This window comes from Ruegeria sp. K3 (genome assembly GCF_056531845.1).
On sequence record NZ_JBQFMM010000007.1, the window covers coordinates 1 to 53394 of the forward strand.

The 53394-nt window shown below is 57.1% G+C and carries 63 protein-coding genes and 1 pseudogene (1 of these 64 only partly in view); 29 read left to right on the forward strand and 35 right to left on the reverse strand.

The genetic code is table 11. From position 1 onward, the window contains the following. A pseudogene (locus tag ACR0MP_RS13220) lies at positions 1 to 139 on the forward strand (iron-containing alcohol dehydrogenase); the annotation flags it as partial. 58 nt (positions 140 to 197) lie between these two features. Next, the gene (locus tag ACR0MP_RS13225; protein WP_480753763.1) at positions 198 to 968 is read left to right on the forward strand and encodes an alpha/beta hydrolase; all 771 of its coding nucleotides are present in this window, start codon (positions 198 to 200) and stop codon (positions 966 to 968) included. Positions 969 to 1027: 59 nt separating this feature from the next. Here ACR0MP_RS13225 and ACR0MP_RS13230 read toward each other — a convergent pair whose 3' ends face one another. The 4 genes from ACR0MP_RS13230 to ACR0MP_RS13245 all read right to left on the reverse strand — a co-directional run bounded on the left by ACR0MP_RS13230 (position 1028) and on the right by ACR0MP_RS13245 (position 5081). Then, on the reverse strand, positions 1028 to 1309 hold the full coding sequence (locus ACR0MP_RS13230) for a hypothetical protein (RefSeq protein ID WP_480886151.1): 282 nt from the start codon (positions 1307 to 1309) through the stop codon (positions 1028 to 1030). Between the two features lie 254 nt (positions 1310 to 1563). Further along, positions 1564 to 2484 carry an MrcB family domain-containing protein gene (locus tag ACR0MP_RS13235; RefSeq protein WP_480886149.1) on the reverse strand — a complete coding sequence of 307 codons (921 nt, stop codon included), beginning with the start codon at positions 2482 to 2484 and terminating at the stop codon, positions 1564 to 1566. 51 nt (positions 2485 to 2535) lie between these two features. Further along, on the reverse strand, positions 2536 to 4494 hold the full coding sequence (gene parE, locus ACR0MP_RS13240; RefSeq protein ID WP_170420984.1) for a DNA topoisomerase IV subunit B: 1959 nt from the start codon (positions 4492 to 4494) through the stop codon (positions 2536 to 2538). Between the two features lie 137 nt (positions 4495 to 4631). Continuing rightward, the gene (locus tag ACR0MP_RS13245; RefSeq protein ID WP_480893785.1) at positions 4632 to 5081 is read right to left on the reverse strand and encodes an NYN domain-containing protein; all 450 of its coding nucleotides are present in this window, start codon (positions 5079 to 5081) and stop codon (positions 4632 to 4634) included. Between the two features lie 291 nt (positions 5082 to 5372). On the opposite strand from ACR0MP_RS13245, the gene ACR0MP_RS13250 reads away from it, so the two are divergent. The 3 genes from ACR0MP_RS13250 to ACR0MP_RS13260 all read left to right on the forward strand — a co-directional run bounded on the left by ACR0MP_RS13250 (position 5373) and on the right by ACR0MP_RS13260 (position 8574). Next, positions 5373 to 5981 carry a carboxymuconolactone decarboxylase family protein gene (locus tag ACR0MP_RS13250; protein ID WP_480886147.1) on the forward strand — a complete coding sequence of 203 codons (609 nt, stop codon included), beginning with the start codon at positions 5373 to 5375 and terminating at the stop codon, positions 5979 to 5981. Between the two features lie 169 nt (positions 5982 to 6150). Then, on the forward strand, positions 6151 to 7080 hold the full coding sequence (gene ppk2, locus ACR0MP_RS13255; RefSeq protein ID WP_480886145.1) for a polyphosphate kinase 2: 930 nt from the start codon (positions 6151 to 6153) through the stop codon (positions 7078 to 7080). A gap of 129 nt (positions 7081 to 7209) precedes the next feature. Next, positions 7210 to 8574 (forward strand): MATE family efflux transporter, encoded by a 1365-nt coding sequence (locus tag ACR0MP_RS13260; RefSeq protein ID WP_170404822.1) that lies wholly within the window; start codon positions 7210 to 7212, stop codon positions 8572 to 8574. A 4-nt stretch (positions 8575 to 8578) separates the two neighbouring features. On the opposite strand, the gene ACR0MP_RS13265 is transcribed toward ACR0MP_RS13260, so the two are convergent. Next, entirely contained in the window at positions 8579 to 8980 is a 402-nt protein-coding gene (locus ACR0MP_RS13265; protein WP_170404825.1) for a hypothetical protein, read from the reverse strand. A 14-nt stretch (positions 8981 to 8994) separates the two neighbouring features. Next, the gene (locus ACR0MP_RS13270; protein ID WP_480886142.1) at positions 8995 to 10197 is read right to left on the reverse strand and encodes a pyridoxal phosphate-dependent aminotransferase; all 1203 of its coding nucleotides are present in this window, start codon (positions 10195 to 10197) and stop codon (positions 8995 to 8997) included. 92 nt (positions 10198 to 10289) lie between these two features. Between ACR0MP_RS13270 and ACR0MP_RS13275 the strand changes: the two genes are divergently transcribed. From ACR0MP_RS13275 to ACR0MP_RS13285, 3 genes are all read left to right on the forward strand, one after another. Beyond that, positions 10290 to 10682, forward strand: a complete 393-nt coding sequence (locus tag ACR0MP_RS13275) for a helix-turn-helix domain-containing protein (RefSeq protein WP_170393655.1) — start codon at positions 10290 to 10292, stop codon at positions 10680 to 10682. Next, positions 10679 to 10936, forward strand: coding sequence for a succinate dehydrogenase assembly factor 2 (locus tag ACR0MP_RS13280; protein WP_170404831.1), 258 nt, complete (start codon positions 10679 to 10681; stop codon positions 10934 to 10936). Before ACR0MP_RS13275 ends, ACR0MP_RS13280 begins: the two co-directional genes overlap by 4 nt. Positions 10937 to 11013: 77 nt before the next feature. After that, complete coding sequence (locus ACR0MP_RS13285; RefSeq protein WP_170404834.1) at positions 11014 to 11511, forward strand: winged helix DNA-binding protein; 498 nt, start codon at positions 11014 to 11016, stop codon at positions 11509 to 11511. Here ACR0MP_RS13285 and ACR0MP_RS13290 read toward each other — a convergent pair. From ACR0MP_RS13290 to ACR0MP_RS13300, 3 genes are read right to left on the reverse strand one after another with little or no spacing between them, the layout of a single operon-like run. Further along, positions 11458 to 12228 carry a DUF1194 domain-containing protein gene (locus tag ACR0MP_RS13290; RefSeq protein WP_170404838.1) on the reverse strand — a complete coding sequence of 257 codons (771 nt, stop codon included), beginning with the start codon at positions 12226 to 12228 and terminating at the stop codon, positions 11458 to 11460. The genes ACR0MP_RS13285 and ACR0MP_RS13290 overlap by 54 nt on opposite strands. Further along, entirely contained in the window at positions 12225 to 12929 is a 705-nt protein-coding gene (locus tag ACR0MP_RS13295; protein ID WP_170404841.1) for a DUF1194 domain-containing protein, read from the reverse strand. Before ACR0MP_RS13295 ends, ACR0MP_RS13290 begins: the two co-directional genes overlap by 4 nt. Next, a complete protein-coding gene (locus ACR0MP_RS13300) occupies positions 12926 to 13354 on the reverse strand; it encodes a VOC family protein (RefSeq protein ID WP_170404844.1) in 429 nt (142 codons plus the stop codon). The genes ACR0MP_RS13295 and ACR0MP_RS13300 overlap by 4 nt, the downstream gene beginning before the upstream one ends. Positions 13355 to 13531: 177 nt before the next feature. On the opposite strand from ACR0MP_RS13300, the gene thyX reads away from it, so the two are divergent. Continuing rightward, positions 13532 to 14443, forward strand: coding sequence for an FAD-dependent thymidylate synthase (gene thyX / locus ACR0MP_RS13305; protein WP_170393643.1), 912 nt, complete (start codon positions 13532 to 13534; stop codon positions 14441 to 14443). A 115-nt stretch (positions 14444 to 14558) separates the two neighbouring features. Here thyX and ACR0MP_RS13310 read toward each other — a convergent pair whose 3' ends face one another. Beyond that, entirely contained in the window at positions 14559 to 14765 is a 207-nt protein-coding gene (locus ACR0MP_RS13310; protein ID WP_008758035.1) for a cold-shock protein, read from the reverse strand. A gap of 214 nt (positions 14766 to 14979) precedes the next feature. Here ACR0MP_RS13310 and ACR0MP_RS13315 point away from each other — a divergent pair, with 214 nt between their 5' ends. Together ACR0MP_RS13315 and ACR0MP_RS13320 are read left to right on the forward strand one after the other, a co-directional pair. After that, complete coding sequence (locus ACR0MP_RS13315) at positions 14980 to 15297, forward strand: arsenate reductase family protein (protein ID WP_170422413.1); 318 nt, start codon at positions 14980 to 14982, stop codon at positions 15295 to 15297. A gap of 42 nt (positions 15298 to 15339) precedes the next feature. After that, on the forward strand, positions 15340 to 15708 hold the full coding sequence (locus ACR0MP_RS13320) for a hypothetical protein (protein WP_170420996.1): 369 nt from the start codon (positions 15340 to 15342) through the stop codon (positions 15706 to 15708). Position 15709: 1 nt separating this feature from the next. Here ACR0MP_RS13320 and ACR0MP_RS13325 read toward each other — a convergent pair whose 3' ends face one another. The 5 genes from ACR0MP_RS13325 to thrS form a co-directional block, all read right to left on the reverse strand. Continuing rightward, a complete protein-coding gene (locus ACR0MP_RS13325) occupies positions 15710 to 16228 on the reverse strand; it encodes a DoxX family membrane protein (RefSeq protein ID WP_170404850.1) in 519 nt (172 codons plus the stop codon). Then, positions 16225 to 16986 carry an HvfC/BufC family peptide modification chaperone gene (locus ACR0MP_RS13330; protein WP_480886139.1) on the reverse strand — a complete coding sequence of 254 codons (762 nt, stop codon included), beginning with the start codon at positions 16984 to 16986 and terminating at the stop codon, positions 16225 to 16227. Before ACR0MP_RS13330 ends, ACR0MP_RS13325 begins: the two co-directional genes overlap by 4 nt. Beyond that, positions 16983 to 17840 carry an MNIO family bufferin maturase gene (bufB, locus tag ACR0MP_RS13335; RefSeq protein WP_170404857.1) on the reverse strand — a complete coding sequence of 286 codons (858 nt, stop codon included), beginning with the start codon at positions 17838 to 17840 and terminating at the stop codon, positions 16983 to 16985. The genes ACR0MP_RS13330 and bufB overlap by 4 nt, the downstream gene beginning before the upstream one ends. 71 nt (positions 17841 to 17911) lie before the next feature. Further along, positions 17912 to 18214 (reverse strand): BufA1 family periplasmic bufferin-type metallophore, encoded by a 303-nt coding sequence (locus tag ACR0MP_RS13340; RefSeq protein ID WP_010439128.1) that lies wholly within the window; start codon positions 18212 to 18214, stop codon positions 17912 to 17914. 221 nt (positions 18215 to 18435) lie between these two features. Further along, positions 18436 to 20394 (reverse strand): threonine--tRNA ligase, encoded by a 1959-nt coding sequence (thrS, locus tag ACR0MP_RS13345; RefSeq protein ID WP_170404860.1) that lies wholly within the window; start codon positions 20392 to 20394, stop codon positions 18436 to 18438. A gap of 216 nt (positions 20395 to 20610) precedes the next feature. On the opposite strand from thrS, the gene ACR0MP_RS13350 reads away from it, so the two are divergent. The 4 genes from ACR0MP_RS13350 to ACR0MP_RS13365 all read left to right on the forward strand — a co-directional run bounded on the left by ACR0MP_RS13350 (position 20611) and on the right by ACR0MP_RS13365 (position 23786). After that, positions 20611 to 21360 (forward strand): alpha/beta fold hydrolase, encoded by a 750-nt coding sequence (locus tag ACR0MP_RS13350; RefSeq protein WP_170404863.1) that lies wholly within the window; start codon positions 20611 to 20613, stop codon positions 21358 to 21360. Then, positions 21360 to 22367 carry an alpha/beta hydrolase gene (locus ACR0MP_RS13355; protein WP_480886136.1) on the forward strand — a complete coding sequence of 336 codons (1008 nt, stop codon included), beginning with the start codon at positions 21360 to 21362 and terminating at the stop codon, positions 22365 to 22367. Before ACR0MP_RS13350 ends, ACR0MP_RS13355 begins: the two co-directional genes overlap by 1 nt. A 20-nt stretch (positions 22368 to 22387) precedes the next feature. Then, positions 22388 to 23002, forward strand: coding sequence for a hypothetical protein (locus tag ACR0MP_RS13360; RefSeq protein WP_170406395.1), 615 nt, complete (start codon positions 22388 to 22390; stop codon positions 23000 to 23002). 73 nt (positions 23003 to 23075) lie between these two features. Then, positions 23076 to 23786, forward strand: coding sequence for an alpha/beta fold hydrolase (locus ACR0MP_RS13365; RefSeq protein ID WP_170393627.1), 711 nt, complete (start codon positions 23076 to 23078; stop codon positions 23784 to 23786). On the opposite strand, the gene ACR0MP_RS13370 is transcribed toward ACR0MP_RS13365, so the two are convergent. Continuing rightward, complete coding sequence (locus ACR0MP_RS13370) at positions 23783 to 24367, reverse strand: DUF6151 family protein (RefSeq protein WP_480886134.1); 585 nt, start codon at positions 24365 to 24367, stop codon at positions 23783 to 23785. The two genes, ACR0MP_RS13365 and ACR0MP_RS13370, sit on opposite strands and share 4 nt — an antisense overlap. Continuing rightward, complete coding sequence (gene phaZ / locus ACR0MP_RS13375) at positions 24364 to 25635, reverse strand: polyhydroxyalkanoate depolymerase (RefSeq protein ID WP_170404873.1); 1272 nt, start codon at positions 25633 to 25635, stop codon at positions 24364 to 24366. The genes ACR0MP_RS13370 and phaZ overlap by 4 nt, the downstream gene beginning before the upstream one ends. Positions 25636 to 25746: 111 nt before the next feature. On the opposite strand from phaZ, the gene ACR0MP_RS13380 reads away from it, so the two are divergent. The 4 genes from ACR0MP_RS13380 (at position 25747) to ACR0MP_RS13395 (ending at position 29584) form a co-directional block, all read left to right on the forward strand. Then, positions 25747 to 27549, forward strand: coding sequence for a class I poly(R)-hydroxyalkanoic acid synthase (locus tag ACR0MP_RS13380; RefSeq protein WP_170404877.1), 1803 nt, complete (start codon positions 25747 to 25749; stop codon positions 27547 to 27549). A 132-nt stretch (positions 27550 to 27681) separates the two neighbouring features. Then, a complete protein-coding gene (locus ACR0MP_RS13385) occupies positions 27682 to 28128 on the forward strand; it encodes a phasin family protein (protein ID WP_029621740.1) in 447 nt (148 codons plus the stop codon). A 137-nt stretch (positions 28129 to 28265) separates the two neighbouring features. Next, entirely contained in the window at positions 28266 to 28820 is a 555-nt protein-coding gene (phaR, locus tag ACR0MP_RS13390; protein WP_170404880.1) for a polyhydroxyalkanoate synthesis repressor PhaR, read from the forward strand. Positions 28821 to 28828: 8 nt separating this feature from the next. Next, positions 28829 to 29584 (forward strand): trypsin-like serine protease, encoded by a 756-nt coding sequence (locus ACR0MP_RS13395; protein WP_170404883.1) that lies wholly within the window; start codon positions 28829 to 28831, stop codon positions 29582 to 29584. Positions 29585 to 29593: 9 nt separating this feature from the next. Here ACR0MP_RS13395 and ACR0MP_RS13400 read toward each other — a convergent pair whose 3' ends face one another. The 5 genes from ACR0MP_RS13400 to ACR0MP_RS13420 form a co-directional block, all read right to left on the reverse strand. Next, a complete protein-coding gene (locus ACR0MP_RS13400; RefSeq protein ID WP_170404886.1) occupies positions 29594 to 30793 on the reverse strand; it encodes an aminotransferase class I/II-fold pyridoxal phosphate-dependent enzyme in 1200 nt (399 codons plus the stop codon). A 112-nt stretch (positions 30794 to 30905) separates the two neighbouring features. Then, entirely contained in the window at positions 30906 to 32210 is a 1305-nt protein-coding gene (locus tag ACR0MP_RS13405; protein WP_170735345.1) for an NAD(P)/FAD-dependent oxidoreductase, read from the reverse strand. A gap of 12 nt (positions 32211 to 32222) precedes the next feature. Beyond that, complete coding sequence (locus ACR0MP_RS13410; protein WP_170393610.1) at positions 32223 to 33581, reverse strand: glutamine synthetase family protein; 1359 nt, start codon at positions 33579 to 33581, stop codon at positions 32223 to 32225. Then, entirely contained in the window at positions 33581 to 34261 is a 681-nt protein-coding gene (locus ACR0MP_RS13415; RefSeq protein WP_170404894.1) for a type 1 glutamine amidotransferase, read from the reverse strand. The genes ACR0MP_RS13410 and ACR0MP_RS13415 overlap by 1 nt, the downstream gene beginning before the upstream one ends. A gap of 58 nt (positions 34262 to 34319) precedes the next feature. After that, positions 34320 to 35639: a glutamine synthetase family protein gene (locus ACR0MP_RS13420; RefSeq protein WP_480886131.1), complete on the reverse strand. Its 1320-nt coding sequence runs from the start codon at positions 35637 to 35639 to the stop codon at positions 34320 to 34322. 211 nt (positions 35640 to 35850) lie between these two features. Here ACR0MP_RS13420 and ACR0MP_RS13425 point away from each other — a divergent pair, with 211 nt between their 5' ends. Continuing rightward, a complete protein-coding gene (locus ACR0MP_RS13425; RefSeq protein ID WP_170735333.1) occupies positions 35851 to 36660 on the forward strand; it encodes a M90 family metallopeptidase in 810 nt (269 codons plus the stop codon). Here the strand turns inward: ACR0MP_RS13425 and ACR0MP_RS13430 are convergent. The 4 genes from ACR0MP_RS13430 to ACR0MP_RS13445 all read right to left on the reverse strand — a co-directional run bounded on the left by ACR0MP_RS13430 (position 36657) and on the right by ACR0MP_RS13445 (position 39986). Further along, the gene (locus ACR0MP_RS13430; RefSeq protein WP_170735331.1) at positions 36657 to 37463 is read right to left on the reverse strand and encodes an ABC transporter permease subunit; all 807 of its coding nucleotides are present in this window, start codon (positions 37461 to 37463) and stop codon (positions 36657 to 36659) included. The genes ACR0MP_RS13425 and ACR0MP_RS13430 overlap by 4 nt on opposite strands. Beyond that, positions 37460 to 38347, reverse strand: coding sequence for an ABC transporter permease subunit (locus tag ACR0MP_RS13435; protein ID WP_170735827.1), 888 nt, complete (start codon positions 38345 to 38347; stop codon positions 37460 to 37462). Before ACR0MP_RS13435 ends, ACR0MP_RS13430 begins: the two co-directional genes overlap by 4 nt. 81 nt (positions 38348 to 38428) lie before the next feature. Continuing rightward, entirely contained in the window at positions 38429 to 39178 is a 750-nt protein-coding gene (locus ACR0MP_RS13440) for a transporter substrate-binding domain-containing protein (protein ID WP_170735326.1), read from the reverse strand. Between the two features lie 31 nt (positions 39179 to 39209). Beyond that, a complete protein-coding gene (locus tag ACR0MP_RS13445; RefSeq protein ID WP_170735323.1) occupies positions 39210 to 39986 on the reverse strand; it encodes an ATP-binding cassette domain-containing protein in 777 nt (258 codons plus the stop codon). 366 nt (positions 39987 to 40352) lie between these two features. On the opposite strand from ACR0MP_RS13445, the gene ACR0MP_RS13450 reads away from it, so the two are divergent. Further along, positions 40353 to 40508 carry a DUF5993 family protein gene (locus ACR0MP_RS13450; protein ID WP_223118239.1) on the forward strand — a complete coding sequence of 52 codons (156 nt, stop codon included), beginning with the start codon at positions 40353 to 40355 and terminating at the stop codon, positions 40506 to 40508. A 9-nt stretch (positions 40509 to 40517) separates the two neighbouring features. Further along, positions 40518 to 41096, forward strand: coding sequence for a disulfide bond formation protein B (locus ACR0MP_RS13455; RefSeq protein WP_170393594.1), 579 nt, complete (start codon positions 40518 to 40520; stop codon positions 41094 to 41096). Positions 41097 to 41127: 31 nt separating this feature from the next. Here the strand turns inward: ACR0MP_RS13455 and ACR0MP_RS13460 are convergent, their stop codons facing one another. The 6 genes from ACR0MP_RS13460 to secG form a co-directional block, all read right to left on the reverse strand. After that, on the reverse strand, positions 41128 to 41565 hold the full coding sequence (locus ACR0MP_RS13460; RefSeq protein WP_170393592.1) for a tellurite resistance TerB family protein: 438 nt from the start codon (positions 41563 to 41565) through the stop codon (positions 41128 to 41130). Between the two features lie 21 nt (positions 41566 to 41586). Then, positions 41587 to 42036 carry a tellurite resistance TerB family protein gene (locus ACR0MP_RS13465; protein WP_170393590.1) on the reverse strand — a complete coding sequence of 150 codons (450 nt, stop codon included), beginning with the start codon at positions 42034 to 42036 and terminating at the stop codon, positions 41587 to 41589. Positions 42037 to 42077: 41 nt separating this feature from the next. Continuing rightward, positions 42078 to 42371, reverse strand: a complete 294-nt coding sequence (locus tag ACR0MP_RS13470) for a DUF1330 domain-containing protein (protein WP_170393588.1) — start codon at positions 42369 to 42371, stop codon at positions 42078 to 42080. A gap of 71 nt (positions 42372 to 42442) precedes the next feature. Beyond that, positions 42443 to 43219 carry an isocitrate lyase/PEP mutase family protein gene (locus tag ACR0MP_RS13475; RefSeq protein ID WP_170404903.1) on the reverse strand — a complete coding sequence of 259 codons (777 nt, stop codon included), beginning with the start codon at positions 43217 to 43219 and terminating at the stop codon, positions 42443 to 42445. Between the two features lie 102 nt (positions 43220 to 43321). Beyond that, positions 43322 to 44965, reverse strand: coding sequence for a CTP synthase (locus ACR0MP_RS13480; RefSeq protein ID WP_170393584.1), 1644 nt, complete (start codon positions 44963 to 44965; stop codon positions 43322 to 43324). Positions 44966 to 45124: 159 nt separating this feature from the next. Further along, positions 45125 to 45493 carry a preprotein translocase subunit SecG gene (secG, locus tag ACR0MP_RS13485; RefSeq protein ID WP_010439184.1) on the reverse strand — a complete coding sequence of 123 codons (369 nt, stop codon included), beginning with the start codon at positions 45491 to 45493 and terminating at the stop codon, positions 45125 to 45127. A 151-nt stretch (positions 45494 to 45644) separates the two neighbouring features. On the opposite strand from secG, the gene nthA reads away from it, so the two are divergent. The 6 genes from nthA to ACR0MP_RS13515 all read left to right on the forward strand — a co-directional run bounded on the left by nthA (position 45645) and on the right by ACR0MP_RS13515 (position 49801). Continuing rightward, positions 45645 to 46259 (forward strand): nitrile hydratase subunit alpha, encoded by a 615-nt coding sequence (gene nthA, locus ACR0MP_RS13490; RefSeq protein WP_170404906.1) that lies wholly within the window; start codon positions 45645 to 45647, stop codon positions 46257 to 46259. Further along, positions 46256 to 46933, forward strand: coding sequence for a nitrile hydratase subunit beta (gene nthB / locus ACR0MP_RS13495; protein WP_170596043.1), 678 nt, complete (start codon positions 46256 to 46258; stop codon positions 46931 to 46933). Before nthA ends, nthB begins: the two co-directional genes overlap by 4 nt. Continuing rightward, on the forward strand, positions 46930 to 47259 hold the full coding sequence (locus ACR0MP_RS13500; protein WP_170404914.1) for a nitrile hydratase accessory protein: 330 nt from the start codon (positions 46930 to 46932) through the stop codon (positions 47257 to 47259). Before nthB ends, ACR0MP_RS13500 begins: the two co-directional genes overlap by 4 nt. Before the next feature lie 220 nt (positions 47260 to 47479). After that, positions 47480 to 48772 (forward strand): adenylosuccinate synthase, encoded by a 1293-nt coding sequence (locus ACR0MP_RS13505; protein ID WP_170393577.1) that lies wholly within the window; start codon positions 47480 to 47482, stop codon positions 48770 to 48772. Beyond that, positions 48772 to 49014, forward strand: a complete 243-nt coding sequence (locus tag ACR0MP_RS13510; RefSeq protein WP_170393574.1) for a DUF2842 domain-containing protein — start codon at positions 48772 to 48774, stop codon at positions 49012 to 49014. The genes ACR0MP_RS13505 and ACR0MP_RS13510 overlap by 1 nt, the downstream gene beginning before the upstream one ends. A 79-nt stretch (positions 49015 to 49093) precedes the next feature. Then, the gene (locus ACR0MP_RS13515; RefSeq protein ID WP_170404917.1) at positions 49094 to 49801 is read left to right on the forward strand and encodes a YfaZ family protein; all 708 of its coding nucleotides are present in this window, start codon (positions 49094 to 49096) and stop codon (positions 49799 to 49801) included. Between the two features lie 98 nt (positions 49802 to 49899). Here ACR0MP_RS13515 and ACR0MP_RS13520 read toward each other — a convergent pair whose 3' ends face one another. Beyond that, the gene (locus ACR0MP_RS13520; RefSeq protein WP_170404920.1) at positions 49900 to 51588 is read right to left on the reverse strand and encodes a hypothetical protein; all 1689 of its coding nucleotides are present in this window, start codon (positions 51586 to 51588) and stop codon (positions 49900 to 49902) included. Between the two features lie 120 nt (positions 51589 to 51708). Between ACR0MP_RS13520 and ACR0MP_RS13525 the strand changes: the two genes are divergently transcribed. Continuing rightward, positions 51709 to 52416, forward strand: coding sequence for a thiamine diphosphokinase (locus tag ACR0MP_RS13525; RefSeq protein ID WP_170404923.1), 708 nt, complete (start codon positions 51709 to 51711; stop codon positions 52414 to 52416). On the opposite strand, the gene ACR0MP_RS13530 is transcribed toward ACR0MP_RS13525, so the two are convergent. Beyond that, complete coding sequence (locus ACR0MP_RS13530) at positions 52361 to 53275, reverse strand: DMT family transporter (RefSeq protein ID WP_170404926.1); 915 nt, start codon at positions 53273 to 53275, stop codon at positions 52361 to 52363. The genes ACR0MP_RS13525 and ACR0MP_RS13530 overlap by 56 nt on opposite strands. Before the next feature lie 45 nt (positions 53276 to 53320). Beyond that, positions 53321 to 53394 carry the 3' end of a GFA family protein gene (locus ACR0MP_RS13535; protein ID WP_170404929.1) on the reverse strand. The gene runs 343 nt beyond the window's last position, so 74 of the gene's 417 nt are visible here — the last part of the coding sequence; its start codon lies off the right edge, out of view; its stop codon occupies positions 53321 to 53323.

Consider the following 53394-nt stretch of genomic DNA (forward strand, 5'->3'; position numbering starts at 1 on the left):
CAATCTCTCCGACCTCGGCGTCACCAAAGCCGCCATCCCCGAACTGGTCCAGGGCGCAATCATCGACCCCTCATGCGGAGGGAATCCGATCGAATTGACCGAAGAAAACCTGACAACGCTCTTCAACGCAGCACACTGACAGGCTTGCCGAACCCATCCCTCACCTCTCATACTGGTCGGAGGTGAGGGAGATTTTCATGACGAAAGAGATTGTTCTGATCCACGGTGCTTTTGCCGGGCCGTGGTGTATGGAGGATTATGCGGGCTTCTTTCGTGCACGTGGCTGGACGGTGCATACGCCCGCGCTACGCTATCATGGTGGCGACCCCAAGGCAGATCCCGATCCCGGCCTCACCGACACAAGCGTCCTAGATTACGCCAATGACATTGCAGACTTCGTGCAAGGGTTGGAGAGCAAACCTGTTCTACTGGGCCATGCCATTGCGGGGGTAGTGGCGCAGAAGGTGGCGTCTCGGGGGTTGGCCAGCGCAATTGTCCTGATCAACCCAAACGCGGCTTGGGGCACATTGCCGGAAACCGACGACGAACGCGCTGTGCCGCGCGCGTTGATGGAGGGTGGGGCGTTCTGGAAACAGCCCATGCGCGTTGATTTCGACCTGATGGCCCCTTTTGCGCTCAACAAGATGCCCGAGGCGCAGCAGCATGAGGTGTATGACCAACTCGGCCCCGAAAGCGGGCGGGTGATGTTCGAGATGTTCTTTTGGATGTTCGACGATCACCATGCGATGAAGGTGGAGATCGACAAGGTCGATTGCCCGGTGCTGATTGTTTCAGGCACCGAGGACCGGGCCGTGAACCCCAACACCTGCCGTGCTCTGGCGAAGCTTTACGGAGACCGTGCGACTTTCCTGCCCGTCGACAACCACGCGCATTTTCTGTTCATGGAGCCGGGCTGGGAAGGCCCAGCCGAACAGATTGCCGACTGGTTGGATCGGAATGTTGGGTAAGATGGGGTTTCACCCCATCGTCCCCGCTCCGCTTTGATGGGTTGGAAACCCATCCTACGTCAGTTGTTGGTTTGAAACGTGCTCTGTGGTTTCCAGACCAGAGAACCATCGTCATTGCGATGACACCGCAGCAGCCGTTCCTCGCGCGTGCTGATGGTTGAGGTGACGGTGTTGTCACCGGTCAGCAGGATGAAGGCGTCCGGGGAATAGGCCATGCCATCATAGTAACAAAACCGCGTCTCGGCGCCGTCTGGAATGGGCGATGCAGTGCTGAGCATCTGCTGCGCGGGGGCCGCCGAGGCCAGCAGGGTCAGGGCCAGCCCGAAGGTAAGTGTTTTCATGTCGTCCTCCCGTTCGGAAATTTGTTCGTGGTCTAATTGGGTCTTGGACGCTCGGAACCTCAAATGTCGTTCTTGGATGACGGATTGAGGGTAAGTGTGAACGGGATCAAAGAGTTAGGCAAGCGGTGTGTTTGGAGGGTGGCTGTTGCCACGCGTCAACTATGAATTTTGGCCAGCATAAACCACTCCATTTATATGGGTCAATTCAGTTACATGAAACCTGGTGTCGTTAGCCAGTTGTAAGGCGGACGTATCTACTTCTTGATCGTATATTCAAATCGAATTGAGTTTATCAGCAGATTTACATCCGAAGAGTCCGTTTGCTTGTGGATCATTCGATGGCACGTTGGACAAAGAACCAAGAAATCATCTGGTATTCTATATCTACGGCTTTCACCTTCAGCCAAGCCGCTAATTGGCTTCGCGTGATGTACGTCTATCGGAGTGTTCTGTAGTGGACCGTCAAAGCCAAAGTGTATTTTAGGATCCAAACCGCATGCTTCGCAAACAGTACCCCTGGCTTGAAGGACGGTCTTCCTAATATTCGGCGTCCGTTCTATGCGACGTGAAAGAAAGTACTTGCGGGTTTCTGTTATGTCTGTTGTTCCCGCTTCTTCCATCATGGTGTCTGTGGGAGTAGTGCCACCGCGATCTACAAGTGCATTATAGGCAGACAGCATTCTATCTAAGTCTTTGTAGAACAGATCGGAATCGATTTGATCTGCTGAATAGGTGCGCCCAAACGAATGGCCAGATTCATACCCAAGCGGTAGGGATTCTGAGGAGCCTAAATCAATTGGTTCCACAGAGAACAGCTTGGCAAATTCTGGCACCCTTTCTGCCAAGCCAATTGCTCTTCGGCGCAGAACTTGACGACCTTTGCGCTCGCCAAACTCGTTGTATACTTCCGTCGTCCCTTGGTTCATCGACAGCACAATTTCTTCTGATTGTGCGTTAATCAGGTAAACTACGTAAAAACCTCTTGTGGCGCTCTCAGTAACTAATGGGTCAAAAAAAGCCAACCAAGGTACAGCTGCCCAGTTGCCTGCACCAACGCTAGATTTGACCTTTAACGCGTAAGGTAGAAATATTAAGTGTTTCTTGGCTTCTATTGATACGTCGTGTCGAACAAAATTTCCCAAAATCGCTGCCGGCAAAAGATTTGGCTCGTTCAAAAACGAACTCCCTCGCCATTCTGGCGAGCATTTGGTGAAGCATTATTTCTCCTAGACATCCAACTCCTCCACAAACCGCGCGTTCTCTTGAATGTATTGGAACCGCAGTTCGGGTTTTTTGCCCATCAGGCGCTCGACCAGGTCGCCGGTCTCGCCGGGTTCGTCCTCGTCTATGGTGACGCGGATCAGTTTGCGCGAGGCCGGGTCCATCGTGGTCTCTTTCAGGTCCTTGGCGTCCATTTCGCCGAGACCTTTGAAGCGCGAGACGTCGATTTTGCCTTTGCCGCCCAGACCTTTTTCGAGCCATTCGTCGCGCTCGGCCTCGTCCAGACAATAGACGCGCTTGGCGCCTTGGGTCAGGCGATAGAGGGGCGGGCAGGCGAGGTACAGGTGGCCCGCGTCGATCATCGGGCGCATCTGCGTGAAGAAGAACGTCATCAGCAGCGAGGCGATATGCGCCCCGTCCACATCCGCATCGGTCATGATGATGATTTTATCATAGCGCAGGTCGTCGACGTTGAACTTGGTGCCAAGGCCCACACCCAGCGCCTGCGTCAGATCGTTGATCTCGGCATTGGTGCCCAGCTTGGAACTGGCCGCGCCCAGCACGTTCAGGATCTTACCGCGCAAAGGCAGCAGGGCCTGCGTCTTGCGATCCCGACCCATTTTGGCAGAACCGCCCGCCGAGTCGCCCTCGACGATGAATAATTCCGTACCGTCGCGTGTTGAACTACTACAGTCCACCAACTTGCCGGGGAGACGAAGTTTCTTAGTGGCGGACTTGCGTTGTGTTTCCTTCTCGGCCCGTCGGCGCAGGCGTTCTTCGGCCCTCAGGATGAGGAAGTCGAGGATCGCCCCGGCGGATTTCGTGTCAGCCGCCAGCCAGTTGTCGAAATGGTCGCGGACCGAGTTTTCGACCAGCCGCTGCGCCTCGACCGTGGCGAGGCGGTCTTTTGTCTGGCCGACGAATTCCGGTTCCGAGATAAAGCAGGACACCAGCGCGCAGCCGCCGGTGATCAGGTCGTCACGGGTGATCTGACCTGCTTTCTTGTTATTGATCAGCTCGCCATAGGCCTTGATCCCCTTGAGGACCGCAGCCCAGAAACCGGCGACATGTGTGCCGCCTTCGGGGGTGGGGACAGTGTTACAGTAGGACTGGATGAACCCGTCGCGTGAAGGCGTCCAGTTGATCGCCCATTCGACTTTGCCGGGGGTGCCGAACTTCTCGTTAAAGTCCACGGTGCCGGCAAAGGGCTGCTCGGCATAGGTCGACGAGCCGTTCATCGTCTCCTTCAGATAGTCCGACAGGCCGCCGGGGAAGTGAAAGGTGGCCTCGGTCGGGGTTTCGCCGTCGTCGATGGCAGATTTCCAGCGGATTTCGACGCCCGAGAACAGATAGGCCTTGGAGCGGATGGATTTGAATAGGCGCGCGGGTTTGAATTTGTGGTGGCCGAAGATGTCCGCGTCGGCGTGGAACGTGACGGTTGTACCGCGCCGGTTGGGCGCTGCGCCTACTTTTTCCACCGGACCTAGAGGGATACCGCGCGAGAAGCGTTGTTCGAATAGCTGTTTGTCGCGTGCCACCTGCACGACCATCGAATCCGACAGGGCATTCACCACCGATGCACCCACACCGTGCAGACCGCCCGAAGTCTGATACGCCTTGCCCGAGAATTTACCGCCTGCGTGCAGGGTACAGAGGATCACTTCAAGTGCCGACTTGTCGGGGAACTTGGGATGCGGGTCGATCGGAATGCCGCGCCCGTTGTCACGAACGGTCAGGGCGTAATCTGCGTGCAGCTCGACCTCTATCCGGTTGGCATGGCCCGCAACAGCTTCGTCCATTGAGTTGTCGAGTATCTCGGCCACCATATGGTGCAGCGCCCGCTCATCCGTGCCGCCGATATACATGCCGGGGCGTTTGCGCACCGGTTCCAGCCCTTCGAGCACCTCGATGGACGAGGCGTCATAGGTGGAGGTCGCTTCTGGCGTCAACAGATCGTCGGGCATGGCTGCTGCTCTTGTTTTTGAGTTTCCCCCATTATGGCAGGTGATGTGGTCCGGGGGAAGAGGGACGCGAGGTGTTGTATCCGGTTTGTCGGGGCCAACGGAACCGGAGCGATATTCAGCGCTGTATTGCAGCGCGTTTACAATGACAGCCAGAGAGTTTTGTCTTTAAAGCCACCTCGAACAAGAGAACTTTTCTCAAGCACATCCGAATATTCGTCATCCCAATCACGGAACCGGTCATTTGTGACGATAGCAGCGCCGAGATCCCGCGCTACCTGAAGGACTAGCGGGTCGGCAGGAGTACCCTTCGGCGCAACCATCACGTGGCTGCATGGCAACCCAAGCAAAGCCGCAAGGGAACTGTCGTTAATATAGCGATCTGAGATTTTGTATCCTACATTGGCATCAAAGACGACGCCCGGTGTCCGCCCCTTTGTCTTCAACTCGTCGACAACCTCGCGCACTGTGGCGATATTAGGAACACCGCCTTTCCAGTGCAAAACATTTGATCCATCGACGACAGCCCAGTTTTTCGAAGTTTTGAGCCGGCGTAGCCTTTTTCCGAACAGCAGCAGCAAACTTGCCAATGCGCACGGTCCTGTCAGCAATAACCAATCTGAGAACGCTGGATTGAACATAGCTATAGCAGAGCCAAAACAAGACAGGGCAAAAATACAGATGAGAGGGCGCACAGTTGAAAAGTCTTTGGTCAGAAAGTTGTTTCAATAGGGACGTAGCAGACAGTAGGGGTGGCTGCCCAGCATATATCAGTGATGCAAAACAGATTGATATTAAACCGCGAGCTTTCCAAGGTCTCGTCATGTTTCGAAATCCCGTTTAGGCTTTGTTCCGGAAGCAGAAATTAGGGAGCAGAAGAATTGAGCTGGATCAGAACCATTCCATTCGAAGAGGCGACGGGAAAGCTGAGGAGGCTTTATGACCGGGTCACCGGGCCGGACAACAATGTGGACAATATCATGATGGCGCACAGCCTGCGGCCGCATTCGATGGAAGGCCATATGGCGATGTATAAGGCCGTGCTGCATCACTCGGGCAACAAGATACCGAAGTGGTTTCTTGAGGTGCTGGGCGTGTGGGTCAGCTCTCTGAACAAGTGTGGATACTGCGTAGAACATCACTTTTCCGGATTGCAGCGGTTGCTGCATGATGAGATGCGCGGCAATGCGATCCGTGCGGCGATTGAGGCGCGTGATCCGGCCTCGGCCCCGCTGGACGCGGCACAGGTCGAAGCGATGAGATATGCGCGCAAGCTGACCGAGGCACCCGGTGATCTGACCGAGGCGGACGTGATCGCTCTGCGAGAGGCGGGGTGGGAAGATGGCGAGATTCTGGAGATCAATCAGGTGTGTTCTTATTTCTCCTATGCGAACAGAACCGTTTTGGGTTTGGGGTGTTCGACTGACGGAGACGTTTTGGGCTTGTCGCCGAACAACTCGGACAATCCTGATGATTGGGGACATCGGTAAGTGCGGGGCTGGCCGCTCCCCCATATGTATTTTGGGGTCATGTAAAGAACGGGCATAGGCTTGTTCTTTGACGCCCCGATAAAACCTATGTCAATTTGACACCAATCAAAGCGCGCCGTGTGACAATCGGCTAAGCATCTCCTCGACAGTGAAACCGAGGAGAACATGTATGGATGTGGCACCCCAGATCAAACAAAAATCATCTCAGATCAAAGCTGTAACTGACCTGAAGGCGGATGCCTCGGCACCAACATCCGAGAAAATCCGGCAAGCTTTTGAGAGCGGCAAGTACCCCTATGGCCGCAAGATGGCACGCAAGGATTACGAGGCGCAAAAGGCCGAGCTGCAGGCAGAGTTGCTGAAGGTTCAATTGTGGGCGCAGGAGACTGGGCAGCGGTTTGTGCTGTTGTTCGAGGGCCGCGACGCCGCCGGCAAGGGTGGGACCATCAAGCGGTTCATGGAGCATCTGAACCCGCGTCAGGCGCGTGTGGTCGCATTGAACAAGCCGACGGATGAGGAGAAGGGGCAGTGGTATTACCAGCGTTATGTGCAGCAGCTGCCCACCGTGGGCGAGATGGTGTTTTATGATCGGTCCTGGTACAACCGTGCGGGCGTCGAGCGGGTGATGGGCTTCTGCTCACCCAATGAGTATCTGGAATTCATGCGGCAGACGCCCGAGTTGGAGCGGATGCTGGTGCGCTCGGGCATTCAACTTTATAAGTACTGGTTCTCGGTCACGCAGGAAGAGCAGCAGCGGCGCTTTGGGAGTCGTGAAACTGATCCGTTGAAGCAATGGAAACTGTCACCGATTGACAAGGCTAGCCTGAGCAAATGGGATGACTATACAGAGGCGAAAGAGGCGATGTTCTTCTACACCGACACCGCTGATGCGCCCTGGACGATTGTCAAATCCAACGACAAGAAACGCGCGCGTCTGAACTGCATGCGGCATTTCCTGTCGACGCTGGACTACCCGGACAAAGACCTCAGGATCGTTGGTGAGCCTGATCCGTTGATAGTTGGGCAGGCGCATCACGTAATTCATAACTCGGACCATATTCTGGGGACAGCGCTGCATCCTGACGCGAAGATCGGCTGAAAATCGATAAACTGTAAAGCAGTTGCACCAAAGGTGATGGCTTGCGTCGCTTTGTTCTCGTTAGTCTCATTATGAAATAAGTTTGTTCCGCTCTTGTCTCGGGCAGCGCGCAAGCCTAAGGCTGGCGGAATGAACAAGGTGATGACATATCCCGGCCATTTGCGCGCAATCGCGGTGCTGGGCCTGCCGTTGATTGGCGGGCATCTGGCACAGTATGCGATTGGTTTGACCGATACAGTCATGCTGGGCTGGTACGGTGTCGAGGCGTTGGCTGCCGTGACGCTGGCCAACAGCTATTATTTCGTCCTGTTCCTGTTTGGTGCCGGGTTTGGGTGGGCTGTAATGCCGATGGTAGCGACCGCTGCCGCCGAGGAAAATGAGACCAGCATTCGCCGCTCCACTCGCATGGGTCTGTGGCTATCACTGATCTATGCGACGGTGATGATGCCCCTTTTGTGGTGGTCCCATCCGATCCTGATTGCTTTGAAGCAAGAGCCGCAAGTCGCTGAAACTGCGTCAGTATACCTGCGGGTCGCGGGGTGGGGCTTGTTCCCGGCGCTGTTGGTGATGGTCCTGAAGTCCTATTTGGCCGCGCTTGAGCGGACGCAGATTGTGCTGTGGATCACGATTGTTGCAGCTGTGGTCAATGGCGTGACCAACTATGCGCTGATCTTCGGAAACTGGGGCGCGCCCGAACTTGGGGTGATTGGTGCGGCTATCGCGTCAGTGGTGACGCAGATCGTATCATTGGTGGCGGTCGTGATCTATGCGGTGCGTGCGTTGCCGGAACACAGCTTGTTTCAGCGGTTTTGGCGCCCGGATTGGGAGATGTTCATGAGCGTGCTGCGTTTGGGCGTTCCCATCGGTCTGACGACACTGGCGGAGGTGTCGTTGTTCGCGATCTCTGCTGTCATGATGGGCTGGTTGGGTCCAGTGCCGCTGGCAGCTCACGGGATTGCGTTAAACCTCGCCTCGGCGACGTTCATGGTTCATTTGGGCCTGTCTAATGTGGCGACTATTCGGGCGGGCAACGCGTTGGGTCGACGGGATCGGGCGCATCTTGAGAAAGGCGCGATTACGGTGACCGGGATGTCGTTGATCGTGTCGGTCTTGACGATTGTTCTATTCCTGACATGCGCTGAGCCCCTGATCTCGCTGTTTATGGAGGCCGATGATCCGCAGCGGCCACAGATTCTGCTAATCGGCACTGGCCTGCTGGCGATGGCTGCTTTGTTCCAGCTGGTCGATGGGGCGCAGGTCATCGCACTAGGCCTGTTGCGAGGTTTGCAGGATGCAAAAATACCGATGGTGATGGCCGCACTCAGCTATTGGGTGATCGGTATCCCCGCTTCGTACTATTTCGGCTTTGTTCAAGGTATGGAGGGGATCGGAGTCTGGCTTGGCCTCGTGATTGGCCTTGCTTGTGCTGCCGTATTGTTGATGGCGCGCTTCTGGCTAAGGTCGGTGCGCGATGTAGGAGAAGTTCCCGCCTAGGGGATCATTCTTTGCTCATCCGGTCGGATTTCTTTCGAACAAGTACCGACCGCAAGTCGTGCATTGCCATCAGCAATGGGTCGGTCACGTCCTCTAATTGCGCATCCGTTGCTTTAGACTGGGCCCATTGCGTGGTCAGATTCAGGTAGTCAACCGCACGGTGTATATCATCCATATCGCGGCGGGATAGCAGGGCTTTGCGCTCTTCCATCCAGCGCGCGATTTCATCGTTGTCGGCGTCGCTTAGTACACGCTGGCCCTGCGGTTTGACCTCGCCATTGCGGATGTTGATGACCGCGATCTGTTCCATCTCGATCCGGCGATGGCGATTTTCCGTGTCGATCCTGAACACCGCTGCCCCATTTTCGCGCACGCGGAAATAGTATTCAGGCAGGGCTGTGGACATAACAAACTCCGGTATCAGGTGAGCGCGGCGCAAAAACGTTGGATGCGTGTGCAGGCTTCAGTCAGGGCTTCATCAGAGGTCGCATAGCTGACGCGGAAATTGGGCGACAGACCAAAAGCTGCGCCAAACACCACCGCCACGTCGGCCTCTTCCAGCAGGGCGATTGCGAAGGTTTCGTCCGAATCTATCACGGTGCCCGCGGGTGTGGTTTTCCCGATCAAGCCTGCAATTGATGGATAGACGTAGAACGCGCCTTCGGGTGTCGGGCACGAGATACCGTCGATTTGGCTGAGCATGTCGACGACCAGATCGCGACGGCGTTTGAAGATCTCATTATTCGGCGCAAGAAATGCTTGAGTTCCATTCAGAGCCTCGACTGCTGCCCATTGGCTGACCGAACTGGGATTCGAAGTTGATTGAGATTGCACCTTGCGCATCGCGGCGATCAACTCGACCGGGCCTGCCGCATAGCCAATACGCCAACCGGTCATGGCATAGGCTTTGGAGACGCCATTGCAGGTCAGCGTCCGATCATAAAGTCTCGGTTCCACCTGTGCGGGCGTGCAGAACTCGAACCCGTCATAGGCCAGGTGCTCATACATATCATCGGTCATCACCCAGACATGCGGATGTCGCATCAGGACATCAGTCAGTTCTTTTAGTTCAGAACGGCTATAGCCCGCCCCGGTGGGATTCGAGGGTGAGTTGAAGATGAACCATTTCGTTTTAGGTGTGATTGCGGCTTCCAGTTGATCCGCTGTCAGTTTGAAATTGGTCTGCAGCGAAGTTTCGACGATCACTGGTGTGCCACCGGCCAGTAACACCATGTCCGGGTAGCTGACCCAATAGGGCGCGGGGATGAGGACCTCATCGCCCTCGTTCAGCGTAGCCATCAGCGCGTTGTAAAGCGTCTGCTTACCCCCGGTCCCGACCGAGACCTGAGCGGGCGTATAGTCCAATCCGTGGTCACACTTCATCTTGGCGCAGACCGCCTGTTTCAGCTCGGGGATGCCGTCCGGAGCAGTGTATTTGGTCTTGCCCGCAGCGATGGCGGCCACGGCGGCGTCCTTGATGTTCTGCGGCGTGTCGAAATCGGGCTCGCCTGCGCTCAGCCCGATCACATCGCGCCCGGCGGCCTTCAGCTCGGCTGCTTTGGACGTCATCGCGATGGTGGGCGAGGGTTTTACGCGTGACAGTGTCGCAGACAGGAAACTCATGGTCGGCCTCGGTTTGTATGTTCAGCCCGACTGTCATAGGGTGCGCCGAAATAACGATCAAGCCAATTGAGTTTTACCCTTTGGAGACCCCGATGAACGACGAAACAGACTGGTTCGGACCGGACACCGCAACCTTCGGGGATCGCGTTGCTGGCGCACGCGAAGCCGCAGGTATGACGCAGACCCAATTGGCTCGCAGGCTTGGTGTCAAAAAAGCCACGATCACCTCGTGGGAAGATGATTTGTCGGAACCCCGCGCGAACAAGCTGTCGATGATGGCGGGGCTACTGAATGTCTCGATCATGTGGCTTCTGACGGGCGAGGGCGACGGCATGGACGAAACAAGCCTGCATGGCGATACGGACTCGGAATTGCGCGATCTTGTTGCAGAGCTCCGCACGATCCGAGGTGAGATGCGAGCCAACTCCGAGCGTCTGGCTCGCGTCGAAAAAGCGCTGCGTCTGAAATTGGAACGCAATCAATGACCGAGCCGCGCGAGACCCGGATCAAGCGCATGAAAATGCGTTCGATGCGGCGGGGCATCAAAGAGATGGATTTGATCCTGGCGGCATATGCCGATCGCAATCTGTCTTCGATGGACGAGGCGGGATTGGACACATATGATGCCTTGCTGCATGAAAATGATCAGGACCTTTATCAATGGGTCACTGGTCAGGCCAGCCCGCCGGAACCACTGGCCGAATTGATCGCGGATATCGCGCAAACCTTTCAAAAATAAGCAATCATCAGGCTTAACCGATTTTTCGGGAATTCGCGTCATGTTTTCAGAAACAGCGCGATGAATCGGAGGATTGAATGAGTATGGAGTTAAAGGTCACCGCGCCCGGGACCAAGGGGTTCATGACGAGCTATCTTGAGGCGTTGGCGCTGGTCGAGCGTCTGCATCGCTTGCTTCTGGACGTCATCAAGGATGAATTCGAGCGTGTCGGCGTACTTGAGATCAACGCGGTGCAGGCCCTGCTGTTGTTCAACATAGGCGACCATGAAGTAACCGCCGGAGAGTTGAAGAGCCGTGGTTACTATCAAGGCAGCAATGTCAGCTACAATCTTAAGAAACTGGTCGAGATGGGCTATATGCACCATCAACGATGCGAGATTGACCGCCGCTCGGTACGGGTACGCCTGACCCTGCGCGGGCGTGAGATTCGTGACATCGTGTCAGACCTGTTCGCCCGCCATGCAGAAGGGCTGCAAAACCGCGGCGTGATCGGGACCAATGGGATTGAAGAGATCACCGGTTCACTGCGTCGGGTCGAACGATATTGGACCGATCAGATTCGGTATATCTACTGATAGCTTTGATGGCTGAGTTTGGGACAGCGACAGACCCTCAAGCTCACGGATCAGTTTACGTGTCATCGCATCTTCATAGGCTTCGAAGCCAAGGGCGACTTCGACGAAAGCATCGGGGCCTCGGATGACCCACGCGTGGTAATAGGCGGATAGCTCCCCAATCTCTACCTGGCGGGTGTCTCCTGGATTGGGGTCGTCGATACCGATTACAAGGGCATTGATTGTAATATCAGTGTTTTGCAAAGCGGCTTTTATGTCCCGCGGGTGATGTCCGAGATTGTGTTTACCATCACCGGACAGATCCAGTGTTCGCCGCCAGCAATCGCTTTGGCTCTCCAACATCTCAGCACCGTACAACATGGCCGACCCGACCGCCGTTCCCTGCGGCGCTGATGAGCGTGTTGTGCTTTCTAAATGTTGCTGAATTCGACGCAGATCAGCAGTCGAGCGAACATCTGTCCAACCAAGCAAGAGGCGTTGGTGGCCAGGTTCGCTCCATTCGTAGATAGCGATCCGAATAAAGGTAGACGGGTTTGAAAGGATCAGTTGAACCACCTCGGGATGGCGCAACGCCGCCGCAAGGCCACTAAGTTGCAACCTGTACTCACGACTGTCGACCGAACCAGAGACATCCATTCCCAACGCCAAAGCCTGTCGACATTGCGCTGAAAGCGGGTTGGCCAGCAGGCAAAGAAGTGTCGCACACAGGCGGATCATTTCGCATTATCCGGTTGCAACGCACTAAGTTCCAACCCTTTCAATTCCCGTTCCAGTTTGCGACGCATGGCACGCTCAAAATCTTCGAACCCGGCGGCGATCTCAAGAAAAGCACCGGGTCCGTGTAGTACATTTTTCTGAAAGAACGGGATCAAGTCGATTTCTCCTTCGAAATCAGCTGCATTGATCACCAGACCATTCACGGTCGTGTTTTCGAATGGAAAGTGCTTGTAGGCGATCTGTGGCCCGTAGCCATCGTTATTCTTGCCATCGCCCGAGATATCAATGGTTTGGAACAGACAATTCGGGGCGCTCTCCATCAGGGTCGCCCCAAAAGCCAGTGCGTGACCCATCGCAGTCGGGAACTCGTCTTCCGATCGCTTCGATGTGCCGATCCGATGCGCGGCGGAGATCAAATTGGCCCGAGTATCGATTATCGTCCAATCCAAAAGCAATGTCTGGTTGAAACTGCCGGACCATTCATAGACGGCTAATGCAACCGGTTGAGGTGAAAGGAAGAAAGCCTCCTGCACCTCGGGCGCAATCAATGCGTTGGCCAGCCCCTGTCGTTGCAGCGCATCCTCGGTCGCGTCCACCGAGGTCGAGATGTCCATTGCCAGCGCCAGCGCCAGGCGGCAGGTCTCGGCCCAAAGGGGGCTGCCCGTGACAGCCAGCCCCAGTGCTCCCAGCCAGCGGATCACCAGTGGCCGGTGCTTTCCATGCTAGACCAAGGCTCCGCCGGGGCCAGCGCTTCACCATTTTGCAGCAACTCAACTGAGATATTGTCAGGCGAGCGGACGAATGCCATGCGCCCGTCGCGCGGCGGGCGGTTGATCACAACGCCATTGTCCTGAAGGTGCTGGCAGGTCTCGTAAATGTTGTCGACACCATAGGCGAGATGCCCGAAATGGCGGCTGTCGCTTGGCAGTGCGTCGTCGCCATCCCAGTTGTATGTAAGTTCAATGGGCGCGTCCTCTTGTCCCGGTGGGGCGAGGAATACCAGTGTGAACCGCGCAGCCTCGCTTTCATAACGACGCGTTTCCTTCAGGCCCAATAGTTCATAAAACGCTATGGATTTCTCAAGATCCTTCACGCGGACCATGGTGTGGAGATATGTCAGCCCCATCGCGACTTTCCTTGCATTGGTTGTGATGCCAAGCACCTTAGCGCGCCTTCATCCCATGTCGAGGGGCTGGCCGGACACAATTCCGATTTAGCGCAATGCGCCGCACATATCGCGGTTCCGATGGCAAGCTTGCCGATATATAGTGGTCGGCGACTCATTGCTGGAAAGGATAATTTCATGCCTCTGTCTGCCGACCAACTGGCCGAGATCGAAGCTCAGCGCGCACAGTCGAGCCCGACCCGCCGCGTCGTTGCCGAAGGTATGGAAGATCATCTGTACACGGCACATCAGGTTCTGGATCACGGATTTGTCCGCGTTATCGACTATATGGGCGACGATGCTGCGATCTGTCAGGCCGCGCGTGTTTCCTACGGCAAAGGCACCAAATCGGTGCAAAATGATGAAGGCCTGATCCGCTATCTGATGCGCCACTGGCATTCGACCCCGTTTGAAATGTGCGAGATCAAGTTGCACGTCAAACTGCCCGTATTCGTAGCCCGCCAGTGGATCCGCCACCGCACGGCGAATGTGAACGAATATTCGGCGCGGTATTCGATACTGGATCGAGAGTTCTATATCCCGGCACCCGAACATGTCGCCGCGCAATCCGAGGTTAACAATCAGGGCCGTGGAGACACATTGCAAGGCGAAGAGGCCGCGCGTGTGTTGGAGATACTGAAAGCGGACAGTGCGCGCTGCTATGACAACTACGAGGCGATGATCGGTCAGGACGGCCAGCAAGGGCTTGCGCGTGAACTGGCGAGGATGAACCTTCCAGCCAACATTTATACGCAATGGTATTGGAAGGTGGACTTGCACAACTTGTTCCACTTCTTGCGTCTGCGTGCCGACCCGCACGCGCAGTACGAAATCCGCGTTTACGCAGATACCATGTGCAAGATTGTCGCCGACTGGGTACCGTTTGCCTACCGCGCGTTTGAGGACTACCGCCTTGGCGCAGTCAACCTCTCTGCGCAGATGGTGACCTGCTTGCGTCGGATGCTCAGCGGTGAAGATGTCACTCAGGAAAACTCAGGCATGACCGCACGGGAATGGCGTGAGTTTGAGGCTGTTATCCGAGAGGGTTGATTCAACAGAAAACCGAGCACGTCCCAAGGTGGGCGCGTTCACTAGGGTTTGCGGTTAACGGCCTGAAATTGGCCGTCAACCTTCTTTTATCTTTCCCGCCGGGGCGGGCTGTGCCTTACAGCGGCTTCAAATCAGCAGCCATTTGGCGGCCGTCACGTCCGTCCTGCAACTCGTACGAGACTTTCTGATTGTCAGCGAGTCCGGTCAGACCGGATCGTTCTACGGCCGAGATATGAACAAACACATCTTTGCCCCCTTCGTCGGGCGCAATAAAACCATAGCCTTTGGTTGTATTAAACCATTTCACGGTGCCGGTTGGCATTTCCCGTGTCTCCTTCTACTTACAAGTTGTCCCACAAATTGGTGGGGGCCTTGGCTGGCAAAACCGCCACACGTCACTGTTCGCCCTCACGATACAGCCCGGGTCGCGTGTTTCGCCTTTTTCAACATTACACGGTGAAGTAAAAAATCAAGAATAACTGGGGCAGCCTGATGGGTTTGTCTAAATTTGCAGCGATTACAGGATCAGTTAGATGATGCAGCTATATGGGCTAAAAACTTGCGATACGTGCCGTAAGGCATTGAAACTGCTTCCAGATGCGGTTTTCGTTGATGTCCGCGCGCAAGGGGTTCCCGAAAATGTGCTGTCCGAGGCGTACGAGACTTTCGGCAAAGCCTTGCTCAATACGCGATCAACAACCTGGCGGGGATTGGATGATGACACACGCAATCGACCGGTGCTCGCGCTGTTGGCTGATCATCCGACCCTGATGAAACGCCCACTGATAGTATCCAATGGTCAGATGTATCTGGGCTGGACGCCTGAAACCCGTCAGGCCCTTGGTGTTGCCTGAAGAACTGCTTATGTGACACGGGCAACAAGCGGAGACCTGTGAATGCGAAACGCTGCCATGATTTTAGGCGTCATTGCCGGGCTGATCGGGATGATCGTCGGTTTTTTTGGCTACGGCTTTGTGGAACTGATCGACCAGTTTGGTGAGATCGAAGGCATTGCCGAGCAGGTAGAGAACCCCGAGTTGATCCAGACGGCTTCGATCGTGGCGCCTTTGTTGGCAATCGTTGGCGGGGCGATGGCCCATTCTCGAGCGCTGATTGCGGGTTTATTGCTGCTGATTTCTGCGGCTGGGATGTACTATGCCTTTGGCTTCGGCGTTTTCACCATGTTCCCGATTGCCTTTGCAGGCGTAGCAGGGTTGCTCGGGCTCGCTGCAGGAAAACCGGACGAGCCCAAGGCACATTTCTAGGTCACTTCAGGCGTAGTAACCGATCCAGAGACAGCGGACCCGCGCCGTTGATCACAATCACCAGCAGCAGGAATGTCCACATCACGCGCTGATCCATCAACGTAATTGCGTTGTCGAATAAGCTACCTAGTTTGACGCCATGTCCGGTGACATCGGTCAGTGTTTGAACCCAGACAAATCCGATCATGCCAAGCGCGGCAAGGCGCGTCAGCAGGCCGACCAGCAAAAGCACAGGCAGGACAAATTCGGCCACTGTGCCAAAGAAGATGACGACCCGCTGGAAAAAGGTCATCTGAGTCACATCATACAGCACCGCCTCTGCAGCTTTGGGAAAGATCTGGCCGAAGGCTCCGGCCGATGGCGAAAAGATCGAGCCGTCGATTTTCAGCGTGGCCGAGTTCCAGTAGTAGACGAACAACACGGCGATAAAGACCACCCGAGCCAGGGTTGGTGTCAGCCAACCGGACGCGTGATCCGCTTTTTCCATCGCATTATTGTAAGTTGAGATCAGGGCAGTCATGTGTCCAGCCTTTCGATAGTCACAGAAGTTATTGCACCGCCCTGCAAAAGCAGTGCCAGAGTGGTTCCAAGATCAAATTCGGGTGTTTCGGCCATGGTGGATTCAAATGCCTCACCGATGGATTTGCCATCCTGAATCAGCGCGATCCATGCCGCACCACCCGGTAGCAATGGGTGTGGGGCAGGGTCGTATTCGGGACGCATGATCAAAACATCCTGAGCGCCCGCCTCAGGTTTCGGCGCGCCTTCTTCGGTGTTAAATAGCCAGATCGAATGTACGGGCCAGCTTGAACGCAACACCTGCACCGACGGCGCGAGGGTCAGTTTGGCTTGCATCAAATCTTCCGGTGGCAAGCTGAGCGCTTCGGCATCTATGGGTTGTCGATCAGCGGCGTGGTAAGCCCTACGCAGCGCCAGTTCCAGACGGGCAACATCCGGCAGGTAGCCCAGATGCGACAACTGCTCCATTCCTTCCAGAAATTTAGGGAATTCCTCGCCGTAAAACATCATCAGGGGTGAGGACGGCGGGTGCTGGCGCAAGAATATTCCAGCCAGCCCGTCCATATTCTGGGGGCCCAGAAGTTTTGTGATGACCGGGAAGGCTTGATGCATCGCCTCGGTCAGCGAGACGGCGACGTTGTTGCGATAGACGCTGAAGCGACGACCAGCGGGCTGCGCCTCGGCGTCCAATAGGCCATCAGGGATGGGCTGGCTGGCATCCAGCAGCGCGGTGTGGAATGTCGTTTGCGACACGCTCATGCGGGCACGCGATCCAGCGCTTTTTGCGCGCGCTCGGCTTCGGCCCGTAACACTGGCCAGTCCGGCACATCGGTGTCCCATTCAATCAACAGGGGTTTGGGGCCGGATTTGTCTAGTACGTAGTCCAGCAGCGCCCAGACCGGGTCCACCACTTCGCGCCCGTGGCTGTCGATCAGCAAGGGATGCCCATGATCGTCTTCGTCTTCGTCATGCCCGCCCAGGTGAATCTCACCGACTTGGTCCAGCGGGTAGGCATCAATATAGCCCTGCGGTGAGAAATCCAGATTGGTGGCTGAAACAAAGACATTGTTCACGTCCAGCAACAGCCCGCAGCCGGTGCGCCGGGTGATTTCGCGCAAGAAATCAGGTTCGGACCATGTGCTTTCCTCGAAGGCCAAATAGCTTGAGGGGTTCTCTAACAGCATTTGCCGCCCGACCACCTCTTGCACCTGATCGATATGGTCGCAAACGCGGGCCAGAGTCGCATCAGTATAGGGCAGAGGAAGTAGATCGTTCAGGAAGTGGCTGTCATGGGTTGACCAGGCCAAATGCTCCGAAAAGCTGGCCGGGTTCAACCAGCCGATAAGATGCTTCAGGCGGTCCAGGTGATCGGGGTCAAGTGGCGTTTCGCCGCCGATTGACAGCCCGACACCATGCACTGAAATGGGGAATTGTTCGGACAGGTGGCGCAGCTGTGCCAGCGGTCTGCCGCCGTCGCCCATGTAGTTTTCGGCATGGATTTCCAACCACGCCACAGGCTTGGCCTGCTCAAGAATCTGCGAGAAATGCTGTGGCTTGTAACCAACGCCCGGCGCGGCAGGCAGCCGGTTCGATCTGAGCGCATTGTCCAACATTTGCAAATCCCCTGATCACGTGGAAAGGGCGGGCGATCCTGCCCGCCCTTTCTGGTTCATTCGGAAAAGCCTTATGCAGGCAGGTCACGCTCCAGCGGCTCAAGCGAGCCTTTGCGATCTGCACCGTCTGCTGTTTTAGGCAGCTCGATGTCGGCGCAGGTGCCTGCGTCAACCAGGGTCCATGCGTTGCCCTGATAGTCGACGGTCGAAGTGCCCGCGCAAGTTGTGCCGGGGCCGGCTGCACAGTCGTTCTGACCTGCCAGAGAAACGCCATAGCACTTTTCTTTGGCCTGGGCTGTTGCGGTTGTGGCCGCGCCGGAAACGGCTGCAGCAACTGCGCTTGCGATAACCAGTGTTTTTGCAGTGTTCGACATCTTGGTAATCCTTGTTAATGACTGCGTATGTCTGCTTGTGACAACGACAAGGTAATGGTTCAGGGGCAGCAGTTGAATTCACGAGCCCGTGTCTCACAACCCCGTCAAAGGTCGTCATGCACCCTTGAACGTTAACAAATTGTTTTTGAATTGAAAAATGATATTTGTTTCAATCCGGCCCAAAATACCGGGCCGGATTTCTAGCGGTTTGCTGCCGAATGTTACAGCAGATCGGGGGGCGTTGCAGCCACGCTCAACTCATTTGTTACAGCCTCAAGCGATTGGACCTGCGTCTGTTTTTCGCCAAGGCGACGGACACTGACCGTGCGATCTTCGACTTCACGGTGACCGACGGCCAGAATGATCGGCACTTTGCCAACCGAATGTTCGCGGACTTTATAGTTGATCTTCTCGTTGCGAATATCCGCCTCGGCGCGGACGCCTGCTGCGCGAAGGGTGCTGACCACTTCGGCCACATACTCATCGGCCTCGGAGGTGATCGAGGCCACAACGACCTGGCGCGGGGCCAGCCAGAACGGCAGCTTGCCCGCGTGTTCTTCGATCAGAATGCCGATGAAACGTTCAAACGAGCCCAAGGTCGCGCGGTGCAACATAACTGGGCGGTGTTTGCCACCATCAGCGCCGATATACGTGGCGTCCAAACGCTCGGGCAGAACAAAGTCCACCTGATGCGTGCCGCATTGCCAATCCCGCCCGATCGCATCGGTCAGAACAAACTCGAGTTTCGGGCCGTAGAATGCCCCTTCACCCGGATTGAGTTCCGGCTCGATCCCAGCCGCGCGTGTTGCGCTGAGCAGGGCGGCTTCAGCCTCGTCCCAAACTTCGTCCGATCCTGAGCGTTTTTCCGGCCGGTCCGAGAATTTGACCGAGAAGTTCTCAAACCCGAGGTCTTTGTAGATACCGGACAGGAACCGAATGAACTCAGCGGTTTCAGATTCGATCTGGTCTTCGGTGCAGAAGATATGGCCATCATCCTGGGTAAAGCCGCGTACGCGCATGATGCCGTGCAGCGCGCCGGAAGGTTCGTACCGGTTACACGATCCGAACTCGGCCATGCGCAGAGGAAGGTCGCGGTAGGATTTGAGACCCTGATTGAAAATCTGCACGTGGCAGGGGCAGTTCATCGGTTTCAGGGCGTTGACCGCCTTTTCCCGTGCATGTTCCTCGTCCACTTCGACGATGAACATGTTCTCTTGGTATTTGTCCCAATGACCCGAAGCTACCCACAGCTTGCGGTCGACGACCTGAGGGGTGTTGACCTCAACATAGCCACCTTTGCGCTGCTGCCGACGCATGTAATCTTGCAGAAGAGTGTAGATGGTCCAGCCATTAGGGTGCCAGAAAATCTGCCCTGGGGCCTCTTCCTGCATGTGGAACAAATCCATCTCGCGACCCAGCTTGCGGTGGTCGCGCTTGGCGGCTTCTTCCAACATGTGCAGATGAGCCTTAAGCTTTTCCTTGCCGGTGAAGGCCACGCCGTAGATGCGCTGTAGCATTGCGCGGTCGCTGTCGCCGCGCCAATAAGCCCCGGCGATTGACATCAGCTTGAACGCGTCGCCTGGCAGTTGACCGGTGTGCTGCAAGTGCGGGCCACGGCAGAGATCCTGCCAGTGACCGTGCCAATACATGCGCAGTGGTTCATCACCCGGGATGGATTCGATCAGCTCAACTTTATAGGGCTCATTATTGGCCTTGTAGAACTCGATCGCGCGATCGCGATCCCAGACCTCGGTGGTCACCGGGTCACGCTTGTTGATGATCTCTTTCATCTTTTTCTCGATGAGGCCGAGATCTTCGGGCGTAAACGGTTCCTCACGGTCAAAGTCATAGTACCAGCCGTTTTCGATGACGGGGCCAATGGTGACCTTGGTTGCGGGCCAAATCTCTTGCACGGCTCGGGCCATGACATGCGCCAGATCGTGTCGGATCAGCTCATTGGCTTGCGCCTCGTCCTTCATGGTGTGAATAGCGATTTGCGCGTCGGCTTCGATTGGCCATTGCAGGTCCCAATGCTGTCCGTTCACCGTGGCAGAAATGGCTTTCTTCGCCAGCGAGGTCGAGATGTCGGCGGCGACCTGTGCGGGCGTAACGCCTGCTTCATAGGATCGGGAATTGCCATCGGGAAAGGTAAGGGAGACTGACTGTGAGTCCAGGGCCATATCGGCTCTCCTCGTCGGTTTGGCGCCCACTGAACGCCCGGTTGCGGGTTATGTATGCTCGGCTCATGTGGCAGGTGGGGACACAGGTGTCAAGGGCAGGAGCGAGGGGCCAGCCCCTCGCACTCCCCGAGGTATTTTTAGCCAGATGAAGAAGGATCGGGCAATTGCAGAGAGGTGTGTGACATGCATGATGGGCTGACAAGCAATGAGGGTAGCATGGCAGAGGCAGAATTTCTGGAAACCGCGCAGGGACGACGTCTGGCGTATCACAAGAGTGATGGGCGCGGGCCGACCATCGTTTTTCTAGGTGGCTTGAAATCAGATATGGAGGGCACCAAGGCGGTGCATCTGGAAGCGTGGGCGCGCGCGCGCGGGCAGGGGTTCCTTCGGTTTGACTATTCGGGGCACGGTGAAAGCTCGGGCGCCTTTACTGACGGGTGTATCGGGGACTGGCACGAGGATACGCTGGCTGCAGTTTCTCGGTTAACTGATGGTCCGCTGGTTGTTGTGGGATCGTCGATGGGCGGGTGGCAAGCGCTGTTGCTGGCGCGTGTCATGCCCGAGCGGATCGCAGGTATGGTGACAATTGCGGCGGCCCCAGATTTTACCGAGGACGGGTATTGGGCGTCGTTTTCGGACCAGCAAAAATCTGAACTAGAGACGGTTGGACATGTAGAACTGCCATCGGACTACATGGAGCCCTACGTCATCACCAAGCGGATGATTGAGGATGGGCGGCAGCGGTTAGTTTTGCGCGCTTCGCTTGATCTGCCTTTCCCTGTGCGTCTCCTGCAGGGGACAGCAGATACGGCCGTCTCGACCGATACGGCAGTGCGCCTGCTGGATCATGCCGCTGGTCCGGACATGCAACTGCTGCTGGTCAAAGATGCGGATCACAGGTTCTCGGATGAGCGATGCCTCGGGCTGATTGAGCAGGCTCTGCGAGAAGTCCTGGAAGGCACCTGATGCGTCGCCTCGGCTGGGTTTTGGGGCGGGTGCTGGTGGGTTTGACGCTGGTTGGTGTGTTGATCTACGCCTTTGGCCCGCGCGAGCCAGTGGACCTGCATCCGCGTTTCGATCCGCGCAAATTTGGCGAAGGCGTTCAGGTTTACTTTGAAAGCATCGAATCCGCCTATGATGACATCGTGCCAGGTATTGAAAAGCGCGTGATCTGGCAGGATGGTTTTGTTGAACAGCGGACAGCTTTTGCGGTGCTCTACATTCATGGGTTTTCCGCCACGTCCGAGGAGATCAGGCCAGTACCTGATCGCGTTGCGGACGCGTTGGGTGCCAATCTTGTCTACACAAGGCTTCAGGGGCATGGCCGCGATGCGGACGCAATGGCCGAAGGTACGGCGTCGGGCTGGATGCAGGATACAGCCGAGGCGTTGGCTGCCGCCAGGGCTGTTGGTGAGCAAGTCATTGTGATCGCAACCTCGACGGGGGCGACATTGGCCGCCGCTGCTGCGATGGATACGGAACTGAGCACTGATGTGGCTGCATTGGTTTTGGTGTCGCCGAACTTTGGCGTAAACTCGGCTGGTTCCTGGGTGCCATCTTTGCCGTGGGCCCGGCATTGGCTGCCGCCTTTGATGGGACAGGACCGGGATGTCTCAAGCACTGATCCCGAGAAGAACATCTTTTGGACAACTGTTTATCCGTGGGAGGCGGTCGTGCCGATGTTTGCCCTTGTAGATGCGGTCAATGCGCTGGACTTCTCGGGCGCGCGGGTTCCGGCGCTGTTCTGGTTTTCTGATGATGATCAGGTGGTGCGTCCGGAAAAAATGCATGAGGCGGCCAAGACCTGGGGTGGTCAGGCGATGGTTTCATTGGTGACAATGGGGCCCGGGGATGATCCGGCCTCACACGTGGTCGCGGGGCGTCTGATGTCACCGGGTCAGACCGACGCGGCGGTCGCGGGCATATTGGAGTGGCTGTCAGAGCAGGGGATTCCGAAGCAAAGCGGGGGCTGAATATGCGTAGACCGGGCAGTATGTGGAGCCTTGAGACGTTGGGTCGCGTGCGACTATCCCGGCATTTTTTCATGCGCGATTTTCTATATTCCGAGATCGGGAACTTTCACGAATTGCAAAATATTCCCGACAACCCTGATCTTGCGATCGAGACCGGGCGCGCGTTTTGCGAGACCCTGCTGGACCCGCTGGAAGAAACCTTTGGTCGTATCGCGGTGCGCTCGGGCTATCGCTCGCGATCACTGAACCGGTTCGGGAACGAGAACAGGTTGAACTGTGCCCGCAATGACAACCCGTTGGAGTGCCACATTTGGGATTGGGGCGAAGGTGACGCACGTGTAGCAGGGGCGTCGGTGGTAATTCCGTGGATTGCAGACCGTTATGCGCAGGGGCGCGATTGGCGCGATTTGGCGTGGTGGATGCATGACCATCTGGATTATTCCGAGATTTGGTTCTTTCCCAAACTATGCGCGTTCAATCTGGTTTGGCGGCCCAAGCCTGTACGGCGGATCGACAGCTACATCGCCCCGCGCGGCTGCTTGTTGCGGGCCGGGGCGGAGCCAGATGAACCGCTGGGCCAAAGGCAGGAACGCTATGCGGATTTCCCACCGTTTCGGGCGATCAGCTATCCGTGAAGTTTTGCTTGCCCGCCGTTGGCAAACCTCTCATCCTGTAACAAAACAATAACAACGAGCGGAGGGCACCGAGGTGATCGAGCCGTTGGTTTTGCTACCCGGATTGATGTGCGATGCACGGTTGTTTCAGGCGCAGATCACCGCGCTGTCGCGTGAACGTGCAGTTATGGTCGCACCGATCACCGGCGGTGAACGGTTCGAAGAAATCGCGCCGGGCTTGCTGGATCAACTGCCGCACCGGTTTGCTTTGTGCGGGTTTGGTCTGGGTGGTGGCGTCGCGCTTGAGATCGTGCGGCGAGCACCTGAGAGGGTGACACGACTGGCCTTGCTGGCGACGGATGCGCAGGCCGACACACCTCATATCGCGGCGAGTCGCGAAGACCTGATCGTTGGCGCGCAGGCGGGGAGGTTGGACGAAGTGATGCGCAAGCTGATCGGCTCGGACATGTTGTCTCCCGGTCCGCAACGCATCCCGATTTTGAACGAAGTGTTGCAGATGGCCGAGGAATTGGGCTCGGATGTGTTTGTGCGTCAGATAAGAACCCTGCAACGCCGTCCGGACCAACAAGGCACGCTGCGCCGGATCAGGATGCCCACGCTGATCATTTGCGGTGCCCATGATGCGGAGAATCCGGTCCGCAAGAATACCTTCATGGCTGATCTCATTCCGGATGCAGAGTTGCGCGTGATTGATGAGGCCGGGCACTATCCGACACTGGAAGCACCCGAATCCGTGATTGCGATGCTGCAGGATTGGCTCCGGAAACCACTGCGGCTGACCTAGTCGTAGAAAACCGCGCGCTGGTTCTTGGTCAGAACAGTTGGTTGCACCACCGGCCGACCGGTTTCAGAGTCAAAGAATGGCGTTTTCTTCCAGCTCCCGAACAGACGCGATTTTAGTACGCGTTTAAGCAGACCCATAGCGGCATAGCGGATTTTCTCATGAGACTGCTTGCCGTCAGCCCTTGGCACAAATCCACGCGTAGTAATGGGACCCAAACTGCCGGGGTGGGGAATACGTTTGACGATAAAACCCGCGAACGGAAATTTTGGAGTTGTCGGCGTCGTGGCCAGCGGCGCGTTGCAGCATCTGGCATACCATCGCAACATGCCCTTGGGGCTAAGTTGCATAGCTGCCAAGTGCTCGACCCCTGCATCGATCTTAATGTCTTCCGGTGACATCTGAAACACCTCGACTGGGTCGGGCGCAGGGTCGGGCTGTTCAAAATACAGCTGAGCCGCGCGGCAGTCATGGCAAAAACACACGACATGAGTGCCGGATACGACGCCGTGTTCAGTAATGCGCCCCGAAAGGGCGCCGCAATTGCAACGGAAAGGAAGGTCTCCTGCCGCTGCGCGGCTCATGCAACTTTGTTGCTATTGGCGGCTCGTTGACGGGGTTTGCGGCTGTTTTCATTCATGAAATCAATCACTAGCGGACGGATGTTGTCGCGCCAGCTGCGGCCCGCAAAAATGCCATAGTGACCCGCGCCGGGTTCAACATGGCTGGCCTTTTTGCTGTCGGGCAGACCCGTGCATAAATCCAGCGCCGCAATGCATTGCCCGGGGGCTGAGATATCGTCATTCGTGCCTTCGACCGATTTCACAGCCACATCAGTGATCTTGCCGATATCTACCTTGTGGCCGGCTACAACGAACTCGTTGCGCGCGATCTCACGGTTTTTGAAGACACGTTCAACGGTCGAAAGATAGAACTCGGCAGTCATGTCCATCACCGCCAGATATTCGTCATAGAACCGGTTATGGGCATCGTGGTCGGATGCCTCGTCACGAATAACGCGCTGGATCTGATCCGAGAACGCCTTGCTGTGACGTTCGGCATTCATTGACATGAACGAAGCCAGTTGTAGCAAGCCGGGATACACCATCCGGCCTACGCCCTTGTATTTGAAGCCAACCCGCTGGATCATCGTTTCTTCCAACTGACCCATCGTTACACGGCGACCAAAATCCGTAACCTCGGTCGGAGTTGCGTCGGGGTCGACGGGACCGCCGATCAGGGTCAGGGTACTTGGCTGCGCCTTCGGCTCGACCTCGGCCAGATAGGCGGTTGCGGCCAGAGTCAGCGGTGCGGGCTGACAAACCGCAATAACATGCGTATCGGGGCCGAGCTCTTTCATAAAATCGACAAGGTAGAGCGTGTAATCCTCTACATCGAACTTGCCTTCGGACACGGGAATGTCGCGCGCGTTATGCCAATCGGTAATGTAGACCTCACAATTGACAAGCAGGCTTTTGACGGTCGAGCGGAGCAGGGTCGCGTAATGCCCCGACATCGGCGCAACCAGCAGCACCTTGCGTGGCTGTTCTTTGCGTCCATTAACGCGGAAATGGATCAGGTCGCCGAAAGGACGCTCAAGCACGGTTGTGATATCGACCAGATGGTCCTTGCCGTCTTCGCAGGTAAAGGTGCGGATGCCCCAATCAGGCTTGACGACCATACGCTGAAATGTGCGCTCGGTTACTTCGCCCCAAGCGGCCATCCAGTTGAAGGCCGGGTTGGGTGTCATCGAGAACAGGGGGTAGGATGCCATCGCGCTTGCGGTTGCACCAAGCCATTGGTTGGTGTTACGCATGGTTTCCATCAGGTCATAGGTCATCATGTAGCGCATCGAATGTGCCTCCTGAGTATCAGCCTGAGAATTCGGACCATTCGCCGCTTTGCCCCCCGACGCCAACGACGTTATTCTGCACAGCAGCGAGACTAGGGGGGAATTGTTAAAATGACAACTACCGAAGACCAGACGCCAAAACTGACCGAAGAACATATTGAACGACTTAAAGAAAATATGGACAAAGTAGAAGAACTGTCCAAACGCCTGGTCGAGGTCATGGCCGGAAAAACGCCGCACACCCCCGCTCTGGATGGCCCGAATCAAGAGCTTTTTGCAAAAGCAGCAACTGCGTATTGGGCTGAAGCGTTTCAAAACCCCACAAAGCTGTTGGAGCAGCAAATTGAGTATTGGGGAAAATCGGTTCTCAACTTTGCGGAAGCGCAGAAAGCGATGACCCAAAGCGACGGGGATGTACCCCCAGCCGCTACCAAAGATAAACGGTTTGCCAATCCAATGTGGGAAACCAACCCCTACTTTCGCCTCATTCGCCAGCAGTACCAAACCAATGCCGAAGCGATCGCGCAGGCCGTCGCATCGGTTGACGATCTGGAAACCAAGGATAAACAGCGTCTGCAGTACTTCTCGCAACAGATCATAGATATGATGGCGCCAACGAATTTTCTGGCCACCAACCCCGATGCGCTGGAAAAGGCCATCGAGACCGAAGGGCAGTCCCTGATACAGGGGCTGGAGAACCTCGTGTCGGACCTTGAGGCCAATGACGGCGAAATGGTTGTCAGGCTGGCTGACGAAAGTGCCTTTGAGATTGGCGGGAATATTGCAACTACACCCGGCGACGTCGTCTATCGCAACCGAATGATGGAACTGATCCAGTATAAACCGGTGACCGAGACGGTGCACGAAACGCCGATCGTTCTGTTCCCGCCATGGATCAACAAGTTCTATATCTTGGACCTGAAGGCTCAGAACAGCCTGATTAAATGGGTGACCGAGCAGGGCTATACCCTGTTTGTGGTCAGCTGGGTGAATGCCGATAGTTCACACGCCGATATTGGGATGGAGGACTATATCCAGGAAGGGTTCCTGACCGCCATCGAAGAGGCGAAGAAAATCTGCAAGGTTAAGCAGGTCAATGCAGTTGGGTATTGCATCGCCGGTACGACGCTGAGCCTGACGCTTTCGCTGATGAAGCAGCGCGGCGACAAGTCGATCAAATCTGCCACTTTCTTCACCACCCTGACAGACTTTGGTGAGCAGGGGGAGTTCACGCCGTTCCTGCAAAATGACTTTGTGGATGGCATCGAAGAACAGGTCTCGAAGGATGGTATTCTAAAGGCATGGATCATCGGGCGAACGATGTCTTTCCTGCGATCCAGAGATCTCATCTATACGCCGGCGATCCGCAGCTACATGATGGGTGAAACACCGCCAGCGTTTGACCTGTTGTACTGGAACGGCGACGGGGCCAACCTGCCAGGTCGGATGGCGATCCAGTATCTGCGCGGTTTGTGTCAGAGCAACGATTTCGTCAACGACGGGTTCGAATTGCTTGGCCATAAGCTGCATATCAAGGATGTCGATGTGCCTTTGATGGCGATCACCTGCGAGACGGATCATATTGCCGCATGGAAGGATTGCTATCGCGGGGTGCAGCAGATGGGCGCGAAGTCGAAGACCTTTGTGGTGTCCGAGTCCGGCCACATCGCGGGCATCGTAAATCCGCCCAGTAAGAAAAAATATGGCCATTACACCAATCCTGAGCTGAAGTGTGATGCCGATACATGGCTGAAAGAGGCTGACTTCCACGAAGGTTCGTGGTGGCCGATGTGGGAAGCGTGGTTAAAGAAGCGATCAGGCAAGCAGGTTCCCGCGCGCGATACCGGCGATTCGGATCATCCACGCCTTTGCCCGGCTCCAGGTACCTATGTTTTGGTCAAGGCAAACTGCTGATATCATTTTGAAACTCAAAAATTTCTGCATTGCAGCAAGAAAAAACTTGCAATGCTGCGATGCAGCAATCATATTGCCTTCAAGCTGATGAGAACCGGGGTGGGCCCGGAACGGCTAGAAGGATTTAGGACAATGGCAAAGACCCAAGACTTTACCGCGACCCTGAAAGACATGATGGGCGCGTTCCCGGTTGACACAACCGCTCTGGAAGACGCATTCAAATCGACCGCTTCTCTGAACGAAAAGCTGTCGGGTGTTGCTCTGGACGCAGCTGAGAAATCGGCTGAAATCTCGAACAAATGGACCAAGGAAACCCTGGCCAAACTGACCGAGATGTCGAAAGCAAAAACCGAGCCTGCGGATTACGCAAAAGCTGCAACCGATTTCGCAAGCGCGTCGGCTGAAGTTGCTGCCGAAAACCTGGCTGCTTTCGCTGAGATCGCGAAAAAAGTTCAGACCGAAACCGTTGAGCTGCTGATGGCAGCTGGCAAAGACGCTGCAGAAGATGCAACCGCAGCCGTCAAAAAAGCCACCAACGAGGTAACTGCTGCAGCCAAGAAAGCAGCAACTGCCAAGTAAGGTAATTCTGCGACGCAGCACCCATTCCTCCCAAGCGGTGTGATCGCATCAGGGCGGGTCTTAGGACCTGCCCTTTCTTTTTGTTCTGCAGTCGCATAACCTCTGCTGCAACGCATCATCCTTGGGGAGGGTACAGGGTGTCGGAACAAGACAAACCGCTGCTGATCAAGCGCTATGCCAGCCGTCGGCTGTATAACACCGAGACCAGCGATTACGTGACGCTTGAAGATATAGCCGGTTTCATACGCGATGGCCGCGAGGTTCAGATCATCGACCTGAAAACCGGTGATGACCTGACCCGTCAGTATCTGCTTCAAATCATTGCCGAACACGAAAGCCGCGGCGAAAATGTTTTGCCGATTAATGTGCTGAACGATCTGGTGCGCAGCTACATGGTGCCGGGCGGGGGCATGATGCCGCAATTCCTGCAAAGCTCGTTCGACATGCTGCGCGAGAGCCAGTCCAAGATGATGGAAAACATGAACGCCATGAACCCAATGTCCCAGATGCCGGGGTTCGAGGCGATGCAGGCGCAGCAAAAGGCCTTTCTAAAAGCCATGACCGGTGGTCTGTCGGGAAACTGGTCGGGGCCGGATGATGAACAAGAAACATCGCCCGAACCCAAAGAGGATTTGGACGACATCAAAAAGCAACTTGCCGAGCTGCAGCAAAAACTATCGAAGCTGAGCTAGCCTGACCGATGCGCTGGCTGTCTGTTCTGGGCGCGTTGATCTGGGCCCAGACTGCACAGGCCCAAGGCCAGTTTACATCCGTGTGGGAACCTATCTGCACAATGGGTCGGGATACGGCTGCGGGCTGCGACGAGATTCGCGCGCGCGAAATTCTGGATGCAACGACCCCGCCCTGGCGCGCCATTGGCCGGGTCAATTTTGCCAGCCGCAGTCAGCGGTCCCATTGTACAGGCGTGCTGGTGTCTGAGCGGCTGGTTTTGACCGCGGCACATTGCTTGTACAACAGCGCGCGCAACCGCTGGATTCCTCCGGCCAGTATCCGGTTTGCCGCAGGGTATCAGCGCGGCGAGGCTGCCGCCGTGTCCACTGTATTGGCCTATCGGCTGGATTCGGAACAGGGGCGCGACGGTGTATTCAACAATCGCGCCGATCTGGATTGGGCCGTGTTGGAGTTGGCCGAGCCAATTGGAGAGCAGGTTGGTTTTTTCGATATTTCCCGGACTGTCCCGCAGATGGGCTCGTTCGTGGGCTATCCCGGATTGCGGCCTCACGTGCTCAGTCGCACCGATAGCTGTAATGCCGCACAGGCCGGCCAAGGGCTGATGCGCGCGATCTGCCCCGTCATGATGGGGGATTCCGGTGCACCGTTTCTGACGCAAACAGAAACCGGGCTCGCCGTTGCCGGGATTTTGTCACGCGTCGCGCCAACCCCCGACGGGATCGACGCATTGTTACTTTCAGTTAACGACCTTGATCTGCAATAGAACTGACGATCAGGTCCCGTAGACTGGCACCGGGCCGACAACCTCGCCAACAGAAGCCAGCAGGATGTCCGAGATTACGTCCAGTTCATCGCGCGTCAAACGCACGGGCAGACGTACATCGCAGGCCTTCATCAGCATCGCACGGGTCTGTGGCAGTTCGAACTGTTCGGGTAGGAACTGCCAGTTCCAGAAGGCACGAGCGTTATCCTGACTCAGGCCAAAGACCTGCACCTTGACACCGCGTGCCTCGGCTGCGGCGGCAAAGGCGCGGATTTCATCGTCGCTGAGGTCAACCAGATTGAATTGGATCGAATCTGGTGCGCGCTGCTCGGGTGTCAGGGGGGCAGGGACATCGATGTAGGGCGATGTGTTCAGACGATCAGCCACATAGTCATGGTTTGCCAGCCCGTCGCGGACACGGCGGGCCAGTTCGGGGATTTGTGGGCGAATGACTGCGGCGCTGAGGTTGCTCATGCGCAGGTTATACAGTGGCAACTGGTTCTGCCATTTGGCAAAGGCCTGTTCCAGCTCTGGTGAGCCAGAGTGCTTTTTCCAGTTGTGTTCGTATGCGCCCGACATGATAACAGCGCGCGCCACAAGATCCGCATCGTCGCTGACCAGAATGCCACCTTCGCCTGCGTTGATCATTTTATAGGACTGGAACGAGAAGCAGCCGACCTTACCGATGGTGCCAATATTGCGCCCATGCCAGGTTGTGCCCAATGAGTGGGCGGCGTCTTCGATCACCGGGATATCGCGCGCTTCACACAGCTCCATGATCGCGTCCATGTCCGAGGTATGGCCGCGCATATGGCTGATGATCACTGCCTGCACGCTGTCCAGCTTGGCCGTGAAATCGGCCATATCGACGCGATAATTGTCCCCGACCTCGCACAGAACCGGAATGCAATCCGCGTGCACGATTGAAGACGGCACGGCGGCAAAGGTAAATCCGGGGATCAGAACCCGCGCATCGCGGGGCAGCCCAAGCGCCTTGAGCGACAAAAACAGCGCGGCAGAACAGGAAGAGACCGCCAGCGCGTATTTTGTGCCGAGCAGTTCGGCAAACTCTGCCTCCAGGAGAGCAACGGGCGCATCCTGAGGTGCGGTATAGCGAAACAGATCGCCTGACTTCATCAGGGCGTCGATTGCGTCTCGGGCGGCTGCGGGGATGGGTTCGGCTTCATGAACGTTGGGTACAAGCGTCATATTTGGATTTCCCGAATTTTATCTTTGGGAAATATAAATTCGATATGCAGGCAAGCCAAGTCCCAATTCGCATCGTCAGCGAGATTTCACCAATTCGTCGTAAAGAATGTGTTCAGATACCCAGCCTGTCACGCAGCGCATACCAAGTCATGGCCAGTATCAGCAACGGCGTCCGCAAAGCAGGACCACCCGGGAAGGGCACTGCAGGAACGCGGGCCATGGTATCGAACCCCTCAGCCTGCCCCTGGATCGCCAACGCCATGAGTTGCCCCGCATGGGTCGCGGTGCCGACGCCGTGGCCAGAATAACCCGAGGCGGACAGGATATTTGGCGCAACCCGGGTCAAATAGGGCATGCGCCGCATGGTGATGCCCAGCGTTCCGCCCCATGCGTAGTCGATTTTGACGTCACGCAGATGCGGGAAAATCTCGGTCATCGGCTTGCGGACTTTTGCGGCGATGTCCTCGGGGAAACGATAACCATAACTTTCGCCACCCCCAAACAGCAGCCTGCCATCGGCGCTCAGCCGGAAATAGTCTATCACGAACTTGGTGTCAGCAACGGCGATATCTTTGGCTAAAACTTTTTGCACTTCAGCGCCCAAAGGTTCGGTTGCCGCGATGAAATTGTTGATTGGCATCACGCGCGATGCAACTTGCCGGTTCAGATCTCCGAGGTATCCGTTGCAGGCCAGAATAACGTGATCGGCAGTGATCGTGCCCTTTTCAGTGCGTACAGTAACACGAGCGCCCTGATCGATGCCAAGAACTTCGGTGTCTTCATGCAGTCTTAACCCGGCTCTGACAGCGGCACGCGCAAGGCCGAGGGCGTAGTTCAACGGGTGTAGGTGCGCGGCACCATTGTCCAGATACCCACCCGCATAGGCTGGTGAGGGGCAAAGCCCGCGCGCGGCATCGGCATCTAAAGTTTCGATTTGGTCGTATTTGTATTTACCCGACAGATGCGCCGCGTGATCATGTAGCTCTGCGCGCTCCGAGTTGTTAAAGCCCAGAACCGCAATGCCGGGCTTCAGGTCGCAATCGATCTGATGTTTTGAGATCAGAGATTTGACCAGATCCTTGGCTTCTTCGGCCAGATCCCAAAGCTTTAACGCGTCTTCATCGCCAACAAGCCGTTCAAGATCCTCTTGATCCAAACGCTGCGCGCTGCCCAGTTGGCCTCCGTTGCGACCCGAAGCCCCAAAGCCCGCGCGATGAGCTTCCAGCAGGACAACATCGAACCCAGCCTCAGCCAGGTGCAATGCTGCCGAAAGGCCCGTATATCCGCCCCCGACAATACAGACGTCTGCGGAATGGTCGCCTTCAAGCGCCGGGTAGCGGTCGAAGGCGTGCGCCGTCGCGGCATACCAGCTTGGCGGGTACTCCGCCTTGCGGTCATTAGAATACAGCAGGTTCATCGCGTCTTTGCCCTAGACGTTCATCAGCAGATGCTCGCGTTCCCACGGGGAAATGACCTGCAGGAACTCTTCGTACTCAGCACGTTTGACGATGCCGTAGACACGGGCGAACTCGGGACCCAGAACTTCGTGCAGGGCAGTGGCTTCATCAAACAGATCCAGAGCTTCACCCATGATCTGAGGGATGTCGCCGTCGCCTTCATAGGCGTCGCCATAGAATTGGCGGCGTGGGCGTTCTTGCTGAGTCAGGCCCAAATAGCCACAGGCCAACGACAATGCGATACCAAGATAAGGGTTGCAGTCCATGCCTGCGATGCGGTTTTCGACCCGGCGCGCCTCGGGGCCGGACAGAGGTACGCGAATGCCAGTTGTGCGATTGTCGCGTGCCCACTCCAGATTAATCGGGGCCGCATGGTCTTTGACGTAACGGCGATAAGAATTCACATACGGTGCCATCACCGCCAGCCCTGCAGGCAGGTGGTTCTGCAAACCGGCGATGAAGTGATAAAACGCATCCGTCTCGCCACCTTGTGGACCGGAGAAGATGTTCTGTCCCGTTTCTTTTTCGATGATCGAGTGATGGATGTGCATGGCCGAGCCCGGCTCATCCTCGATCGGTTTCGCCATGAATGTCGCAAAGCAGTTGTGACGCAACGCGGCTTCGCGGATCAGACGTTTGAAGTAGAATACCTCATCGGCCAGTTTTACAGGATCGCCATGACGCAGATTGATCTCTAATTGACCGGCTCCGCCTTCTTGCGTGATCCCGTCGATTTCAAACCCCTGAAATTCGGCAAAGTCGTAGATGTCGTCGATCACCGGCCCGAATTCATCGACCGCTGTCATCGAATAAGCCTGCCGCGCCGCCGCAGGTCGGCCCGAGCGGCCCATCATCGGCTTGATCCCTTGCGCGGGATCTACATTCGGCGCGACAAGAAAAAATTCCATCTCGGGGGCGACAACCGGCTTCCAACCTTTGTCGTGATACATCTTCACAACGCGTTTGAGCACATTGCGGGGGCTGAAAGGGATCGGCTCGCCATCTCGGTCGAACGCGTCGTGAATCACCTGCAAGGTCCAGTCGCCCGTCCAAGGAGCGGCCGACGCAGTTGAGAAGTCGGGTTTCAGGATCATGTCCCGCTCAATGAAACCGTCCTCACCTGCAGCTTCGCCCCAATCCCCTGTGATGGTCTGGTAGAAAATGCTGTCGGGTAGGTGAAAATAGGATTGCTTGGCAAACTTTGACGCCGGGACCGCCTTGCCGCGGGCGATGCCGGGCAGGTCAGAGATGATGCATTCAACCTCATCCAGCCGTTTGCCTTCAAAGTAGGTGCGCGCCGCCTCAGGCAGCTGATCTGTCCAGTCGGCCATCAGGCCCTCGCTTTCTTTAGGAACTCTGCCATGTGGTGGCCGATTTTGGCATTATCATCCGGGGCGTCTTTCCGGTTCGCTGCCGCCTGCATCAACGCATCGGGAACCACGCCTTTGCCTCGGGTCTCCATCAAGCCCTGTATGAAGTCATTTCCATATTCAGGATGGGCCTGCACGGTCCAGATCGTATCGCCATAGGTGACCATGGCGTTTTGGCAAAAGTCATTCGTACCGGTGACCACCGCTCCTGCGGGCAGTTTGGTCACTTGATCCTGATGCCAAGCATTCAAGGTGACGGTCTGATCGCCAAAGCTGTATTCCGTGCGTCCTACAGCCCAGCCACCATCAAACTTTTCCACTTTTCCACCAAGCGCTTGCGCGATGATCTGATGTCCAAAGCAGACACCAATCAAGGGGTTCCCTGTCTTCCGAATATCCCGGATCAGCTGTTCAAGCGGGGGAATCCAAACGTGATCTTCGTATGCGCCATGACGAGATCCGGTGATGATCCACCCGTCGGCCTGATGCGCGTCTTCCGGAAACTCACCATCGACCACTGCGTATGTTTGGAATTCAAAGCCGTTCCCACCCAGTAATGCGCGAAACATGCCATCATATTCCCCGAATTGTTCATGCAATTCATCGGGTGGGTGGCCGGTTACAAGGATGCCGATTTTCATAGTTCACCAAATTTGATCAAATTTATTCTAACGGAGCGAAGCGAGCTGGGCAAGAGGTTCAAACGCTCTCAAGATAGCTGAGCCAGTGCTCGTCAGGAGGGTGGGACGCGAATCGTGCAATTTCCTGCCGTTTGGTCATCACCAGGTTGCGGATCAGATCGTCCGGGAAAATGCGCGCAACTACCGGGTCAGTTTCGAAAGCAGAGATGGCCGACGGCCAGTCGGCTGCTAGTTGCGGCAGATCGGTCAACTCATAGGCATTGCCCGAAATCGGGCTGGGCGGTCGCAGGCCATCCTCGATCCCAACCATTGCCGCGCCCAGAACTGCGGCCAGCATGAGATAGGGGTTGATGTCACCGCCAGCAACGCGATGTTCGATCCGTCGGGCGGCAGGGGCACCACCCGGAATGCGCAGGGCTGCCGTGCGGTTTTCATAGGCCCAGCTTGCTCCGGTGGGTGCGTGGGCACCAGGCACCAGGCGCGTGTAAGAATTGCCATGGGGAGCGAAGATCAGCGTAGAGCCGGGCATCGCGGTTAGACATCCAGCAACCGCCGAGCGCAGTTCATCGGTTCCCTCGGCCTCTCCGTCATCGAAGACATTGCGTCCATCGACATCGACGATCGAGAAATGCACATGCATTCCGTTGCCCGCATCCTCGGCATAGGGCTTGGACATGAAGGTTGCTGTGAAGCCATGCTTGCGGGCCATGCCACGCGCCAAGGTCTTGAAAAGCCACGTATCATCGGCGCAGCGCATGGCGTCCTGATGGTTCAGATTGATCTCGAACTGACCGATCCCGCTTTCAGATATTGCAGTCTGAGCAGGAATACCCATAGCGGCGCAACCATCATAGAGGTAGGTGAAGAACGCATCAAACGCGTCCATTTCGGCCATCGACAGAACGGCTTCGTCCCGCAGCCTGCGGCGCGTGACCGGGTTGATCGGAGGCTGCGGTTGGTCGCCTGAGGCGTCAAGCAGAGTGAACTCGAGTTCGGTGGCGGCGATGACCGACCAGCCCCGTTCGGAAAATCGATCTAGAACCGCAGAAAGCGCGTGTCTCGGATCGCCCGCAAAAGGCGTGCCGTCATCGTGGTACAGGCACATGGGCACCAGCGCGGTGGGTGTATCAAGCCAGGGCATGGGAACCGGACCACGCCCGGTGGGGCGCAACACACCATCTGCATCACCGCTTTCGAAGACAAGCGGGCTGCCTTCGATATCAGCGCCCCAGAGATCGACATTGAGCGCAGAGAACGGCATGCGCACGGCGCCTTTGTCCAACTTGGCACCGTATGAGGGCGGCACGCGTTTGCCACGCATCTGACCGTTGAGGTCACAGGCGGCGACGCGGAATGTATGCAGGGCGCTCAGGTCCATTGGGGGCTCCGTGGTCTAGTCACGAGAGGTTTAAATCAGGATTAGCGTCTTGTCACGAAATTTGATCAAATTACGAACAGGCGTCGCTTGCGGTGGGGCGCGAAGTTGAAAATCAACCGACTTGTACAGTGGTCGAGACCGCTGTCTTCCGAGTTGTACAACATTCAAGTGCCCGATTGTGCCGGGCGTAGCGATACCTATAGTCTCAGATATGTTCATCTTTCTTACCATAGTGTTACTGATCGCAGGCGGGGTCGGCTATTACGTCTGGTCCAAGAGACAGGCCCGCGCGGCGCTGTTGGCGACGCGTCTGACCTCGGATCAACAGGACATCATTGATCAGCAAGTTCCCATCATCCGGCGGCTGCCCGCTGGGCTGCGCAGCCACTTGGATGGCAAGGTGAACCTGTTTCTGGATCAAGTGAGCTTCTACGGCTGCGACGGGTTGGAAGTGACTGAGGAGATGGAGCTGTCGATTGCGGCGCAGGCCTGTTTGCTCGTGATCAATAGCGACATTTGGTATGACAATCTGACGACCATTCTGATCTATCCCAATGCGTTCAAGTCAAAGCAGCAGCGGCGCTCGGGCTATGTCGTGTCCGAGAAAGAGATCGTGCGGACCGGGGAAAGCTGGGATCGCGGGCCGGTCATTTTATCATGGGCACACAGCCAGCAGGGCGCTCTGGATGATCGCGACGGGCAGAACGTAGTGCTGCATGAATTTGCGCATCAGATCGATGATCTGTCCGGGGGCACAAATGGCGTGCCGATCCTGAGTGAAGGACAGACATTTGCCGAGTGGGAAAAGGTGTTCCTGACCGCCTATGACGCGCATGTGCATGCGGTTGAAAGCGGGCGGCGGACAGTCATCGATCCGTATGGCGCGACCGGCCATGAAGAGTTCTTTGCCGTCTCGGTCGAAGTGTTCTTTGAGCGCCCGAAAGCGCTGAAGCACGAGGTGCCTGAGGTCTATGAGCAGCTTTCGAAACTGTTCCGGCTGAACCCGGTGGAGTGGGCTTAGCGCGCCAGATTCAGACGGAAGCGCATTTTGGCTTTCCGCTCGGCAGGTAGGTGGCGGTTCAGGCGTTTGTTGACCCTTCCGAAGACCCAGACAATGACCAGCGTCAGCAGGATGAAATAGAACGCCAGAATCGGGTAGGGGATGAACGGGTTGAATGTCTTATCCGCAAAATAGCTGGCATAATACAGCGCATCGCCCCGCTGCTGCCATGCCGGGAAGGCAGAGAAAAAGACCAGTGTGGTGGACTGGAAGACAAAGATCGCTTCGTTCGTATAGGCGGGCCACGCCAGCCGCAGCATGGTGGGCCAGATGATCCGACGGAAGCGGGACCAGCCCGACATGCCATAGGCATCCGCCGCCTCAATATCACCCTTGGGGATCGAACGCAGCGCGCCATAGAAGATCTCACCCGAATAGGCGGACGTATTCAGGAACAGCACGATCAGCGCCCCCAGCCAGGCTGAGGTGAAGGCGTCGAACATCGGATAGGGCTTCTTCAGCGACAGGAAGAAGAAATAGGCGAAGAAGAACTGGATGAACAGCGGCGAGCCGCGGAACAAAAAGATGAACCACTCGCACGGTTTGCGCAGCCATTTGTTCGACGAGGCTTTGCCGACTGCCAATGCGGTCGCGAGGAAGAACCCCGTGACCATCGCCATGATCCCAAAATAGATATTCCAGATCATGCCCGAGCCGATCAGCGTAAAATGCTCGCACAGGGTAAAATCGGTCTTAGGCAGCAGCCGTTCGCCGATGCCGATGGAGCGGAGGCCATAGTCCTGAATGGTCTGGATGCAGCTCATGCGGTGGTCTCCTTGCGCAGAAGCTCTCCGCCCGCGGTGGCCTGACCGTGGGACAGGCGGCGCATCAACCTCTCAAGCCCGATTTCCGAGACGCGGGTCATACCGAGGTAGAAGATCAGCAGGGCGAGGAAGTACCACATGCGCCAGTCGCCATGGGGGTAGTCGGTGAAGCGCGAGGTCTTGGTGCCACCCAGTTCGCGCGCCCAATAAACGATATCCTCGATCCCCAGCAGGAACAGCAGTGGCGTGGCCTTGATCAGCACCATCCACAGGTTCGACAGGCCGGGCAGGGCGTAGACCCACATTTGCGGCACGAGGATGCGCCAGAAAGTCTGACGGCGGGTCATACCATAGGCCTCGGCCGTTTCGAGCTGGGCGCGGGGTACGGCGCGCATGCCGCCGAACAGCACGTTGGCCGCGAAAGCGCCGAAAACGATCGAAAAGGTGATGACCGCAAGGAAGAAGCCATAGGTTTCATGTACCCATTCGGGCGCGGTGCCCAGCGGCAACTTGGCGGCCTGACAGACGATGAAGTCATTGCCTTGCCGCACCGGGTCGGTCCAGTCCGGGCAGAGCACTTTGTGGCGCAGCCATTCGAATCCCTGATCCAGGGCAATGACGAAGAACAGGAAGAAGGCGATATCAGGTACGCCACGCACGATGGCGATATAGGCTTTGCCCAGCCAGCTGAGTGGTGGGAAATGCGACCGTGCGGCCATGGCGCCGAAAAAGCCAAAGCTCAGGGCGACCGGGGCGGTGACGGCAAGCAGGCCCAGCACCTTGAGGAAAGAAAGGTAGAACGACCAGTGGACGCCATTGGTCAGATAGCACGAGAACCAGCGGAACGTGCCCAGCGTGTCAGGATCAGCGCAGTAGGAGAACATAAGGCGTCTTTCGAACGTCTGGCCGGTCATCTGGCCTGGCGGGTCCGGCGCGCGGACGCGCCGGACGATTGGACGGAGGGCTTAGTTGGTTACAACCGAGCCGTCGCTGTTATAGGTCGGAACGCCTTCGCCGAACCATTTCACGATCAACTCGTTCAGCGAGCCGTCTGCTTTCATCGAGGTGATGGCTTCGTCGAACTTGCCGCGCAGTTCCGCATCGGATTCGCGGATGCCCAGGCCGATGCCACCGCCCAGCGGTACGTCATCGCCTACAAAGACCAACTCGCCGCCCGATTCTTCGACGATCGGCACCAAGAAGTCCTTGTCGGCGAAGACAGCGTCAGCCTCGCCGTTACGAACAGCTGCGATGGTTTCTTCGGGGGTTGCAAACTCGACCAGAGTTGCGCCGGAATCCGCGACGTGACCGGCCTGAATGGTGGCGGTCTGAGCTGCAATGATGCCACCGGCCAGATCAACACCGTCCGATGCGCCAGCATAGGCCGATGCGGCAGGCGGGAAATAGTTCTGGGTGAAGTCGATAACCTCATCACGCTCGTCAGTGATCGACATGCCCGCGATGATGGTGTCGTAGTTGCCCGAAACCAGGTTCGGAATGATCGAATCCCAGTCGTTCTTGACCCACTCGCATTCCAGACCGGCGCGCTTGCACAGCTCATCGCCTACATCACGCTCGAACCCGTCGATTTCACCCGCGTCGTTGATGAAGTTATACGGAGGGTAGGCACCCTCGGTGCCCATACGCACGGTGTCGGCCATGGCGATACCGGCGGTCAGCGCCAGTGCTGCAGTGGTCAGAATCAGGTTTTTCATTGTTACTCCCCTTATTGGTTCTGTCCGTTGATTATGCCGCCTGAGTGGCGGAGAGAAAGCCCTGAAGCCGTTGGGATTCAGGGGTAGTGAAAATATCTTCGGGTGTGCCTTCTTCTTCGATCAGGCCTTGATGCAGAAACACGACGTGGCTGGAAATATCTGCCGCCATCTTCATGTCGTGGGTGACGATGATCATGGTGCGGCCTTCGGCGGCCAGATCCTTGATCACCTTGATCACTTCCTGTTCCAGTTCAGGATCGAGCGCCGAGGTCGGTTCGTCGAACAGCAGCGCCTGAGGTTCCATACACAGCCCACGCGCGATGGCGGCACGCTGTTGCTGGCCACCCGACAATTGCGCCGGGTAGACGTCGCATTTGTCACCGATACCGACCTTTTCCAGATATTTGCGCGCGCTGTCCTCGACCTCGGCCTTGTCGCGGCCCATGACAGTGACCGGAGCCTCCATCACATTCTGCAGGATGGTCATATGGGCCCACAGATTGAACTGCTGGAACACCATCGACAGATTTGTGCGGATGCGCAGCACCTGCTTGGGATCGGCGGGACGGCGATGATTGTGGCTGCCAGTCCAACGGACGGGCTCGCCTTTGAACAGAATCTCGCCCTCTTGGCTGTCTTCCAACAGATTGCAGCAGCGCAGCAGGGTAGACTTCCCCGAACCGGATGATCCAATCAGCGACACGACGTCGCCGCGATGCGCGGTGATGTCCACGCCCTTGAGCACCTCGAGTTGGCCAAAGCTTTTGTGCAGGTTCTTGATCTCAATGACGGGAGCGGCGTCTGTCACGGGCAGTCCAGATATGATTGGTGTTGGTGCGGTAATAGGGCTGAAAAATCGGGCTAATGCAATGCGCAATTGACAAGTTCACGCAGCGAAATTGCCAAATCGGGCGGTCGCGCTGTCTAAACTGTCAGTTTGGTGGGCGCATTCTGTGACTCGATGCACCATTATCGACAGGTCAGCCAGATCAATCTCTTGATTGCGGCCCAGAGATTCAGGTCACAGGATTCCGGATCAACCGAGGTGATCCTCAGCGAAACCAAATTTATTGAACTGGCTTGATCCAATCACCAAAACTGTTTGAATTTGGGAATAATTCGTTTTGAGTTAAAGATTGAAATATACGAATTCAATTCACGTAAGGGGCTTCTTGTGATCGCGCTATTATTTGCATTGTTCGCCGGCACGATGGTGCTGGCATACTTTAAGCTGGTCAGAATTTCATACGCATTGTTCGTGCTGACGCTTTTGGCGAGTGCCTACTGGCTGAAGTTTCACGCCACGACCCCCTTAACGATTCAACTGTGAGGTCGTCCAATGTCACCTGAATTTGCTCGTAACATGAATGCGATTGGTGCACTGGCGGTTTGCCTGGTTCTGGTGCTTGCCTTCTACTTTCAGCTTGTCCTTTACGAACTGCCCTGTCCGTTATGTTTGCTCCAACGCGTGGGATTCGTGGCCGTTGGGTTCGGGCTTGCTCTGAACCTGTTATGGGGTACGCGCGCCAGAAACTATGGCATCGTGCTGGTGGCAGCGATATTTGGGATCAGCGTTTCGATCCGCCAGATCCTGCTGCATATCGTGCCCGGAACAGGGCACTACGGCTCCCCGGTTCTGGGCCTACACTTCTATACCTGGGCGGGAGTTGCCTTTGGTTTGATCATCCTTGGCACCGCAATCATGCTGGTATTCGAGAAGCAGTATGATCTTGCCTCGGACGTTCGGGCAACCGAACGCTTCGGAGGAAGTACATTGGCCAAAACAGCGTTTTTCCTGATTTTGGCATTGGCCGTCGCGAACGCTGGTTCGGCGCTTTTGGAGTGTGGGCCTGGCATCTGTGACGATCCACCGACGGACTACAAGTTTCTGAATGAGCTTGAAGGCAGCGATTCATAGCGCTGACAACGCCCAAAGGCTTGCCGGTTGATCAGACCTTCGCCGCCTTTTGTCTTGCAAGCGCCGAATCCACATCGCTCACGCCGAGCAGGCTGACGACAAGGCGTAGCAGAGAATCCTCTTCACCGCTGCGGTGCCCATCCGCCAGTGCGACCGACCACATGGCCTGCACAACGGCCAGGCGGTCGTCATAGGCGATCGCCTCTTTGATGGCGCGAGTAAAGCGGACGGTGTCGGGCGCCTCGGCTTCAAGGTCTTCGGCTCGGGCGCGCAGGGCTGCGGCCTCAAATGGCGACAGGCCGTAGCGTTCGGCCGAGATGCGGTCGATTCGGGCCATTTCGGTATCGGCATAGTCGTTGTCGGACCGAGCGATACGCACCAACAGGGCGGTGAGGGCCAGACGGGCATCATCTTCGACAAGCGGGTCGGGCTGCGGCTGCGTGAGCCGGGACAGGAAATCACTGAACATAAGCGTTTATATAGAGATAGCCTAGGTCGCTTCCAAGCGGCTTTGTATCCGCTCGCGTGCCGCTTTGCTGTCGTTGAAGCTGAGGCCCATGGCAATGCGGGCTTCTTCGACGATCTTGACCTCGCCCTCGTCCGAGTTGCCATCGGCCAGCACGACCTCCCACAGGGCGTCAAGCGCGGCCAAGCGTTCCTGAAGATCGGTGGTTTCGCGGATCAGTTTGCCGAATGTATCTGTTTCCGGAGCAGCTGCGTGCAATTTTTCGCAGGTGGCGCGGACCTTGGCGGCCTCGATCGCATTGTGCTGGTAAAGTCGCGCAAGAATGCGGTCGATCAGGCTGATCTCTTCCAGCTTGTAGTCGCGGTCGGCCTGCGCGACACGTACCAGCAATGCCCCCAGGGCCAGTTCGGCATCAGGATCGGGCAGTTTGTCATGTTGCGGCGGCCGAAAGGCCTGGAAGAATTTTTTCAACATATCGGCAGGATATTCCGTAATTCGAGGCGCGCCAAGCGGTGCTAGCCCTCATAGCCCTGAATAATCACAAGATCGCCGGTCGAAACCGGATCGCGCAAGGCCTTGGCGGCTTGATAGGCATCGCTTTCATAGCAGGCCAGCGCCTGTTCATAGCTGGGAAATTCGATGACAACTGTGCGGGCGCGAGCCTTGCCTTCAGGCTCGCTCCTCTCGCCGCCGCGTACAAGAAACTTGGCCCCGTAATCGGCGAATGGGGCCGCATTGGCAGCAATGTAAGATTTGTAGGTTTCAATGTCGTCTACATCGACATGGGCAACCCAGTATCCTTTGGCCACAAGGTGTCCTCCGCTGGTATCGGATGCAAGGTGCGGAGGAACAGGTTGAAATGCAATCCCCTAAAAGTGGATCATCCACCGGATTGCAGCGCGGCGCGTGCTGAATCCTGTAACCAAGCGGTCATTTGCCGATAGGGAACCGGGCCATAGCTGATCCGGGCCACGCCGAGTTTCGCCAGCGTCGGCGTGTCAGGCGTGCCGGGCAGGGCGATGATGTTGACCGGCAGGTCGGTGGCCGCGCAAAGCTGGCCGATCATGGATTCGTCTTTCAGGCCCGGCGCGAAGAACCCGCTGGCTCCGGCATCGGCGTAGGCTGCCGCGCGGGCCATGGCGTCATCCAGCTTCGCTTGATCATGCGCGTCCGGAGCGGCTTTGAGGAAGATGTCAGTGCGGGCGTTGATGAAGGCGGGAACACCGGCCACGTCACAGCTTTCGCGCATCGCAGCGACACGCGCTGCCTGTGTTTCAATGTCATAAAGATCTTTAGTTCCAACGACCTGATCTTCGAAGTTAAAGCCGATTACTCCGGTTTCCAGCGCGCGTTTGACATTGGCCGATATGCCAAAAGTATCCTCGGCATAAGCGCCTTCGAGGTCCATGGTGACCGGTATATCAACCGCCTCGACAATGCGGCGAGCGTTGTCTAACGCCAACTCAAACGGGATGTTCTGGCCGTCCGAAAACCCCTGCGCCATCGCGACCGGAGCACTGCCAGTCGCCAGCGCTTTGGCCCCTGCATCGCGTACAGCGACGGCGCTGCCGGGGTCCCAAATGTTATAGAGGATGACCGGATCACCCTTCTTGTGCAGGGCGGCAAATGTTTCTGCTTGGGTAATCTGATCGGTCATGGCCGGTCTCCTGTCGCTGCTATGGCGGTAGTTAACCGTGCAAACCGCCGGCGCGTAAAGATATTTCGCGCCGACTGGTACAAATCTGTTATCGGCCCGTGATCAGACCAGACGCGAGGTGTCTTTCGCGGCGCGCACGAATTCGCGGAACAGGGGGTGCGGGTCGAAGGGTTTGGATTTCAGTTCCGGGTGATACTGAACACCAATAAACCATGGGTGATCCGACCATTCGACGATTTCCGGCAGGCGACCATCCGGGGACATGCCCGAGAAATTCAGGCCTGCCTTTTCCAGTTTGTCGCGGTACTTGATGTCGACCTCGTAGCGGTGACGGTGGCGTTCCTCAATCTGGGTGCCGCCATAGACTTCCGCGACCTTCGAGCCTTCGGCCAGAACCGCATCATAGGCGCCCAAACGCATGGTGCCGCCCTTGTCGTCTCCGACTTTGCGTTCGACCTTGTGGTTGCCCTGCACCCATTCTTTCAGGTGGTAAACAACGGGTTCAAAACGCTTTTTGCCAGCCTCGTGGTCGAATTCCTCGGACCCGGCTTCGGTGATTCCCGCCGCGTTGCGTGCGGCTTCGATCACGGCCATCTGCATGCCCAGACAGATGCCCAGATAGGGCACTTTGTGTTCACGCGCATATTGAGCGGCCTTGATCTTGCCTTCTGTCCCACGCTCGCCAAAGCCGCCGGGGACGAGGATGGCGTGGAAGCCTTCCAGATGAGGTGCGGCGTCTTCGTTGTCAAACACCTCGGCATCGACCCACTCGATCTTGACGCGGACGCGGTTGGCCATGCCGCCATGGGTCAGGGCCTCGGCAATTGACTTGTAGGCATCTTCAAGCTGGGTGTATTTGCCGACGATGGCTACTTTCACTTCGCCTTCGGCGTTGTGGATGCGGTCGCTGACGTCTTCCCATTTGGCCAGATCGGGCTTGGGGGCCGGGCTGATCTGGAATGCGTCCAGAACCGCCTGATCCAGACCTTCACGGTGATAGGCCAGCGGGGCGTCGTAGATGGTGCTGAGGTCTTGTGCGGCAATCACGCTGTCAGGGCGGACGTTGCAGAACAGGGCCAGTTTTTCGCGTTCTTTGGTTGGAATCGGTCCCTCGGACCGGCAGACCAGAATGTCGGGGGCTAGACCGATCGAGCGCAACTCTTTCACCGAGTGCTGGGTCGGCTTGGTTTTCAACTCGCCCGAGGCTTTGATATAGGGCAGCAGCGTCAGGTGCATGAAGATACACTGACCGCGCGGCTTGTCCTGACTGAACTGGCGGATCGCTTCAAAGAAGGGCAGGCCCTCAATATCACCTACGGTGCCGCCGATTTCACAGAGCATGAAATCAACTTCATCCTCGCCAATCGCGATGAAATCCTTGATCTCATTCGTGACGTGCGGGATCACCTGAATGGTTTTGCCGAGGTAATCTCCACGGCGCTCTTTCTCCAGCACATTGGAATAAATCCGCCCCGAGCTGACCGAGTCGGTCTTACGTGCCGCCACACCGGTGAAGCGTTCGTAATGGCCAAGGTCCAGATCGGTTTCAGCGCCGTCATCGGTGACGAATACTTCGCCATGTTCGAAGGGCGACATGGTGCCCGGATCGACGTTTAGATAGGGGTCCAGCTTGCGCAGACGCACCGAGTATCCCCGGGCCTGCAACAGCGATCCCAACGCCGCCGAAGCCAGTCCTTTGCCCAAGGACGAAACCACACCACCAGTGATGAAAATAAAACGCGCCATGTTTTTCGGCTGCTCCCGTGAGACGTCATTATTAGCTGCCCGGCGGTTCGAAAAAACCGCTGCATCACGGGACTTCACGTATAAAGGATTCGCGCACATAGCGCAAGAGAACCGCAAGATGCTGTTGCAGTTCCCTTATGATTTTCTAGGTTTTGTGGCTTAGTCGGCCGCCTGCGGGATCAGCGGAGCATTGTCGCCTTGCGCCGGCGGCAACAATTCATCTGCCGATGGGACTGCCGGAGCGCTTTCCTCAGCCGGGGCCGGGGCAGGCACGCCCAAACGGTCAATCACCGAGCTGCCAGAAGATTTCTGGGCCGCCAGAATCGTCAGCGTGATCGAGGTGACGATAAAGCACGCGGCCAGGATCCATGTCAGCTTGCCCAACGCCGTTGCTGCCGCGCGGCCCGTCATGGCCCCGCCGCCACCGCCACCCATCCCAAGGCCGCCGCCTTCGGAACGTTGCATCAGCACAACGACAATCAGGCCCAAGGCCAGAAGAAGGTGGATGATGAGAACGACGTTTTCCATGGTGGTCCTGTACAGCGTGGCGTGTATCGCGTGGTACTTATGCAAGTTTGCCAGCGGGGGCAAGTCACGAGTTGGCATCACGTGCGGTGATGTTTCATATCACACCAAAGAGACTGGACAGAGCGCTGTTCTGTCGCGCAGGCTGCGCCTCATGCCACATGATGATCACGACCACCCGCACGCCCTGTTGCCTCCCGAACCCGCGCTGCGCGTCAAAGCGCTTGAGACGATTCTGACCCGCAAGGGTCTGATTGATCCTGCAGCGCTGGATGAAATCATCGATACTTATCAGAACAAGATAGGTCCACAGAACGGCGCGCATGTTGTTGCCAAGGCTTGGAGTGATCCCGATTTCAGAGCCGCGCTGCTGGCAGACGCCACATCAGTCGTGGCGGATCTGGGCTATTACGGTCGTCAGGGTGAGCATATGGTGGTCGTCGAGAACACGCCTGAACAGCACAACATGGTCGTCTGCACCTTGTGCAGCTGTTACCCGTGGCCGCTGCTAGGAATTCCACCGGGCTGGTACAAATCTGACGCTTACCGCGCCCGCGCCGTGCGAGAGCCGCGCAAGGTCCTGTCTGAGTTTGGCGTTACCTTGCCCGAAGGCACTTCGGTTCGCGTCTGGGATTCGACGGCCGAAATTCGTTACCTCGTCCTGCCGATGCGCCCAGAGAGCACAGAAGGATTGAACGCGGATGAACTGGCCGCGCTGGTCACCCGCGACAGCATGATCGGCACTGGGCTACCCAAGGTGCCGTCATGACGCGCGTACATGATATGGGAGGGCGCTTTGGTGATGGTCCGGTGAACCCGGAACCCGAAGACGCGCCGGTGTTTGCCGAAGACTGGCACGGTCGGGCGCTGGCGGTAACGCTCGCTGCGGGGTTTCTGGGGCAATGGAATATCGATGTCTCACGCCACGCGCGGGAAAGGTTGTCTCCTACGGACTACGCGCGGTTTTCTTACTATGAGAAATGGATGTCCGGTCTGGCTGATCTTCTGGTCGAAAAGGGTGTCCTGACGCTTGATGATTTGCGCGGTGTTGACGGGGATGGTGTTCATCCTCTGACTGAGCGTACCCTGAAGGCTGACGCCGTCGCAGGCGCTTTGGCCAAAGGTGGACCCGCAGATCGCCCGTCGAACGTCGAAGTTCGGTTTCAGGCTGGACAGGCCGTCCGAACCTTGGGCCAGAGCGCCAATCGACTGGTTGATGGCGGCCACACCCGGTTGCCGATCTATGCCGCGGGTGCAACGGGTCGCATCCTCAGGCTGCATGGCACTCATGTCCTGCCGGATTCCAACGCCCATGGGTTGGGTGAAGCCCCCGAGCCGCTATATGCGGTCGTGTTTCCCGCCTCAGAACTTTGGGCAAACCCCGAGCATCCGGCGGATGAAGTCGTGCTGGACCTCTGGCAGTCTTATTTGGAGCCCGCATGAGCGATTGTATCACTCACTCGGCCCCCGAGCCGGTTTTTGCCGAGCCCTGGCACGCGCAGGTTTTTGCGGTCACAGTGGCCTTGAACGAAGCGGGCCGGTTTGATTGGCCGGACTGGGCGGAACGGTTTTCCAATACTTTGAAACGGAACGGCCTCAAAAAAGATCTGGATGGTGGGGACGATTACTTTCACGCTTGGTTAGAGACCTTGGAGGCGCTGCTGGCTGAGCAGGGGGAAGCGCCCACTGATGATGTCCAGGATCTTCGCAATGCATGGGAAGAGGCTTACCTGACAACACCCCACGGTCATCCCGTACAATTGCGCTAAAAGCAGAGGGGGCGCTGCCCCCGCCGCCCGTCCGGGCGACTCCCCCGAGGTACTTTTGGCCAGATGAAGCAGGGGATCCGCTCTTCATCTGGCCAAAAACACCTCCGCCGGAGGCATCGCGCGCAGCACGATTTGTATCTGCGGCGAAATATCGGTTTCCCTGCCGTCTGTGCCCGGCTATATGAGCCGGGTTTGAATATTCAGCGCAAAAGGACCGGATATGGCCAACGTGGTTGTTGTCGGCGCCCAGTGGGGCGACGAAGGAAAAGGCAAGATCGTCGACTGGCTCAGTGAGCGAGCGGATGTGATCGCGCGTTTTCAGGGTGGACATAATGCCGGGCACACGCTGGTCATTGAGGGTGAGGTTTACAAACTGCATGCGCTACCTTCGGGCGTCGTACGCGGTGGAAAGCTGAGCGTGATCGGTAATGGGGTCGTTCTGGACCCTTGGCACCTGATCAAAGAGATCGGTACCATCCGCGCGCAGGGTGTCGATATCACGCCCGAGACGCTGATGATTGCCGAGAACACCCCGCTGATCCTACCGTTCCATGGCGAGCTGGATCGTGCGCGCGAAAGCCAGAACTCGGTGGCCAAGATCGGCACGACCGGTCGCGGGATCGGTCCATGCTATGAAGACAAGGTTGGTCGGCGTGTAATCCGGGTGGCTGATCTGGCTGATGATGCGACGCTGGCGCTGCGGGTCGATCGGGCCTTGGTCCATCACAATGCGCTGCGCAATGGGCTGGGGTTGGAACCTATTGATCGTGACGCGTTGATTGCGCAGTTGAAAGAGATCGCGCCGCAGATTTTGCCTTTCGCAGCACCGGTGTGGAAGGTGCTGAACGAGAAGCGCAAGGCAGGCAAGCGAATCCTGTTCGAAGGCGCACAGGGTGCGCTGCTGGATATCGATTTCGGGACCTATCCATTTGTGACATCGTCGAATGTGATTGCGGGCCAGGCCTCGACAGGCGTTGGGATTGGGCCGGGTTCGATCGACTTCGTTTTGGGCATCGTCAAGGCGTACACGACCCGCGTGGGTGAGGGGCCTTTCCCAACCGAATTAGACGACGAAGATGGCCAGCGCCTGGGCGAACGGGGGCATGAGTTCGGCACCACGACGGGGCGCAAACGCCGTTGTGGTTGGTTCGATGCCTGTCTGGTACGCCAAACCTGCGCGACTAGCGGTGTGAACGGCATCTCCCTGACTAAGCTGGATGTGTTGGACGGGTTCGAGACGCTGAAAATTTGTGTCGGGTATGAGCTGGATGGCGATCGTCTGGACTATCTGCCGACCGCCGCCGACCAGCAAGCACGTTGCACGCCGATTTACGAAGAGATGCCGGGCTGGAGCGAATCCACCGAAGGCGCGCGCAGTTGGGCAGACTTGCCTGCGAACGCGATCAAATACGTGCGCCGCGTCGAGGAATTGATCGAATGTCCGGTCGCCCTTTTGTCCACCAGCCCGGAGCGGGAGGACACCATTCTGGTGACCGACCCGTTTGCAGATTGATGAGCAGCAACGACAAACCCGGCCTCAGCTATAAGGCACGTCGGCGGTGGTCATTGGTGCTGCTGCTGATCGGGCTCCCCATCTATATCGTTGCGGTTGTGACAATCGTGAACTGGCTGGATCGCCCGCCGATCTGGCTGGAACTTCTGGTATATGTCGCGCTTGGCATTGTCTGGGCGTTGCCGTTCAAATTTGTCTTCCGCGGGGTGGGCAAAGAGGACCCGGATCAAGATCAAAGCTAAGCCGCCCGATTGTCTTGGTGTCTTCTGCGTGGCACGATGTTTGCGACTTTCTTTCGCGGCAACCAGAGGCAGATAGGGCATGAAAAACCGGGTATTAGCGGCGGTTACCACAACATGTATCGCGAGCAGCGCTCAGGCCGATGATTGGCGCTATACCATTGCGCCTTATTTCTGGGGGCCGGAATTCAGAACCTCACTGGACGTGGGACCAAACCCGCCGGTGAACGGGGATACCTCGATCTTCGACATTCTGAAGGGCGCGTTCCTGATCGCTGGTCAGGCCCGAAATGGGCGTTGGACCATTGGTGGTGAATTCAATTATCTCAATTTGGGTGACGATGTCTCGGTCGGTCGGTTTGACGATGCAGCCAGTTGGGATCTTGAGGGCACGATGGTCTCACTGGCGGCCAGCTATGCGGTCTATCAGGATGATCGGTCACGGTTGGAAGCGTTGGCCGGGCTGCGCCATTGGGACCTGGATGTTTCGACCACCGTGCTGGATCGCACCTTCAGCACAGATCAAAGCTGGACCGACCCGTTGATCGGCGCACGCTATAACTACGCGCTGAATGACCGCTGGAGCCTCACAGCGATGGGCAATATCGGCGGCTTCGGTTATGGCTCGGAATTCCAGTGGGAAGCGCTGGTGCAGGCTAGTTGGAAGTGGCGTGAGAATATCAACGTTGCGGGCGGGTATCGCCATCTGGATGTTGAGTTTGAAGACGGGCGCGATGTGATTGATCTGATCCTGACCGGCCCTTACGTGGCGCTGGCGTTCAACTTCTGAACTTAATTGGCTTTTTGGCTGCCAGCCACGGAACGAAAAAGGGCCAAAGTTTCCTCTGGCCCAATTTTGTCTTGAGGGGGTATTGGGGGATCTTGGTGTCAGCCAGCGGCACGCTCGTCGTCGTTCGGGCGGAACCCGATTTGGGTTGAGGCGGCGAAACGGCCACCTCCGGCCTTTTCGATCTTGCCGTCCCGCAGTAACTGACCGAATGAGCGCAAGCTTTCTTCGCGGTTGAACGAGTCCTGCTTGAGCGAGCGAACTTTGTTCATCAGCTGTGGACGCGAGAACTGCTCCTGACCTTCGATGAAGGACAGATAAGCCGCGGCAGCTTCCAGCAGGTCGAGTAGCGATTGGGCACCCTGTTCTTGCGCAAAGGCTGCAAAACCACCTTCTTCATCTGCAGATTCCTCGTCCGCTGAGGTGACACGGCGCGGTGTCACCGGGCCGGTGTCAGCCGTTTCGGTATCCACCCGCTGTTCAGCCACCAGTTTCAATGGTGCGGCAGCATCCGGGGTGGGGCGTTCACTGGTGACCTCGATCTCGGGTCGGCGTGGATTGACGACCGAGGCCAGATCACCGCGATAATCATCCTCGGGGGTCTGAGATTTGTCTGCGCCATCTTCGCGGTCTGCTTCGGTTGCAGCAACGGCAGTGCGCAGGTGAGAATATGTTTCGCGCTGACCGCTAGTGGCAGGATCATCCATATGGGCGCCCGCTTCGTCCATCAGGCGCGACACGTCCTGATCCAAACCCGTCATATCGGGCAGCTCAGCCGTCGTGTTTGCCGCCAGCTCGGATTCTACCAGCGCCATTTCGTCAAGCAGCAGCGCCTCATCCTCGGCCGAGATGACGCCATGGGCGAGGCCGGTAAGATCCGGTGATGTTTCATCTTCGTCGGTGTCGTCTTCGTCGGTGTCGTCCTGGCCATTCAGAATGTTTGACGGGCCTTCGTCTTCAGTTTCAGATTCGTCGTCGAGGTCCGAGAACAACACGTCCTTGTCCGTGACATCGGCCGACGGCTGTTCGGGCGCTTCGTCCTCGTCTTCAAATTCGGCAGTGATCGCCGGTGAGATGATCGGGGCTGCTTCGACTTCGTCCTGTTCGATAGCGGCAGGCGCGAGTGGTTCTTCGTCCTCAACCGGCAGCTCGGCGATCGTTGCCATTTGCTCGGATTCGGCAGGCTGTTCGACCTGCGGGGCCGTTGCCGGAGCGTCGTCCGCGGCCGTGTCTTCCAGATCGGCCGGGCTCAGCGCGCCGGACTCAAAAGCGGCAGAAATTGCATCGACCTTTGGCTTTACGGGCTGCAGATAGCTGACGTCTTCGTCTTCAGAGTATCCGGCAGGGGCAGCATCGGAATGCGAAACAACAGCCCGGATTCGCTGCAGCTTGGCTGCGATGCTGTCAGCGGCGGGGGCATCGTCGGATTGCGGAACAGACGGAGCAGGGGGAACAACATCCGCGACAGGCTGAACAGGTTCAGGTGTTGTGGCTGGCGCAATTGCAGCGGGGGTCGGTGCTGCAACCGGGGCGGCTTCCGTTGCGCGCAGCAACAGGCCGGTCTCGTTCTGGCTGGCTTCAACCTTCTGTGCGGCGTCCCGTTGTGCGATCCGGGTCAGCATCTCGGCGTCAGGCTGAGGGGGTTCCGATCCGAAGTATCGGTCATCCGCTGCAAGGTCCCGGAAATACTCGGCGATCGCCTTCATTGTTTCAAATGAATCGTCAAAGCCTTCGAGGGTGCACGAGAAGGTGCCGTATGAAACGGTGAGTACCTTGTTGTTCTGTACCATCAGACGCATGTCCTTTACAAACTACCAGGTCGACTACCAGACACTGCAGGGGCAACCGACTCGAAACTCTAGCCATGAAGCTATCATTTTGTGGTTTCATTATGTCCAAAACTGGAAAATATGGTCAATCTTGTGGAAAATGGGGCAATTGTTCGCTCTGGCGGGCCAATCGGGCTGTTTGGTGGGGGCGAAATCTGTTCAGAGGATGTGAATCTGGTGCTAAATCGCGTCAATTCTGCCGTTGCGGCGGATGGCGGTGCGGCTGCGTTGATTGATTCGGGACGGATGCCGGACGCAGTGATCGGCGATTTGGACTCGATTACGGCAGAATATCGGGCCCGGATTCCCAAGGATCGGTTGTTCCGGATATCCGAGCAGAACAGCACCGATTTTGACAAGGCGCTGCGCAATATGGATGCGCCTGTGGTGCTGGCAGCAGGATTTCTGGGCGCGCGGGTGGATCATCAGTTGGTGGCGTTCAATACTCTGGTTCGGTTGCAGGATCGGCCTTGTGTCCTGTTGGGCGCACGAGAAATTGTCTTTCATACGCCACCCAGGATCAGTCTGGAGCTCACAGCAGGAGACACGGTTTCATTGTTTCCGCTGCGGCGGGTGACCGGGCGCAGCGAGGGGCTGGAATGGCCGATTGATGATCTGGTGCTAGAACCGGACGGGCAGGTCGGAACCTCAAACCGAGCGCTAGGCGCGCTAAAGCTTGAGGTCGATGGACCCGGGTTGCTGACGATCCTGCCGCGCGCGGCGTTGGATCAGGTCATGCAGGCGTTTCAGTCGGGCCGGACCGAGCGTTGGCCCGCTCGTGCAGGATAACGTAGAGCCCGGCGGCGATGGTGATGCCGATGCCCAGCGCGGCCAGCCCGTTTGGCAGATCGTGGAAGATCAGCCAGCCGATCAGGGTGGCGACCGGAATCTCTAGATATTGCATCGGGGCCAGAGTCGCAGACGGCGCATAGCGCAGAGACCATGTCATAAGTAGATGCGCCACGGTGCCCAGCACACCGATCCCCAGCAGCAGCCAGAGCGTCTCGGCCGTGGGCATCGTCAGGGACATTGCGGGCAGGCCGATTTGGGAACCCAGCAGGACAATCGGCAGCAAAAAGGCGGTTGCCATGGCCCCCGATACAGCCTGCAGCGCAACCGGGTCTGTTTCCTTGGCGATCTGCCGCGTAACCAACATGAACAGGGCGAAGACCACTGCGACGATCAAGGGCAACAAGGCAGGCGCGCCCACTTGTGCAAAGCTGGGTTGGATGACCAGCAAGGTGCCGATGAATCCCACGACACAGGCGACCAGACGTCGGGGGCCGACCTGTTCGCCCAGAACGTATTTGCCCAAAAGCAGCATGATGAAGGGCATTACAAAGGCGATGGCCACGGTATCGGCCAGCGGCATATATTGCAGCGCTGTGAACATCGCTGCGATCCCAATGATGTGCAGAAGGGTGCGGATCATCGTCAGGCGCAAAACGCGCGGCGTCATCTTCCATGGCTTGCCGGTCATCGCGATCAGTGGGATCAGGATCATCGCCTGAACAGCAAACCGCACCAGTACCAGCAGTCCCAAAGCTGTGGTTTCACCCAACAGCTTTGCCATCCCGTCACCCAGCGGTGCGAGCACGCAAAAGCCGAGCATCAATATGATGCCGAGAACGGGACGATCCTGAGTCATGTGCGCGACGCTAGCGGTTTCGCGGCAGAGGGGGAAGCTCTGATCTCAGGTGTCGGGCAGGGGTTGGACTTTGGTGTAATCCGGGCCGATGCAGGTGGGCAGGCCGTCACCAAGCTGCA

Excerpts from the sequence above, each read along its gene's own strand:
- ACR0MP_RS13225 (WP_480753763.1), top strand. The coding sequence starts at position 198 with ATGACGAAAGAGATTGTTCTGATCCACGGTGCTTTTGCCGGGCCGTGG.
- ACR0MP_RS13230 (WP_480886151.1), bottom strand. The coding sequence starts at position 1,309 with ATGAAAACACTTACCTTCGGGCTGGCCCTGACCCTGCTGGCCTCGGCG.
- parE (WP_170420984.1), bottom strand. The coding sequence starts at position 4,494 with ATGCCCGACGATCTGTTGACGCCAGAAGCGACCTCCACCTATGACGCC.
- ppk2 (WP_480886145.1), top strand. The coding sequence starts at position 6,151 with ATGGATGTGGCACCCCAGATCAAACAAAAATCATCTCAGATCAAAGCT.
- ACR0MP_RS13260 (WP_170404822.1), top strand. The coding sequence starts at position 7,210 with ATGAACAAGGTGATGACATATCCCGGCCATTTGCGCGCAATCGCGGTG.
- ACR0MP_RS13265 (WP_170404825.1), bottom strand. The coding sequence starts at position 8,980 with ATGTCCACAGCCCTGCCTGAATACTATTTCCGCGTGCGCGAAAATGGG.
- ACR0MP_RS13270 (WP_480886142.1), bottom strand. The coding sequence starts at position 10,197 with ATGAGTTTCCTGTCTGCGACACTGTCACGCGTAAAACCCTCGCCCACC.
- ACR0MP_RS13275 (WP_170393655.1), top strand. The coding sequence starts at position 10,290 with ATGAACGACGAAACAGACTGGTTCGGACCGGACACCGCAACCTTCGGG.
- ACR0MP_RS13280 (WP_170404831.1), top strand. The coding sequence starts at position 10,679 with ATGACCGAGCCGCGCGAGACCCGGATCAAGCGCATGAAAATGCGTTCG.
- ACR0MP_RS13285 (WP_170404834.1), top strand. The coding sequence starts at position 11,014 with ATGAGTATGGAGTTAAAGGTCACCGCGCCCGGGACCAAGGGGTTCATG.
- ACR0MP_RS13290 (WP_170404838.1), bottom strand. The coding sequence starts at position 12,228 with ATGATCCGCCTGTGTGCGACACTTCTTTGCCTGCTGGCCAACCCGCTT.
- ACR0MP_RS13300 (WP_170404844.1), bottom strand. The coding sequence starts at position 13,354 with ATGGGGCTGACATATCTCCACACCATGGTCCGCGTGAAGGATCTTGAG.
- thyX (WP_170393643.1), top strand. The coding sequence starts at position 13,532 with ATGCCTCTGTCTGCCGACCAACTGGCCGAGATCGAAGCTCAGCGCGCA.
- ACR0MP_RS13310 (WP_008758035.1), bottom strand. The coding sequence starts at position 14,765 with ATGCCAACCGGCACCGTGAAATGGTTTAATACAACCAAAGGCTATGGT.
- ACR0MP_RS13315 (WP_170422413.1), top strand. The coding sequence starts at position 14,980 with ATGCAGCTATATGGGCTAAAAACTTGCGATACGTGCCGTAAGGCATTG.
- ACR0MP_RS13320 (WP_170420996.1), top strand. The coding sequence starts at position 15,340 with ATGCGAAACGCTGCCATGATTTTAGGCGTCATTGCCGGGCTGATCGGG.
- ACR0MP_RS13325 (WP_170404850.1), bottom strand. The coding sequence starts at position 16,228 with ATGACTGCCCTGATCTCAACTTACAATAATGCGATGGAAAAAGCGGAT.
- ACR0MP_RS13330 (WP_480886139.1), bottom strand. The coding sequence starts at position 16,986 with ATGAGCGTGTCGCAAACGACATTCCACACCGCGCTGCTGGATGCCAGC.
- bufB (WP_170404857.1), bottom strand. The coding sequence starts at position 17,840 with ATGTTGGACAATGCGCTCAGATCGAACCGGCTGCCTGCCGCGCCGGGC.
- ACR0MP_RS13340 (WP_010439128.1), bottom strand. The coding sequence starts at position 18,214 with ATGTCGAACACTGCAAAAACACTGGTTATCGCAAGCGCAGTTGCTGCA.
- thrS (WP_170404860.1), bottom strand. The coding sequence starts at position 20,394 with ATGGCCCTGGACTCACAGTCAGTCTCCCTTACCTTTCCCGATGGCAAT.
- ACR0MP_RS13350 (WP_170404863.1), top strand. The coding sequence starts at position 20,611 with ATGGCAGAGGCAGAATTTCTGGAAACCGCGCAGGGACGACGTCTGGCG.
- ACR0MP_RS13355 (WP_480886136.1), top strand. The coding sequence starts at position 21,360 with ATGCGTCGCCTCGGCTGGGTTTTGGGGCGGGTGCTGGTGGGTTTGACG.
- ACR0MP_RS13360 (WP_170406395.1), top strand. The coding sequence starts at position 22,388 with ATGTGGAGCCTTGAGACGTTGGGTCGCGTGCGACTATCCCGGCATTTT.
- ACR0MP_RS13370 (WP_480886134.1), bottom strand. The coding sequence starts at position 24,367 with ATGAGCCGCGCAGCGGCAGGAGACCTTCCTTTCCGTTGCAATTGCGGC.
- phaZ (WP_170404873.1), bottom strand. The coding sequence starts at position 25,635 with ATGCGCTACATGATGACCTATGACCTGATGGAAACCATGCGTAACACC.
- ACR0MP_RS13380 (WP_170404877.1), top strand. The coding sequence starts at position 25,747 with ATGACAACTACCGAAGACCAGACGCCAAAACTGACCGAAGAACATATT.
- ACR0MP_RS13385 (WP_029621740.1), top strand. The coding sequence starts at position 27,682 with ATGGCAAAGACCCAAGACTTTACCGCGACCCTGAAAGACATGATGGGC.
- ACR0MP_RS13395 (WP_170404883.1), top strand. The coding sequence starts at position 28,829 with ATGCGCTGGCTGTCTGTTCTGGGCGCGTTGATCTGGGCCCAGACTGCA.
- ACR0MP_RS13400 (WP_170404886.1), bottom strand. The coding sequence starts at position 30,793 with ATGACGCTTGTACCCAACGTTCATGAAGCCGAACCCATCCCCGCAGCC.
- ACR0MP_RS13405 (WP_170735345.1), bottom strand. The coding sequence starts at position 32,210 with ATGAACCTGCTGTATTCTAATGACCGCAAGGCGGAGTACCCGCCAAGC.
- ACR0MP_RS13410 (WP_170393610.1), bottom strand. The coding sequence starts at position 33,581 with ATGGCCGACTGGACAGATCAGCTGCCTGAGGCGGCGCGCACCTACTTT.
- ACR0MP_RS13415 (WP_170404894.1), bottom strand. The coding sequence starts at position 34,261 with ATGAAAATCGGCATCCTTGTAACCGGCCACCCACCCGATGAATTGCAT.
- ACR0MP_RS13420 (WP_480886131.1), bottom strand. The coding sequence starts at position 35,639 with ATGGACCTGAGCGCCCTGCATACATTCCGCGTCGCCGCCTGTGACCTC.
- ACR0MP_RS13425 (WP_170735333.1), top strand. The coding sequence starts at position 35,851 with ATGTTCATCTTTCTTACCATAGTGTTACTGATCGCAGGCGGGGTCGGC.
- ACR0MP_RS13430 (WP_170735331.1), bottom strand. The coding sequence starts at position 37,463 with ATGAGCTGCATCCAGACCATTCAGGACTATGGCCTCCGCTCCATCGGC.
- ACR0MP_RS13435 (WP_170735827.1), bottom strand. The coding sequence starts at position 38,347 with ATGTTCTCCTACTGCGCTGATCCTGACACGCTGGGCACGTTCCGCTGG.
- ACR0MP_RS13440 (WP_170735326.1), bottom strand. The coding sequence starts at position 39,178 with ATGAAAAACCTGATTCTGACCACTGCAGCACTGGCGCTGACCGCCGGT.
- ACR0MP_RS13455 (WP_170393594.1), top strand. The coding sequence starts at position 40,518 with ATGTCACCTGAATTTGCTCGTAACATGAATGCGATTGGTGCACTGGCG.
- ACR0MP_RS13460 (WP_170393592.1), bottom strand. The coding sequence starts at position 41,565 with ATGTTCAGTGATTTCCTGTCCCGGCTCACGCAGCCGCAGCCCGACCCG.
- ACR0MP_RS13465 (WP_170393590.1), bottom strand. The coding sequence starts at position 42,036 with ATGTTGAAAAAATTCTTCCAGGCCTTTCGGCCGCCGCAACATGACAAA.
- ACR0MP_RS13475 (WP_170404903.1), bottom strand. The coding sequence starts at position 43,219 with ATGACCGATCAGATTACCCAAGCAGAAACATTTGCCGCCCTGCACAAG.
- ACR0MP_RS13480 (WP_170393584.1), bottom strand. The coding sequence starts at position 44,965 with ATGGCGCGTTTTATTTTCATCACTGGTGGTGTGGTTTCGTCCTTGGGC.
- secG (WP_010439184.1), bottom strand. The coding sequence starts at position 45,493 with ATGGAAAACGTCGTTCTCATCATCCACCTTCTTCTGGCCTTGGGCCTG.
- nthA (WP_170404906.1), top strand. The coding sequence starts at position 45,645 with ATGCCACATGATGATCACGACCACCCGCACGCCCTGTTGCCTCCCGAA.
- nthB (WP_170596043.1), top strand. The coding sequence starts at position 46,256 with ATGACGCGCGTACATGATATGGGAGGGCGCTTTGGTGATGGTCCGGTG.
- ACR0MP_RS13500 (WP_170404914.1), top strand. The coding sequence starts at position 46,930 with ATGAGCGATTGTATCACTCACTCGGCCCCCGAGCCGGTTTTTGCCGAG.
- ACR0MP_RS13505 (WP_170393577.1), top strand. The coding sequence starts at position 47,480 with ATGGCCAACGTGGTTGTTGTCGGCGCCCAGTGGGGCGACGAAGGAAAA.
- ACR0MP_RS13510 (WP_170393574.1), top strand. The coding sequence starts at position 48,772 with ATGAGCAGCAACGACAAACCCGGCCTCAGCTATAAGGCACGTCGGCGG.
- ACR0MP_RS13515 (WP_170404917.1), top strand. The coding sequence starts at position 49,094 with ATGAAAAACCGGGTATTAGCGGCGGTTACCACAACATGTATCGCGAGC.
- ACR0MP_RS13520 (WP_170404920.1), bottom strand. The coding sequence starts at position 51,588 with ATGGTACAGAACAACAAGGTACTCACCGTTTCATACGGCACCTTCTCG.
- ACR0MP_RS13525 (WP_170404923.1), top strand. The coding sequence starts at position 51,709 with ATGGTCAATCTTGTGGAAAATGGGGCAATTGTTCGCTCTGGCGGGCCA.
- ACR0MP_RS13530 (WP_170404926.1), bottom strand. The coding sequence starts at position 53,275 with ATGACTCAGGATCGTCCCGTTCTCGGCATCATATTGATGCTCGGCTTT.